The 48,878-nt window shown below is 62.8% G+C and carries 46 protein-coding genes and 1 tRNA gene (1 of these 47 only partly in view); 22 read left to right on the top strand and 25 right to left on the bottom strand.

Annotated elements, in window-relative coordinates; translation table 11 throughout:
* Window positions 1-232, bottom strand: partial view of a Na+/H+ antiporter gene (locus QMX89_RS00780; protein WP_282345882.1) — the start only. It extends 1,415 nt beyond the left edge of the window; 232 of the gene's 1,647 nt are visible here — the first part of the coding sequence; the start codon lies at window positions 230-232; its stop codon lies off the left edge, out of view.
* A 212-nt stretch (window positions 233-444) separates the two neighbouring features.
* On the opposite strand from QMX89_RS00780, the gene QMX89_RS00785 reads away from it, so the two are divergent.
* The 4 genes from QMX89_RS00785 to QMX89_RS00800 are packed head-to-tail and all read left to right on the top strand — an operon-like array spanning window position 445 to window position 3,521.
* On the top strand, window positions 445-792 hold the full coding sequence (locus tag QMX89_RS00785) for an ArsC family reductase (RefSeq protein WP_282345883.1): 348 nt from the start codon (window positions 445-447) through the stop codon (window positions 790-792).
* 35 nt (window positions 793-827) lie between these two features.
* A complete protein-coding gene (gene dapD / locus QMX89_RS00790) occupies window positions 828-1,862 on the top strand; it encodes a 2,3,4,5-tetrahydropyridine-2,6-dicarboxylate N-succinyltransferase (protein WP_282345885.1) in 1,035 nt (344 codons plus the stop codon).
* Between the two features lie 55 nt (window positions 1,863-1,917).
* On the top strand, window positions 1,918-3,123 hold the full coding sequence (locus QMX89_RS00795) for a cysteine desulfurase (RefSeq protein ID WP_282345888.1): 1,206 nt from the start codon (window positions 1,918-1,920) through the stop codon (window positions 3,121-3,123).
* The gene (locus QMX89_RS00800) at window positions 3,120-3,521 is read left to right on the top strand and encodes a SufE family protein (RefSeq protein ID WP_282345889.1); all 402 of its coding nucleotides are present in this window, start codon (window positions 3,120-3,122) and stop codon (window positions 3,519-3,521) included. Before QMX89_RS00795 ends, QMX89_RS00800 begins: the two co-directional genes overlap by 4 nt.
* A 29-nt stretch (window positions 3,522-3,550) precedes the next feature.
* On the opposite strand, the gene tcdA is transcribed toward QMX89_RS00800, so the two are convergent.
* Window positions 3,551-4,363: a tRNA cyclic N6-threonylcarbamoyladenosine(37) synthase TcdA gene (gene tcdA, locus QMX89_RS00805; protein ID WP_134723432.1), complete on the bottom strand. Its 813-nt coding sequence runs from the start codon at window positions 4,361-4,363 to the stop codon at window positions 3,551-3,553.
* A gap of 157 nt (window positions 4,364-4,520) precedes the next feature.
* On the opposite strand from tcdA, the gene QMX89_RS00810 reads away from it, so the two are divergent.
* The 3 genes from QMX89_RS00810 to QMX89_RS00820 all read left to right on the top strand — a co-directional run bounded on the left by QMX89_RS00810 (window position 4,521) and on the right by QMX89_RS00820 (window position 5,796).
* The gene (locus QMX89_RS00810; RefSeq protein WP_043185061.1) at window positions 4,521-4,886 is read left to right on the top strand and encodes a YajD family HNH nuclease; all 366 of its coding nucleotides are present in this window, start codon (window positions 4,521-4,523) and stop codon (window positions 4,884-4,886) included.
* Between the two features lie 8 nt (window positions 4,887-4,894).
* On the top strand, window positions 4,895-5,365 hold the full coding sequence (locus QMX89_RS00815) for an RNA methyltransferase (protein ID WP_049862310.1): 471 nt from the start codon (window positions 4,895-4,897) through the stop codon (window positions 5,363-5,365).
* A gap of 65 nt (window positions 5,366-5,430) precedes the next feature.
* Window positions 5,431-5,796 carry a DUF2892 domain-containing protein gene (locus QMX89_RS00820; RefSeq protein WP_282345905.1) on the top strand — a complete coding sequence of 122 codons (366 nt, stop codon included), beginning with the start codon at window positions 5,431-5,433 and terminating at the stop codon, window positions 5,794-5,796.
* Window positions 5,797-5,884: 88 nt separating this feature from the next.
* Here the strand turns inward: QMX89_RS00820 and QMX89_RS00825 are convergent, their stop codons facing one another.
* On the bottom strand, window positions 5,885-6,334 hold the full coding sequence (locus QMX89_RS00825; protein WP_049862312.1) for a YcgN family cysteine cluster protein: 450 nt from the start codon (window positions 6,332-6,334) through the stop codon (window positions 5,885-5,887).
* A gap of 188 nt (window positions 6,335-6,522) precedes the next feature.
* On the opposite strand from QMX89_RS00825, the gene QMX89_RS00830 reads away from it, so the two are divergent.
* Window positions 6,523-7,116 (top strand): nitroreductase family protein, encoded by a 594-nt coding sequence (locus tag QMX89_RS00830; RefSeq protein WP_043185056.1) that lies wholly within the window; start codon window positions 6,523-6,525, stop codon window positions 7,114-7,116.
* A 56-nt stretch (window positions 7,117-7,172) separates the two neighbouring features.
* Here the strand turns inward: QMX89_RS00830 and QMX89_RS00835 are convergent, their stop codons facing one another.
* The 3 genes from QMX89_RS00835 to rnd all read right to left on the bottom strand — a co-directional run bounded on the left by QMX89_RS00835 (window position 7,173) and on the right by rnd (window position 9,597).
* Window positions 7,173-8,108, bottom strand: a complete 936-nt coding sequence (locus QMX89_RS00835; RefSeq protein ID WP_282345907.1) for a D-2-hydroxyacid dehydrogenase — start codon at window positions 8,106-8,108, stop codon at window positions 7,173-7,175.
* A 65-nt stretch (window positions 8,109-8,173) separates the two neighbouring features.
* Window positions 8,174-8,467, bottom strand: coding sequence for a YcgL domain-containing protein (locus QMX89_RS00840; protein ID WP_049862315.1), 294 nt, complete (start codon window positions 8,465-8,467; stop codon window positions 8,174-8,176).
* Window positions 8,464-9,597, bottom strand: coding sequence for a ribonuclease D (gene rnd, locus QMX89_RS00845; RefSeq protein WP_282345909.1), 1,134 nt, complete (start codon window positions 9,595-9,597; stop codon window positions 8,464-8,466). Before rnd ends, QMX89_RS00840 begins: the two co-directional genes overlap by 4 nt.
* Before the next feature lie 205 nt (window positions 9,598-9,802).
* Here rnd and QMX89_RS00850 point away from each other — a divergent pair, with 205 nt between their 5' ends.
* Window positions 9,803-10,027 carry a DUF465 domain-containing protein gene (locus QMX89_RS00850; RefSeq protein ID WP_049862317.1) on the top strand — a complete coding sequence of 75 codons (225 nt, stop codon included), beginning with the start codon at window positions 9,803-9,805 and terminating at the stop codon, window positions 10,025-10,027.
* 43 nt (window positions 10,028-10,070) lie between these two features.
* Here QMX89_RS00850 and QMX89_RS00855 read toward each other — a convergent pair whose 3' ends face one another.
* From QMX89_RS00855 to QMX89_RS00865, 3 genes are all read right to left on the bottom strand, one after another.
* Window positions 10,071-10,679: a hypothetical protein gene (locus tag QMX89_RS00855; protein WP_282345910.1), complete on the bottom strand. Its 609-nt coding sequence runs from the start codon at window positions 10,677-10,679 to the stop codon at window positions 10,071-10,073.
* Between the two features lie 56 nt (window positions 10,680-10,735).
* Window positions 10,736-11,554 carry a hypothetical protein gene (locus QMX89_RS00860; RefSeq protein WP_282345912.1) on the bottom strand — a complete coding sequence of 273 codons (819 nt, stop codon included), beginning with the start codon at window positions 11,552-11,554 and terminating at the stop codon, window positions 10,736-10,738.
* Between the two features lie 219 nt (window positions 11,555-11,773).
* The gene (locus QMX89_RS00865; protein ID WP_043185044.1) at window positions 11,774-12,172 is read right to left on the bottom strand and encodes a nuclear transport factor 2 family protein; all 399 of its coding nucleotides are present in this window, start codon (window positions 12,170-12,172) and stop codon (window positions 11,774-11,776) included.
* 185 nt (window positions 12,173-12,357) lie between these two features.
* On the opposite strand from QMX89_RS00865, the gene QMX89_RS00870 reads away from it, so the two are divergent.
* From QMX89_RS00870 to QMX89_RS00885, 4 genes are read left to right on the top strand one after another with little or no spacing between them, the layout of a single operon-like run.
* Window positions 12,358-13,551 carry an ABC transporter substrate-binding protein gene (locus tag QMX89_RS00870; RefSeq protein ID WP_049862319.1) on the top strand — a complete coding sequence of 398 codons (1,194 nt, stop codon included), beginning with the start codon at window positions 12,358-12,360 and terminating at the stop codon, window positions 13,549-13,551.
* Window positions 13,552-13,554: 3 nt separating this feature from the next.
* Window positions 13,555-14,424 carry a branched-chain amino acid ABC transporter permease gene (locus tag QMX89_RS00875; RefSeq protein ID WP_122743757.1) on the top strand — a complete coding sequence of 290 codons (870 nt, stop codon included), beginning with the start codon at window positions 13,555-13,557 and terminating at the stop codon, window positions 14,422-14,424.
* Window positions 14,421-16,913, top strand: coding sequence for an ATP-binding cassette domain-containing protein (locus tag QMX89_RS00880; RefSeq protein ID WP_282345917.1), 2,493 nt, complete (start codon window positions 14,421-14,423; stop codon window positions 16,911-16,913). Before QMX89_RS00875 ends, QMX89_RS00880 begins: the two co-directional genes overlap by 4 nt.
* Window positions 16,910-18,133: an amidohydrolase family protein gene (locus QMX89_RS00885; protein WP_282345918.1), complete on the top strand. Its 1,224-nt coding sequence runs from the start codon at window positions 16,910-16,912 to the stop codon at window positions 18,131-18,133. Before QMX89_RS00880 ends, QMX89_RS00885 begins: the two co-directional genes overlap by 4 nt.
* Before the next feature lie 21 nt (window positions 18,134-18,154).
* Here the strand turns inward: QMX89_RS00885 and QMX89_RS00890 are convergent, their stop codons facing one another.
* From QMX89_RS00890 to dapA, 8 genes are all read right to left on the bottom strand, one after another.
* Window positions 18,155-18,847: a GntR family transcriptional regulator gene (locus tag QMX89_RS00890; protein ID WP_134723440.1), complete on the bottom strand. Its 693-nt coding sequence runs from the start codon at window positions 18,845-18,847 to the stop codon at window positions 18,155-18,157.
* 75 nt (window positions 18,848-18,922) lie between these two features.
* A complete protein-coding gene (locus QMX89_RS00895) occupies window positions 18,923-20,494 on the bottom strand; it encodes a gamma-glutamyltransferase (protein WP_282345919.1) in 1,572 nt (523 codons plus the stop codon).
* A gap of 201 nt (window positions 20,495-20,695) precedes the next feature.
* A complete protein-coding gene (locus QMX89_RS00900; RefSeq protein ID WP_282345921.1) occupies window positions 20,696-21,862 on the bottom strand; it encodes an L-dopachrome tautomerase-related protein in 1,167 nt (388 codons plus the stop codon).
* A gap of 366 nt (window positions 21,863-22,228) precedes the next feature.
* Window positions 22,229-22,318 (bottom strand) — tRNA-Ser (locus tag QMX89_RS00905).
* Between the two features lie 93 nt (window positions 22,319-22,411).
* Window positions 22,412-23,125, bottom strand: coding sequence for a phosphoribosylaminoimidazolesuccinocarboxamide synthase (gene purC / locus QMX89_RS00910; RefSeq protein WP_056843894.1), 714 nt, complete (start codon window positions 23,123-23,125; stop codon window positions 22,412-22,414).
* A 48-nt stretch (window positions 23,126-23,173) separates the two neighbouring features.
* A complete protein-coding gene (locus QMX89_RS00915; RefSeq protein WP_049862327.1) occupies window positions 23,174-23,932 on the bottom strand; it encodes an MBL fold metallo-hydrolase in 759 nt (252 codons plus the stop codon).
* Window positions 23,933-23,935: 3 nt separating this feature from the next.
* Entirely contained in the window at window positions 23,936-25,054 is a 1,119-nt protein-coding gene (bamC, locus tag QMX89_RS00920; RefSeq protein WP_282345931.1) for an outer membrane protein assembly factor BamC, read from the bottom strand.
* 17 nt (window positions 25,055-25,071) lie between these two features.
* Entirely contained in the window at window positions 25,072-25,950 is an 879-nt protein-coding gene (gene dapA, locus QMX89_RS00925) for a 4-hydroxy-tetrahydrodipicolinate synthase (RefSeq protein ID WP_282345933.1), read from the bottom strand.
* Window positions 25,951-26,281: 331 nt separating this feature from the next.
* Here dapA and QMX89_RS00930 point away from each other — a divergent pair, with 331 nt between their 5' ends.
* Together QMX89_RS00930 and QMX89_RS00935 are read left to right on the top strand one after the other, a co-directional pair.
* On the top strand, window positions 26,282-26,842 hold the full coding sequence (locus QMX89_RS00930; protein WP_043184988.1) for a glycine cleavage system protein R: 561 nt from the start codon (window positions 26,282-26,284) through the stop codon (window positions 26,840-26,842).
* Window positions 26,843-26,852: 10 nt separating this feature from the next.
* Complete coding sequence (locus tag QMX89_RS00935) at window positions 26,853-27,326, top strand: peroxiredoxin (protein ID WP_043184985.1); 474 nt, start codon at window positions 26,853-26,855, stop codon at window positions 27,324-27,326.
* A 108-nt stretch (window positions 27,327-27,434) separates the two neighbouring features.
* Here the strand turns inward: QMX89_RS00935 and QMX89_RS00940 are convergent, their stop codons facing one another.
* A complete protein-coding gene (locus QMX89_RS00940) occupies window positions 27,435-28,505 on the bottom strand; it encodes an AI-2E family transporter (protein ID WP_090359850.1) in 1,071 nt (356 codons plus the stop codon).
* 39 nt (window positions 28,506-28,544) lie between these two features.
* On the bottom strand, window positions 28,545-28,784 hold the full coding sequence (locus tag QMX89_RS00945) for a sulfurtransferase TusA family protein (RefSeq protein WP_049862331.1): 240 nt from the start codon (window positions 28,782-28,784) through the stop codon (window positions 28,545-28,547).
* Window positions 28,785-28,930: 146 nt separating this feature from the next.
* Between QMX89_RS00945 and QMX89_RS00950 the strand changes: the two genes are divergently transcribed.
* The 3 genes from QMX89_RS00950 (at window position 28,931) to QMX89_RS00960 (ending at window position 34,479) form a co-directional block, all read left to right on the top strand.
* Window positions 28,931-30,364: a M48 family metalloprotease gene (locus QMX89_RS00950; protein ID WP_122743771.1), complete on the top strand. Its 1,434-nt coding sequence runs from the start codon at window positions 28,931-28,933 to the stop codon at window positions 30,362-30,364.
* A gap of 152 nt (window positions 30,365-30,516) precedes the next feature.
* Window positions 30,517-33,615 (top strand): transglycosylase domain-containing protein, encoded by a 3,099-nt coding sequence (locus tag QMX89_RS00955; RefSeq protein WP_282345952.1) that lies wholly within the window; start codon window positions 30,517-30,519, stop codon window positions 33,613-33,615.
* 84 nt (window positions 33,616-33,699) lie between these two features.
* Window positions 33,700-34,479 (top strand): siderophore-interacting protein, encoded by a 780-nt coding sequence (locus tag QMX89_RS00960; protein ID WP_282345954.1) that lies wholly within the window; start codon window positions 33,700-33,702, stop codon window positions 34,477-34,479.
* Between the two features lie 30 nt (window positions 34,480-34,509).
* On the opposite strand, the gene QMX89_RS00965 is transcribed toward QMX89_RS00960, so the two are convergent.
* Window positions 34,510-35,151, bottom strand: coding sequence for a Pr6Pr family membrane protein (locus QMX89_RS00965; RefSeq protein ID WP_282345956.1), 642 nt, complete (start codon window positions 35,149-35,151; stop codon window positions 34,510-34,512).
* Entirely contained in the window at window positions 35,148-35,372 is a 225-nt protein-coding gene (locus QMX89_RS00970; RefSeq protein WP_049862337.1) for a VF530 family protein, read from the bottom strand. The genes QMX89_RS00965 and QMX89_RS00970 overlap by 4 nt, the downstream gene beginning before the upstream one ends.
* Before the next feature lie 173 nt (window positions 35,373-35,545).
* Between QMX89_RS00970 and QMX89_RS00975 the strand changes: the two genes are divergently transcribed.
* The 3 genes from QMX89_RS00975 to QMX89_RS00985 all read left to right on the top strand — a co-directional run bounded on the left by QMX89_RS00975 (window position 35,546) and on the right by QMX89_RS00985 (window position 41,702).
* Window positions 35,546-37,582 (top strand): TonB-dependent receptor, encoded by a 2,037-nt coding sequence (locus QMX89_RS00975; protein ID WP_282345971.1) that lies wholly within the window; start codon window positions 35,546-35,548, stop codon window positions 37,580-37,582.
* A gap of 310 nt (window positions 37,583-37,892) precedes the next feature.
* Window positions 37,893-39,200 carry a carbohydrate porin gene (locus QMX89_RS00980; protein ID WP_282345992.1) on the top strand — a complete coding sequence of 436 codons (1,308 nt, stop codon included), beginning with the start codon at window positions 37,893-37,895 and terminating at the stop codon, window positions 39,198-39,200.
* A gap of 90 nt (window positions 39,201-39,290) precedes the next feature.
* On the top strand, window positions 39,291-41,702 hold the full coding sequence (locus tag QMX89_RS00985) for a glucose/quinate/shikimate family membrane-bound PQQ-dependent dehydrogenase (protein ID WP_282345973.1): 2,412 nt from the start codon (window positions 39,291-39,293) through the stop codon (window positions 41,700-41,702).
* A 67-nt stretch (window positions 41,703-41,769) separates the two neighbouring features.
* On the opposite strand, the gene QMX89_RS00990 is transcribed toward QMX89_RS00985, so the two are convergent.
* Genes QMX89_RS00990 through QMX89_RS01005 form a run of 4 tightly spaced genes read right to left on the bottom strand, consistent with a single transcriptional unit; the run spans window position 41,770 to window position 46,080 of the window.
* Window positions 41,770-42,195, bottom strand: coding sequence for a group 1 truncated hemoglobin (locus QMX89_RS00990; protein ID WP_282345975.1), 426 nt, complete (start codon window positions 42,193-42,195; stop codon window positions 41,770-41,772).
* Window position 42,196: 1 nt separating this feature from the next.
* A complete protein-coding gene (locus QMX89_RS00995; protein WP_282345977.1) occupies window positions 42,197-43,054 on the bottom strand; it encodes a DUF3034 family protein in 858 nt (285 codons plus the stop codon).
* Window positions 43,055-43,061: 7 nt separating this feature from the next.
* Entirely contained in the window at window positions 43,062-45,422 is a 2,361-nt protein-coding gene (locus QMX89_RS01000) for an EAL domain-containing protein (protein WP_282345978.1), read from the bottom strand.
* Window positions 45,406-46,080, bottom strand: coding sequence for a methylamine utilization protein (locus QMX89_RS01005; RefSeq protein ID WP_282345980.1), 675 nt, complete (start codon window positions 46,078-46,080; stop codon window positions 45,406-45,408). Before QMX89_RS01005 ends, QMX89_RS01000 begins: the two co-directional genes overlap by 17 nt.
* 170 nt (window positions 46,081-46,250) lie before the next feature.
* On the opposite strand from QMX89_RS01005, the gene lon reads away from it, so the two are divergent.
* Window positions 46,251-48,671: an endopeptidase La gene (lon, locus tag QMX89_RS01010; protein WP_282345982.1), complete on the top strand. Its 2,421-nt coding sequence runs from the start codon at window positions 46,251-46,253 to the stop codon at window positions 48,669-48,671.
* Window positions 48,672-48,878: the final 207 nt, after the last annotated feature.

Genomic DNA, 48,878 nt, shown 5'->3' on the forward strand with positions numbered 1-48,878 from the left:
GCCAAAGATCGCGCTTGGGAATGCGCCAACCATCGGAAAACAGCAGTGGCGGCAGGAACAGAAACAGGAACAGCTCAGGCTCCAGCGCAACGTGCAGGCCCAGGGTCGGCCAGGCGAGGATGGCCCCGGCGGCGATTTGCAGCAGTGGCAATGGCAAGGGAATGACGCGGGCGAACAACCGCGAAACGCCGACCAGCATCAACAGGATCAGCACGGTATAGGCGGTTTGCATGTGGCAGGATTTCCTTTGAATCGACAGGCAGGGATCATGGTAACGGTTTGCAACAGGTTTGGCCGCGAACGGGATGTCGCAGTTCAGGGATCGCTTCAAAGTCCAGCCGAGCCCAGCCCACGCAAGCATGGCGCTGTCACAGTCGATGCCGCATAATTCCCCGATTCGTTTTCGGGAGGCAGTGGGGCGCATTCGTAGCCCCTCCTAGATCAATGACGCATATTCTCTACGGCATCAAAGCCTGCGACACGATGAAGAAGGCCCGCACCTGGCTCGACGAGCACCAGGTGCAATACGCCTTCCATGACTACAAGACCGCTGGCATCGACCGCGAGCACCTGGCCCGCTGGTGCGACGAGCACGGCTGGCAGGTGGTGCTGAACAAGGCTGGTACCACCTTCCGCAAGCTTGCCGACGAACAGAAGGCCGACATCGACCAGGCCCGGGCCATCGAGCTGATGCTCGCCCAGCCGTCGATGATCAAGCGCCCGGTGTTGCAGCTTGGCGACAAGACCGTGATCGGCTTCAAGCCCGACATCTACGCAGCGGCCTTTGCCTGACACGGGCCCGCACTCATTCTGCACGAGGTAATTCCATGTCCAATTCTCTGTTCAGCCTGGCCTTCGGCGTCGGCACGCAAAACCGTCAAGGCACCTGGCTGGAAGTGTTCTACGCCCAGCCCCTGACCAACCCATCTACCGCGCTGGTCGATGCCATTGCACCCGTGTTGAACTACACCGGCGGCAACCAGGCCATCACCTTCAGCAACACCCAGGCTTCGCAGCTGGCCGAAGCGCTCAAGCACGTCGACCCGGCCCAGGCTGCCCTGCTCACTCGCCTGGCCGAGAGCCACAAGCCACTGGTCGCGACCCTGCTGGCCGAAGACGCCGCGCTGACCTCCACGCCCGAGGCGTACCTGAAGCTGCACCTGCTGTCGCACCGTCTGGCCCAGCCACACGGTCTGAACCTGGCCGGCATCTTCCCGTTGCTGCCCAATGTCGCCTGGACCAGCCAGGGCGCGGTCGATCTGGCCGAACTGGGCGAGCGTCAGCTGGAAGCCCGCCTGAAGGGCGAGTTGCTGGAAGTGTTCTCGGTGGACAAATTCCCGAAGATGACCGACTACGTCGTGCCGGCCGGTGTGCGCATCGCCGACAGCGCTCGTGTCCGCCTGGGCGCCTACATCGGCGAAGGCACCACCGTCATGCACGAGGGCTTCGTCAACTTCAACGCCGGCACCCAGGGCCCGGGCATGATCGAAGGCCGTGTTTCGGCCGGTGTGTTCGTCGGCAAGGGCTCGGACCTGGGCGGCGGCTGCTCGACCATGGGTACCCTGTCCGGTGGCGGCAACATCGTGATCAAGGTCGGTGAAGGCTGCCTGATCGGCGCCAATGCCGGTATCGGCATCCCGTTGGGCGACCGCAACACCGTCGAAGCCGGCCTGTACATCACGGCGGGCACCAAGGTGGCCCTGCTCGACGAGCAGAACCAACTGGTCAAGACCTTGAAGGCACGCGACCTGGCGGGCCAGCCCGACCTGCTGTTCCGTCGCAATTCGGTCACCGGCGCCGTGGAGTGCAAGAGCCACAAGTCGGCCATCGAACTCAACGAAGCGCTGCACGCTCACAACTAAGTGGCGATATCGGGCCCGGCATCTCTGCCGGGCCTCTTGCCCGGGGTCTTCGACCATGTTCCACGCCTCCCCCTGGCGCTCTGACTTCCCAGCCATCGCCGCCTTGCAACACCAGCAGCAGACCTACCTGGACAGTGCTGCCACCACGCAGAAACCACACGCCCTGATCGACGCCATCGGCCAGTACTACGCCCAGGGTGCGGCCAACGTGCATCGCGCGCAGCACCTGCCTGGCTCGTTGGCCACGCGTGCGTTCGAAGCCAGCCGTGAGAAGGTCGCGCAGTGGCTCAATGCAAGCAGTCCGGAGCAGATCGTTTTCACCCACGGCGCAACCAGTGCCCTGAACCTGCTGGCCTATGGCCTGGCCGAGCAGTTTCAGCCGGGCGATGAATTGGTGATCAGCGCCGCCGAGCACCACGCCAACCTGCTGCCCTGGCAGCAACTGGCCAAGCGTCGTGGCCTGTCGTTGCGGGTTCTGCCACTAGAAGCCAGCGGCGTGGTCGATCTGCAAGCGGCCGCACAGATCATCGGCCCACGTACTCGGGTATTGGCAGTGAGTCAGTTGTCCAATGTGTTCGGTGCGTGGCAACCGCTACCGGAGCTGCTGACCCTGGCTCGGGCTCAGGGTGCGATCACGGTGGTGGATGGCGCCCAGGGCGTGGTGCACGGACGCCATGATGTCGAACGCCTGCAGTGCGACTTCTATGTGTTTTCCAGCCACAAACTGTACGGCCCGGACGGCGTCGGCGTGTTGTATGGACGCCGCGAGGCGTTGCAGAAGCTCGCGCACTGGCAGTTCGGCGGCGAGATGGTGCACCAGGCCGACTACCAGAGCGCCAGCTTTCATCCCGCGCCCTTGGGCCATGAGGCAGGCACCCCGCCCATCGCCAGCGTCATCGGCCTGGGCGCGACTCTGGATTACCTGAGCGGCCTGGATGCGCAGGCGGTCGCCGAACACGAGGCAGGTCTGCATGCACAACTGCTGGCAGGGTTGCGCGCGCGCAGTGGCGTTCAACTGCTCGGCGCACCGCAGGTCGCGTTGGCCAGCTTTGTCGTGGAGGGCGTGCACAATGCCGACCTGGCGCACCTGCTGACCGATCAGGGCGTCGCCGTGCGGGCCGGACACCACTGCGCCATGCCGCTGATGAAGCACCTGGGTTTGTCGGGCGCCATTCGTGTGTCCCTTGGCCTGTACAACGACTCAGGGGATTTGCAGCGGTTTTTCGAGGCGCTGGACAAGGCGCTGGAGATACTCGTATGACGATGAGTCCACAGGCACACGAGGCGCTACAGGTGTTCACCCAGGCCGCCGGGTGGGAGCAACGCGCGCGGTTGCTGATGCAGTGGGGCGAACGCCTGGAACCGCTGAGTGACGAGCAGAAAGTAGAGGCCAATCGCGTGCACGGCTGTGAGAGCGTGGTGTGGCTGGTGGCCGAGCGGCAGGGCGAGCACTGGCACTTCAAGGCGGCCAGCGATGCCCGGATGATCCGCGGCTTGCTGGCGCTGCTGCTGGTGCGGGTTCAGGGGCTCGATTCCCAAGCGTTGCGTGAGTTGAATCTTAACGCCTGGTTCGAGCAACTGGGCCTGGGCCGCCAGCTGTCACCTTCGCGCAGCAATGGGCTGAACGCGGTATTGAAGCGGATGAGCGAACTGGCGTGAACCTGTTGGTCGGGTGAGCAGCCCTTCCCTCAGACTCCCGCCTTGACCCGGTCCGCCGGCCGCCGCACTCCGGCGACGATCTTGTCGACCGCCTTGGTCGCCGCCACCATGCCGAAAGTCGCCGTCACCATCATCACTGCGCCAAAGCCCCCCGCGCAGTCCAGTTTCACCCCGTCACCGACGAAACTCTTCTGCAGACAAATGCTGCCATCGGGCTTGGGATAGCGCAGCTGCTCGGTGGAAAACACGCAGGGCACGCTGTAGTGACGGGTGACCGTGCGCGAAAAGCCATAGTCGCGACGCAGAGTCGAGCGCACCTTGGACGCCAGCGGATCGTTGAACGTCCGGTTCAGGTCGCACACTTGAATCAGGGTCGGATCGATCTGCCCGCCGGCGCCGCCCGTGGTGATGATCTGGATCTTGCGCCGCTTGCACCAGGCGATCAGCGCGGCCTTGGCATTCACGCTGTCGATGCAGTCGATCACGCAATCGATGTTCGGCGTGATGTATTCAGCCATGGTGTCGCGGGTGACGAAATCAGCCACCGCGTGCACGGTACAACCGGGGTTGATGCCACGCAGCCGCTCGGCCATCACCTCGACCTTGGGCTTGCCGACGGTGCTGTCGAGCGCATGCAACTGACGGTTGGCGTTGCTGACGCAGACATCGTCCAAATCGAACAGCGAGATTTCGCCCACCCCGGTGCGGGCAATCGCTTCCGCCGCCCAGGAGCCGACGCCGCCCACACCCACGATGGCCACGTGCGCATCACGCAGGCGCTGCATGCCCTCCAGGCCATACAGGCGCGCAATACCGGCGAAACGGGGATCTTCTGTACTCATGGGGCGGCACCTCAAAAAACCGGCGCGCAGTATACATCACAGCCCGATGCAGGAGCGGTCATGGCATGCGCCGCCCTTTTCGCGGTCACGGACCGCTCCTACGGACGAGGGAAACCGTTAATATAGCGCCTGACCGTCATTATCCGAGGTGAACCCCATGAGTTCGTCCACACCCCACACCGCCAAGCTCGATCGCATTCTGGCCGATGCCCAGCGCGAGCGCGAAAGCGGCTACCGCGACAAGGCCCTGCGCATGTACCCCCACGTGTGTGGCCGTTGCGCCCGCGAGTTCGCCGGCAAGCGCCTGAGCGAGCTGACCGTGCACCATCGCGACCACAACCACGACAACAACCCCCAGGACGGCTCCAACTGGGAACTGCTGTGCCTGTACTGCCACGACAACGAGCACTCGCGCTACACCGACCAGCAGTACTATGCCGAAGGCTCGACGAGCAGCCCGACCATCGCCAAGGCGACCCACAACCCCTTCGCGGCCCTGGCCGGATTGATGAAAAAAGACTGAGCGAGCACGTGGCCAACAAACGGTACAGCTGCATCGGGTTGTTCAACCCCAAATCCCCGGAAAACGTCGGCTCGGTGATGCGCGCCGCCGGTTGCTATGGGGTCAATTCGGTGTTCTACACCGGCAAGCGCTACGAGCGTGCGCGGGATTTCGTCACCGACACCAAGCGGGTTCACTACGACATCCCGCTCATCGGCATCGACGACCTGCAGAAGATCATCCCCCTGGGCTGCACGCCCGTGGCCGTGGAACTGGTCGACGGCGCACGCCCGCTGCCCGAGTACACCCACCCGGACCGTGCCATCTACATTTTCGGCCCCGAAGACGGCAGCCTCGACCAAAGCGTGCGCGACTGGTGCGAAGACACCATCTACATCCCCACCACCGGCTGCATGAACCTGGCGGCCACGGTCAACGTCGTGCTCTACGATCGACTGGCCAAGGGCAACAACACGCGGTCCGGGCCCAAATTCAAATAAGCCGATGGAACAGCGTGACGATTTGGCAGTCAGCTTGTTATCACTGCCCTATCAGGAGATTCACCATGAGCGACAGCAAAACCGTGGACGTCATCAAATCCGTTACTCAGCCCGACTACCATAACGTCAAGGGTTGGGAACGTGCCGGCTCGCTGCTGGTAGGCGTCGTCACGATCGGCAAGGGTCTGCGCCGCGGCGGGATCTTCGGCCTGATCCAGGTGGCCATCGGCGGCGCTGCCCTGGCACGCGGTTGGAGCGGTCACTGCGCAGCCAAGTCGCTGGCCGAAAAAGGTCGTAGCGATCTGGAAGAGATCCGCAGCAAGATCGAGCGTGCGGGCGAAGACCTGCTGAATCTGAAGAAGAATGCCGATTCGGCCACCGACACGGCGACCGTGACCGGTGAAGATCCGACTGTGACCCCCAAGGTCTAAGCGTCCGGTATCAGGCGCACCCCTGCACGCTGCGGGGATGCGCTTCACCCGTGTGAATCGACCCTCGCAAAATGAGCCCTGCGCTCGATCAGCCCGCCCGAAAGATCAGATAGTCTTCCCAGTCGTCTTCATCGACATCCTTCTCGCTGACCATCTTTCCAGACTGCGAAATACGCTGTTTGTGCACCTGTTCGCGATCACCGCAGACCAGATGATGCCACAGCGGCAAATCCTGCCCCTGGCTGACCAAGCGGTATCCGCAGGTGGGCGGCAGCCACTTGAACTGGTCGGCCTGGCCGGGCGTCAGCTGGATGCAGTCAGGCACTTCGAGCTTGCGCCTTGGGTAATCGCTGCACTGGCAGGTCTTGAGGTCCAGCATCTTGCACGCCACGCGGGTGTAGTAAACGCTCTCGTCATCCTCGTCCTCGAGCTTCTGCAGACAGCACAGGCCGCACCCGTCGCACAGCGACTCCCACTCGACCGGATCGAGTTGGTCGAGCGTCTTGCGCATCCAGAAGGGTTCGACGATGGCGGCCATGTTACCGAGTGTCCTGTACGAAATTGACGGTTCAGGCATAGGCGGTACCTGAAAGGGCCGCCAGTCTAGTGCGCTGCGGCCCGCGGGCCAAGCCTTGGCGACTGCCGGTCAAGCTTCACTTGTCAGGCGCGATCGATTCGCAGTAGGTTTTGCCCCTGTCATCCATCACTCTCTCATTCAGGAATGCCATGAGCGCCAATCCCCGCATCGCCGACTACGCCATCCACGAGCAATTCATCAATCGCTGGTCGCCCCGTGCGTTCGAGCCGGTCGAGATCGAACAGGACACCCTGCTCAGCTTCTTCGAAGCCGCTCGCTGGGCCGCTTCGGCCTACAACTCGCAACCTTGGCGCTTTCTCTACGCGCGCCGTGGCACGCCGAACTGGGAGCGTTACCTGGGTCTGCTCAATGAATTCAACCGCTCCTGGGCGCAGCACTCGTCGGCGATCGTGATCATCGCCTCGAAGACCACCTTCACCGCACCCGGCGCGACCGAGGAATCGCCTGCGCTGTGGCACACCTTCGACACCGGTTCGGCTTGGGCTCACCTGGCGCTGCAAGCCAGCATCAGCGGCTGGCACACCCACGGCATGGCCGGTTTCGACCAGGACAAGACCCGTGAAGAGCTGAAAGTCCCCGCCGAATACGCGCTGCACGCCGCCGTGGCCATCGGCAAGCTGGGCGACAAGGCCACCCTGGCCGAATACCTGCAAGGCCGCGAGCTGCCGAGCCCGCGTCTGCCTCTGAGCCAACTGGTGGCCGAAGGCGACTTCACGCTGTGATCCGAAGGGTCGGCGCGCCATCCGCCGCCGACCCTGCTTCCCTCCATCCCCGCAACTCAATAGCCGCGAGCGAAATCCACTTCGCCGCGCAGCGGCTTGCCGTCCTGCCACGCCTGCAGGTTCTCGACGAACAACTCAACCATGGCCGACGGCGAGGTCGGTGCTGCGCTGTGGCCGGTGAGCAGCAAGCCCCACGCGGTCCAGAAGGGATGCTTGACCGGCAACGGCTCCTGCCGACAGACGTCGATGACCGCACCGGCCAGGTGCCCTTCCTTGAGCGCTTCCACCAGATCCGCGTCCACCACCGCCACGCCGCGTCCGGCGTTGATGAACAGCGCTTCGGGCTTGAAACGCTTGAACATCGCGGCATCGAACAAATCGTGGGTCTGCGGGGTGTCGGGCAGCAGGTTGATGACATAGTCGGCCTGCGCCACCAGGCGCCCGAGCTCGGCGAGCGGTGCCACTTCGGCGAAAGGCGCCAGCGTTCTTGTACTGCTCGCCACCCCGTTGAGGGTGACACCGAAGGGTTGCAGGAAACTCGCCACCGCCTGGCCTATCTCGCCGACACCGACGATCAGCACGCTGCGCCCGGCCAGGCTCGAGCCGGGGCGCGGATCCCATTTGCGCTCGACCTGGCTGACCAGTCGCGCCAGCACCTCGCGTTCATGGCCGAGCATATACGTCAGCATGTATTCGGCCATCACCTGACCGAAAATACCCACCGCACGGGTCAGGCGATAGCCGCGCGGCAAGCCTTCCTTCAATAGCGGCGTGATGCCCGCCCAGGTCGACTGCGCCCATTGCGGCGTCGCGCCGGTGCGCAACAGGTTGACGAACAGGCCCGGCTGGCCGAGCCACACCGGGCAATCTGCCGCCAACCGCGCCAGTTCGGCCGGATCGCCGCTGGTCTGTACATTCAAATGAGGAGCAGCTGCGCCGAGCAACCTGGCGTAAACGGCGTAATCGTGTTCGGCGATCAGAACGCGGGTCATTGCGAAACCTTGGTCAAGACAGCTGGCCGACCCTGTTTCAGCAGGGCGGCAGCAGATAGGGATGATCAGATGGGGTCGTTGCGGCGCAGCAGCTCTTCGGGAAGATGCTCGATGTACTCGTCTTCGGCGGGCGGCATCTGCAGGTGATAACCTTGGGTGTCCAGGTGTTCCAGCACCAGATTGATGTCTTCACGCGCCAGGGCGCGCTCGGGGCTCAATACCAGGTCGAAGGCGTGCACCGGCTTGCCGAACACCCCCAGCAGGCCTTCGGGCACGCGCTCCAGCGCGTCGCTCTTGAGCACATAGAGGTACATTTCGTTCTTGCGCGGGCTGCGATAGATCGAGCAGATGCGTTTCATGACGGTTCTCCAGCGTTGGCCAGGCTGTCGAGCAGGGCCTGCCCCATGCGCTCGCGTCGCCATCCACGCAGCGAATCGGGCAATTGATAAGGGCCATCGGGGTAGCCGGTCTTGAGCAGGGCCTCGAGGGTTTTCTTGCGCAGCATCAGCTCGGGTGCCATGTTCAGGCGCTCCGCTTCGCGTTGGCCGATGGCGCGCATCTGCTTGAGCACGGCCGAGCTTTCGATGGGCAAAGGCTCGGGCAGCGCCGCCGGCCACTGCTCGGGCGGAACGCTGGCACCGGTCTTGATCAACTCCAGAATCTGCTCGCCATCCTGGCGGACGGTACGCGGATGCATGTCTTCGATCTTGGCCAGGGTCTGCAGGTTGTCCGGTTGCAGCTTGGCCAGCGGCCACAGCGACTGCTCACGCACGATGCGGTTGCGTGGCAGGTTGCGCGCACGGGCCTCCCGCTCGCGCCAGGCGCACAACTCGCGCAGCACTGCCAATTGCGCGCGCGACAGCTTCCACGCCAGCTTGGCGTCACGGTACAACTCGTCGGGGTTCAGTTCGCGGCGCAGTTGGGCAACCAGTTCGGCGCCGTCTTCAAGGACCCAGGCGTACTTGTCCTCGGACAACTGCGGACGCAGCTTCTCGAAAACTTCGGCCAGGTGCACGGCATCTTCGGCGGCATAGCTGACCTGGGTATCGGACAACGGTCGCTGCAGCCAATCCGAACGGGTCTCGCCCTTGGGCAGCTCGATGCCCAGCACTTCCTGCACCAGGCGCGAGTAACCCATGGAGAAACCCAGGTTGAGGTAGGCCGCCGCCAATTGGGTGTCGAACAGCGGCGCCGGTAGGCTGCCGGTCAGGCGCAACAAAACTTCCAGGTCTTCGCTGCAGGCGTGCAGCACCTTGATCACCGCAAGGTTTTCCAGCAGTTGAGTCAGCGGTTGCCATTGCGTGATCGACAAGGGGTCGATCAGAAAAGCGCTGGCGCCGTCGCCGATCTGCAGCAGTCCGGCGATCGGGTAGAAGGTGTCGACCCGCATGAATTCGGTGTCGAGGGCGACGTACGGCAGGCGCTGCCAGTGGGCGCAATGCTCAGCCAGGCTGGCATCGTCGCGAATCCAGTGAATATCGATGGCCACAAGCCTCTCCCACGAATAATGGCGCGCAGTATATATCGGCCCTGCCCCCACGGGGACATCCATCCGTGCCTGCGGTCGCCAATCCTGAGAGCACCCGTTGCGGACACATGCATTGAACGATCTGCCCCCGACTGTGGGTCGAAGCTAGGCATGGGGTCGTTTTCGATGGCCCGCCATTCTGTCCACACTGACCAGAGGTGTCGAGATGCCGGTAAAACACAACCTGTTCGCTGACCTGAAACTGAGCAAGGAAGAGGTCGAAACCCGCGCCAAGAGCGATGATCGCCTCAGCCAGCTACTCACCGAATACCACGTCAGCGACGCCGACGTGGTCAAGGCCGAAGACCGCGCCGCGCCGGACGACGAGGTCAAGAAGCTCAAGGAAAAACGCCTGCTGATCAAGGACAAGATCGTCCAGCAGCTGGGCTAGTGCGAGCATGGGAGGCGGCGCAGGCGCGCCGCTTCCACAGTCCTCACAGCGCCGAGGATTCGCGCTTCAGGTCCGCATGGCGAAACGGCTTGGTCGCCCCTGAAAGCGACGTGGCCACCTGATCAAGCCAGTGCTCTGCGGTGAATTTCGGCGCACTGGCCGCAAGCACGATCAGCATCAACCCGGGCACCAGCGCAGTCGGCCCGAGATGTCGTAGACTCCAGCGCTCCAATACCAGAAGAAACCCCAGCGCAGCGCTCCCGCCGATCACCGCACCCATGATGGCCTCCGCCATCGGGTGGATCACATTGCCCACCAGCGTTGCCGCGAACCAGACCCCAAAGCCAAGACCCGCCAGCGCCGCTGGCCATCGCATCTGTCGGTGGATCTGCCGCGCGAGCACACTCGCCAGCACCGGCATCATCAAACACGCATTCATCGCATGGCCACTGAACACGGCAATGTTCAACGACGGCAGGCCGATGCCCCAGCCCTTGAACAGAATCTTGCTGGCGCCGACCAGGGCGTAGGCGCACAGCACCGTCAGCAACCACACGGCACATGCGGCGCGGGCGCCGCTCAGCCACAACCAACCTGCAATCACCAGCGCAATGGGGAACATCACGGTGATAGCACCGTACTCCAACAACATGCATCACTCCTTCACAATCGAACCAACTGCGCCGGTCGTGTAGATCCGGCGCGACATCAAGGCGTCTTGTTGAGCGTTATACGCGAGATATCATGGACCGCGATGTACTTCTTGGCATTCTTCGACACACGCACGCATCCGAACACCAGCACGTAGGCACCGGCCAGGTCCTCGAGCTCGTGAATGGGAAAGCGCTGGGTGAAATCATCGGCCAGCGAACTGTCGACCACCACGCTCAAGTCCTGCCGCCCGCCGGTGTTGAGCCACAGGCTTGGCGGCTGATCGCCCGACTGCGCCGCATCGGAGATCAAGCCCCAATAACCGCGCATGCGCTCCAGCTCATCAAACTCGGCATGGGCGAACGGCACGAAGAAATCGCGGACCTTGAACAGCCCGCTTTCCACCGAGATCAACTGCTCCGAACGACGAAAATCCTCACTCAGGATCAGGTTCTTCAGCAACGTGCTCAAGCGCCGATGACGGGTCTGGGTTCTTTGTGCGGCATGCCCGCCACTCTGCCGGCCTGCGCCATAGGTGGCCTCTGCGCCCTCCTCCACGGCGTGATGATGCAACGGTGCGCCAAAGGCAAAGTCAACCTCGATGCGCTCGCCCCGGTTGACCACATCGTCCTGCTCCAGCGTGTCACCGCGGTACAACGCACTCTGCGGCCCGCCCATGTCGCAGAACTCGGCATGGGGCCGGGCACCGAAGCAGGAGGCCTGTCCACTGCGCGCCGACTTGCGATAGAACCCTGGCCCCATGCAACGCGGACACAACAGATTGCGCCGCATGACACCAATGCACTTGGGGCTCAGCGCCTCGAATCCGGCGATGTCGTAAACGGTATTGTTGATGGTGCACAAGGCGACGTCCATGCAGCTCTCCGGCTCGGGTCTCAGGTAGGGATGCGGGAGGTTGGCAGTGGACGGGGTGGGATGATAGGCGAAGGGGGGATTTTCAGATTTTTCTTACAGGGTTTCTGCTGCGCAGCTTTTTTGGCGAAAGCACGGGTTAGCGAGCCGGAACGCAACGGCTCACTTTGCACAGAGGTACGGGTGGCTGAAACACGGATCGGAAGTTTGCCGGGTCGTTTTTCAGGCCTTGGCAATCTCTGGCGTCAGCAGCCATTCGGCGCTGTCATTCCAGACGTCCATGCGGACTATCTTGCCATTACGCACCTCGAATCGATCCAGGTAACGGTTGCCCGAGAAACTGCGGCCATCAGCCCATTCGCCATAAAGCGTTCCGTTTGAATACACCACGGTGTGATCACCACGGTCCATCCAGTCGAAATCACCCAGGGCCTTCTTGACCCACGCGTAACGTGAACCGTTGAACGCAGTGATTGCCTGGGGATCAGGCATCACCCGTCCGCCGGTAAAGGTGATCTGCACATCCTCACTCATGAACGTCGCGGCGCGGACCGGATCCGGAGCCATCGAGGCTTCGAGGAAACTGCTAACAATCTGTACGTCTTTGTTCATATCGATCATCGTCATAACTCCTGAATCATGGGAAGTCCGCTGATGGCGGATGCATCCGCTTGGTGCAAAACGCTTTATTTTGGCGCGCAGACTGCGGTATTCACGGACATATCGGCCATTTTTATGGATCCAGCGACTGGCATCCTACTTGCTAGCAATAAATATGCAAATGCTAGCAATCAGGAGAGTAAACCATGGCCACCTGGCTTCCAAACCTGCAACGTCTGCTGTTCCCCGTGGCTGCGGCAGCCACGCTCAACCTGGCGATGATCCATGGCGCGCAAGCGGTCGAACCGCCGATCAAAGTCGGTTTGGTAGCCGCCCTTTCGGGCCAATCGGCCAAGTCCGGGGAAGCCCTGACCCGCGGCCTGACCATGGCCATCAATGAGGTCAATGCCAGCGGCGGCGTGCTTGGCCGTCAGTTGGAGCTGGTGCGTCGAGATGATGAAAGCAACCCGTCCAAGGGGATGCTCGCCGCGCGCGAGCTGGTCCAGCGCGAGAAGGTCACCGTGCTGTTCGGCGGCCTGGACACGCCGGTCTCTCTGGCTATCGTGCCGCTGGCCAATCAGCTGAAAGTACCGTTCATGGGCATCTGGGCCGCGGGTACGAAAATCACCGAAAACGGTGCGGCAGACAACTACGTGTTCCGGGTCTCTGCCGTTGATGAGCTGGTGGACGAAGCCCTGGTGCAATACGGGGTCGACAACGGCATGAAAAAGCCGGGCATGATCCTCATCAATAATCCCTGGGGCGAATCCAACGAGGCAGGTTTCAAACGCGCCCTGGAAAAACGCAGCCTGGCCAATGCCGGTGTCGAGCGCATTCAGGACAGCGACCTGGATGTGGTTCCGCAACTGACTCGCCTGAAAAACGCCGGCGCGGACACTCTGCTGATGGTGGGCAACGTGGGTCCTTCGGCACAGGTGGTCAAATCCCTGGACCGCATGGGCTGGGACGTGCCTGTGGTTTCTCACTGGGGGCCGGCGGGTGGTCGTTTCGGCGAACTGGCGGGGCCGAACGCGTCCAAGGTCCATTTCATTCAGACCTACGTGTTCACGGAACACAACGGTGCCAAGGGCGATGCATTGCTGGCCGCATTGAAGACGGCCTACCCGCAGATCAAGACCGTGGCCGACGTCACCCCGGCAGTCGGCATCGCCAACGCGTACGACGCGCTGCATCTCGCCGCTCAAGCCATCGAAAAGGCCGGCACCACGCAGGGCCCTGCCGTGCGCGACGGTTTCTACGCAGTCACGGACTATGACGGCTTGATCAAGCACTACAAGCAGCCGTTCAGCCCATCCAAGCATGATGCCCTGGGCCCTGACGACTATATCTTCACCCACTTCGTCAACGACCAGATCGTGCCGCTCAAGCCTCAGGAGTAAGCGATGTTCACCGCCGCCGTTATCACCGGGCTCGGCCTGGGCAGCATGTACGCCTTGCTGGCATTGGGTTTTCACCTCACCTACGTCGTATCGCGCACCGTCAACTTTGCCCAGGGCAGCGCCATGATGGTCGGTGCGGTGCTCGGCTACCTGTTTTGCATCAACTGGGGCTGGCCACTGTGGCTGGGCGTGCCACTGACATTGATCCTCTGTGCGGTGTATGGCTTGGTGATCGAGCGCTACCTGGTGCGGCCCTTTCACAGCCGTGGTTCGCAGGCCTGGTTGATGGCAACGGTGGCGGGCGGGATTCTGGTGGACAACTTGGCGCTGTTTACCTTCGGCAAGGAACCTCGGCAGTTCGAGAGCCGCTTGGTGAACCTGAATGTCGAGCTGTTCGGCAGCCACATCAGCGCCCTGCAGTTGCTGATTCCACTGGCAGGCGCGGCCGTCGCCCTGGCGCTGTACCTGGTACGGCGTTACACCCGACTGGGCAAGGTACTGGAAGCCTGCGTGCAGAATCCGCGCGCCGCGATGCTGATGGGCATCAACGTCAATCGTGTGGTCGCCATCGCCTTTGCGCTGTCGACCGTCTTCGCGGCGGTGGCGGGCCTGTTGATTGCGCCACTGTTCAGCGTCAACGCGGAAATGGGCATGTTGTTCGGATTGAAAGCCTTTGCGGTGGCGATTCTCGGTGGCATCGGCAGCGCGGGCGGTGTGTTCGCCGCCGGATTGCTGTTCGGCCTGGCCGAGGCGTTGATCACCCTGTACTTCGGCTCGGCATTCACCCAGATATTCACGTTTGCGCTGGTCATTCTGGCGCTGGCGATTCGGCCTAACGGCCTGTTCGGCAGCCGGGTATTGGTGAAAGTATGAACAACCTCAAAACCCTGGTCGCTCCAGCGTTCATCGCCTTGCTCGCTGTGGTCTGCGGCGTCATGGCGTTCACGCTCGACAGCTACTCGTTACTGGTTTTCACGCTCTGCGCCCTGGCGGCGGTGGTCGGCGTCGGCCTCAATATCCTGATTGGCCTGAGCGGACAGATTTCCTTCGGGCATATCGCGTTCTACGCGATAGGCGCCTATGTATCGGCACTCTTGACCATGGCCGGATGGACGCTGTGGCTGGCCCTGCCAATGGCCGGTGCGGTGGCGGGTCTGATTGGCGCGCTGCTGGCGATCCCCGCGCTTCGGGTCAGCGGCCCTTACCTGGCGATGATCACCATCGCCTTTGCGTTCGTGGTGCATCACGGCTTGATCGAATGGCGGGACGTGACCGGTGGCTCCAACGGCTTGATGGGTATCCCGCTACCGGAGTTCGCCGGCCTGGATCCAGCGATCCTGCTCGCCCTGCTGGCCGCCGCGCTGATGATCGGCGCGCTGCTGTTCTATCGACGCCTGAGCCAGAGTGGCTGGGGCAAGGCCATGCGTGCGGTGAAAACCTCGGAAATCGCGGCACGCTCGCTGGGCTTCAATCCGGTGATCAGCAAGGCCCTAGCGTTCGCATTGTCCGCGGCCCTGACCGGGCTGGCAGGCGGTTTGCTCGCGCCATTGCTGATGTTCATCAACCCGGAATCCTTTCCCTTCTCCCAATCCATCCTGTTCGTTCTGGCCGTGATCGTGGGCGGCAGTGGCATGCTGTTCGGGCCGCTGATCGGCGCAGTGTTGATCGTGCTGGTCCCGGAACTGCTCTCGGATTTTGCCGAATACCGGCTGTTGATCTTCTCCCTGCTCCTGCTCATCGTGTTGTGGATCGCGCCCAACGGACTGCTGGGCGCCCTTGCCCGACGCCTGATCAAACCGGTGCGCTTGCTGCCGCCGACGTCCATCGATCAAGCACGCATGGCCGCGCATCTACGCAGCCGTGGCCCGTCCTCGGGGTTGCGGGTTTCCGATATCGGCATTCGCTTCGGTGGTGTGCAGGCCGCGCAACACGTCAGCCTGCAGGCACCCGCTGGCAGTATCACCAGCATCATCGGCCCCAACGGCGCGGGCAAAACCACCGTTCTGAATATGATCAGTGGATTCTACGCACCGGACAGCGGCCAGATCGAATTGCAGCAACCGCTGGCCGGCCTGCCCGCCTGGAAAACCGCCAGGGCCGGCATCGCCCGTACTTACCAGACCACCTTGCTGTTCGGCGAAATGTCCGTACTCGACAACCTGTTGGTGGCGATGCAGAAGGGACGCCTGGGTCTGCCATTCAGCCGCGCCCTGGACACACAACGCAGCCTGGCGCTGGATCTGCTGGCATTGGTGGGCTACCGCGGCGAGGTGAATATTCCCGCCGAAGATTTGCCTCACGTAGACCGTCGCCTGGTGGAAATAGCCCGGGCGCTTGCGACCGCACCGGCGGTATTGCTGCTGGATGAACCTGCGGCAGGCCTCAGTCGTCGCGACACCGACGATCTGGCGACACTGCTGCGCAAGCTGGCGGACTTCGGCCTCACGGTCATTCTGGTCGAGCACGACATGACGCTGGTCATGTCGGTGTCCGAGCATTTGCTGGTGCTTGACGCTGGCAAGCCGATCGCCTCGGGACCGCCGTCTGAAATCCGCCAGAATCCGCAAGTGATCGCGGCCTATCTGGGCGGCACCGACTATCAGGCCACCGCGCGTGCCCAACCTTGGGCCGGTAGCCGCGACGCACGTCTGTACGTCAAGGATCTAGTCATCGACTACGGCGCGTCCGCCGTGGTCAACAAGGTCAATCTGCTGGTTAATCCTGGCGAGCTGGTGGCCATTCTCGGCGCGAACGGCGCTGGCAAATCGAGCATTCTGCAATGCCTGGCCGGCCTGCATCGCGCCAGCAGCGGCAGCATCCTGCTCGACAACGAAAATATCGAACAGACCAGCGCCAGCCTGATTGCCGCACAGGGCCTGGCACTGGTGCCCGAAGGCCGTCAGGTCTTTCCTTACCTGAGCGTGCGCGACAATTTGCTACTGGGCGGTTACTCACGCCGCGAAGCCTTCGATACCGGCGCTGAAATCGAGGCCATCCTCAAGCGCTTCCCTCGCCTGCGCGATCGCATCGACAACCCGGCCGGCCTGCTGTCCGGTGGTGAACAGCAAATGGTTGCCGTGGGTCGCGGTCTGATGGCGAAGCCGAAAATCCTGTTGCTCGACGAACCCTCCCTGGGCCTGTCGCCCGCCATGATCGGCGAGCTTTACGACGCGCTGGCTGCCCTGCGTGACGAGGGCGTGACCATTCTGCTGGTGGACCAGATGGCCAACCTGGCGCTGCAAGTGGCTGATCGTGCGTATGTGCTGGAAACCGGGACCATCGTGAAAACCGGCAGCGCCGCTCAATTGCGCGAAGACAAAGACTTGGCTGCGGCCTACCTGGGCGAAGGTGTCAGTGCATGAAGGCGATGAAGATCATCAATGTGCGGCTTGGCGCCGATAACCACCTGAGCGAGCTACAGGTGGAGAACGGCTATTTCGTCGAAGCCTTGAGCGCAGACGCAGGCCCGTGGGAAACCCTCGATTTGCGTGGACAGCTCGTCATGCCCGGCCTGATCGAAACCCACATTCACTTGGACAAAGCCTGCATCATGCAGCGATGCCATCTTCAGGAAGGCACGTTGGCGGAAGCGGTGGCCCAAACCCGAGCGGCCAAAGCCGGGTTTACCGAAGACGATGTGTATCGACGCGGTGCGCAGGTGCTGGACAAGGCAATCGTGCAAGGCACCACGCACATGCGCACTCATGTGGAGCTGGATCCACAGATCGGCTTGATCGGTTTCCATGCCATTCGCCGTTTGCAGGCCGACTATGCATGGGCGATCACCCTGGAACTGTGTGTTTTTCCGCAGGAAGGAATGCTCAACAACCCAGGGACCGAGGCACTGTTGTGCCAGGCGCTGGAAAGCGGTGCAACGGTCCTGGGTGGGTGCCCGTATATGGACAGCGACCCGCTGGGGCAGATCCAGCGGCTTTTCGAACTGGCCACACGCTACGACTGCGACCTGGACCTGCATCTGGATTTCGATTTGAACCCCGAAGGCCTGACCGTCATGGAAGTCGCGCGCTGCACTCGGCTGCATGGTTGGGGCGGACGCGTGACCATCGGCCATGTGACCAAGCTGTCCGCCTTGCCCCAGGAATCACTGACGGTGCTCGCACTGGAGCTGGCCGAAGCGGGCGTTCAGGTGACCTGCCTGCCCAGCACCGACCTGTTCCTGATGGGTCGCGACGTGTTCCACAACAAACCTCGGGGGCTGGCACCGCTGGCGCATCTGCACGCCTGCGGCGTGACGTGTTCGGTGTCCACCAACAATGTCGGCAACCCCTTTACGCCCTATGGCGATGCTTCGCTGGTGCGTCAGGCCAACCTCTTCGCCAACGTCAGCCAGATGGGCACAGTGCCGCAGTTGCTGCAGTGCCTGGCCTGGGTATCCAGCGAATCGGCACGCCTGATTAGACTGAAAGATTACGGCCTGCTACCGGGCTGCCGCGCCGACTTCATCGTCTTCGACGCGCCTTCGCCAGCAGCGGTGATCGCCGAGATAAGCGCCCCGGTGATGGGCTTCAAGGGTGGCAGGCAAACATTCAGTCGACCGGTCGGGATGTTGCTGAGGCCATGATTGAACGGGCAAGCCTGCCCGTCAGCCACTCAGCGCCTGCTTGAGGTTGAACTCCTCCAGGGCTCGCTCTTCCAGCGCCAACTGCCCTTCAAGTTCGTCCAGGTGCTCCAGCATGACCCGTACGGCCCCCGCGTTATCGCCCTGTTCCAGCGCGGTGATGATCTGCTGATGTTCGTCCGACGCGCATGACGGCACATCGTTGCGCTGGTACAGCGCCACGATCAATGAGCTGCGCACCATCAGATTTCCAAGGATATCGCTGAGCACGACGTTTCCACTGATTTCGCCGAGCATGAGGTGAAATTCACTCAGCTCGCGAACGATGGCGCGTCGATCGGTATCGCTGGTGGCTTTGCGCTCGTTGTTCATATGGCTGGCAATGCGCTGGCGGTGCTTGCGCATCACGGCCGGGGTAATGGCCTCGACGATCGCCCGTTCGATGGCGCGACGGGCGCTGAAGATATCCCGCGCTTCCTTGGCGGTGGGCTGCGCCACCATGGCGCCCCGATTGGCTTCGATGGTCACTACTTTCTGCATCGCCAACCGCTGCAGGGCGACTTGCACGTGATTGCGGTTGGCCTGCAGGGTTTCGACGATGTGGGCTTCGACCAAGCGAGTGCCGGGCGGCAGGCGATGGTGGGCAATAGCCTTGAACAGCGCATCGACGATACGCTGCACCTCAAGCTGTTTGGCAGTGACGGTACTCAACCCCATCGTTTCCTCTGTTGTCTAGAAAGCCTCATGCCTATACACGAGATGGCTAGTATCCGGCAAATACCCGTTCAACCTTCAGTCTGCCTGACCAAGTGCCGTACCCTCGCCTCGCGGATCATGCATGGCACTGCGCCGCCCCTGGGCATCGATGGCGATGATACCGGCATGGCCCGTCATCGGGCTCTGCGCCGGTATGATTTCCACCCCATGACCCAGCGCCTCCAGGCCTTCGATGCTCGCGGCGCTCATGTCGCCTTCGAGTTTGAGGTTGTCGGTGCTGTCGAAAAAACTGCGGCCCAGCAAAAAGCGCGGGGTGCGCAAGGCCTGATCGATAGGCTGCTGATAGTCGATGAGCTGCGTCGCCAGGACCATCTGCGTCTGCGGTTGACCATCGCCTCCCTGAGTGCCGAAGAACCAGCGGCGACCATCGTCGGCCAGGTAACAGGATGGGTTGAGCGTATGGGCGGGACGCTTGCCGGGGGCCCAGCCGTTGACGTGTTCGGGACTGGCGTTGAAACCCGCAGCACGGTTCTGCCACAGCACTCCGGTGTCGCCCAGAATACAGCCCGAGCCGAAGTCGTGAAACAGGCTCTGGATGAGGCAGGCCGTCCGGCCCTGGGCATCGGTTGCAGCCATCCAGACCGTATCGGCCGGGCGTCCCGGCTCGTTCCACGGCACTGCACGCTGGTCGTCGATGGCATCGGCATACCCCTGAACGTGCCGCTCATCGAGACTGGCGGCGAAATCCCAAGCGGTGCTCAGCGGATCGCACAACTGCGCGTTGCGGCGCAGCAGACCTTGCTTGATGGCTTCGACCAGGTAGTGGTAATAAAGCGCGCTGCCATTGCCGACCTGGGCGAGTGGCTTATGCTGCAGCGCGGCCATGGCTTGCAGGGTGTAAAGACCCTGGCACGGCGGTGCGACGTTGTAGAGTCGGCCCTGGCGGTAAGGTACCGAAACAGGGGCCACCAGCGGTGCACGCGTGGCCGCCAGGTCGGCCTGGGTCAAGCCACAACCGAGCCGATCGAACGCCGACCCGAACGCGTGTGCCAACTCGCCCTGATAGAAGTCCTCGACCCCGTACCTGGCCAGATGCCGCAGGGTGTTGGCGAGCGCCGGCTGACGCAGCGTATCGCCTGCGCGCAACCAGCGCCCATCGGTCTTGCAGACACCGTGCAGGTCCGGCAACTGCTCGATGAGTGGCTGCCGCAGTGTCTGCCAAAACAGCTGGGACTGTGAAACAGGCGTGCCCGCCTCCGCCACGCTAGCGGCGTCCTGCAACAGGTCGGCCCAACCCAAATGGGAGCCCCACTCCTGCCGGCTGATAGTCGCCGCCGTCTGCCAACTCGCCAGCGCACCTGCCGTGGTGGCGACCGAGGATGGACCTCTCAAACCGATGACTCCGCCGTCGGGCAACCGCTGCCCGGCCTGCCCGATCCCCACGATGGTGCGGACCTGGGTGTCGTGGATCATCCAGAGGGCATCCCCACCCAGGCCGGTCATGTGCGGGAAGACCACGGCCAGCATCGCACTGGCTGCCAGCATGGCATCAATGGCCGTGCCACCCGCATCGAGGATCTGCATCCCTGCGGCACTGGCTTGGGCGTGAGGCGTGCAGATCACCGCATGAGAAGAGGTAGCGATCATGATTCGAAGCCCTGACTTTGCTAGCTATTTATGAATTTATTGTTAGCAGAGCAATAAGTGTGCCGCGCTTTTTTCTTGGTGGCTTGTGAGGCTCGGGTTGGGCAAACGGCAGTGGGCTGAATCAATGGCGGCGAAGAGGATCTTCAGGCTTTCAGACAGTGTTTCCTAACAGCGGGGACACGATCTGCGCCCCCACTACGGTCATTGCGCGGCGTCGAACTGCGGGGTGGCCTCGATAGGCGCCTTGACCAACAGATACGGCGGCTGCCGGGTGTCGAACCCCTTGCCCATCCGGCTCCACTGCCCCAACGTCACGTACACCGAATCGGCGGTCACGAATACGCCGTCCGGCCAAACCAGTCGCGGGTCGCGCACGACCACGTCGAGGCGGCCATCCGGCCAGCGACGCAGCACCTGATGATGCTCGGCATCGGTCATGTACAGACGGCCTTGAGCATCCATGTCCATCCCGTCGACCATCACCTTCTCCCCTTCATCCTTGATCTGGGCAGCCAGTTGTCGATCATCGAGGCCGAAGTCGGAAAGTGCTGCGGTTGGCAGACTCCACAGGTGTCGACTGGTGAGCGGTGAATAGAACAGACGCGAACTATCGGGCGTCAGCGCCAGACCATCGACGCCACCGTGAGGGAATGCGGTGTTCTTGCCGTCGTAGCGCATGGGCACACCGTCGAGCTGAGTGACGAAATCCTTCTGCGCCACGATGGAAGGATGACCGGCAAGCACACGACGCTGCTTCCCGGTGGCCAGATCCACCACCACCAAAGCCGGGTCGTCGCCGAAGGATGAGTCGGCGACATAAGCGGTGCCTTGGCTGCCGTGGGTCAGATCGATGCGCAGGTCATTCATGTGGCTGTCCTGACGCAGGGCATCCTTGAGCTCGATGGACGTCACGATGCTGTTGCTGCTCAAGTCGATACCCACCACCTTCGCCGCACCCGCCGGAATGCCCTGCTTGCCGGCGCGCTTGCCATCGTCGATCAACCAGAGGCGCCCACGCTTATCCAGGGTCATGCCATGCAGGGAAACGAGACGCTTGGCGTCGGACAGCCCAGACGGCAGGCTGACATCGGCGGAGGGATAGGGAACCAGCTTACCGTTGACCAACTCGCCCAGCGTCATGCCAGCGTGATCATCGGCATGACGCGGAAAGCCGACAAAGGTGCGCCCTTCCGGAGTAACCACGATGCCCGACGGCCCTGGGCCGCGGAACGCCGCCACCTCCTGGATCGAACCAATGGGAACCAGGCTGCGATCGATGGTCTCGGCCTGGGCTGCATTCGCTGTCAAAGCCAACGTCGCGGCCGCCAGGGCGGTGATCGAGGCTCGCTTCAATGGGTTTTTGGTCATCCTTTCCGGGCTCCTGCGGGATGAGATGGACTGGTCTGCACTAAGTTCTGAAACCGGTTTCAGAGGCGTGCGAAAAAAAACCTGTACGGGTGTCGAAGGGAACACACGGCGCTACAGGTTCATGGGTATTGAAAGGGGTTGGGGTGGTGAAGTTCCACTGGATGAAGGGTGACGTGTGGCTGGGAATGGACTGAACGATGGTTGACGGCCGGTGCGTCACGATCGAAGTCGGGGAGTCAGAGACGATCAAATCGACGCAACCGCCGAACCGAGGCTTGATTCTTAATTCCGCCGATTGAAATAGCTTCCCAAACAAAAAGCCCCCGAGAACGTTAACGTTTCCGGGGGCTTCGCGTGTAGCAATAATGGCGGAGAGATAGGGATTCGAACCCTAGGTACCGGTGAAGGTACAACGGATTTCGAATCCGTCCCATTCGGCCACTCTGGCATCTCTCCAACGGCGCGAATCATACCAGCGTCTGCGCCAAACGCGAAGCCCCTGACGCAAAATAATTTGCGAATTCAGGCGCTTGCGCGTCTACAGCGGTGTTACAGCGGCACGCCCAGGCGGTTGGCCACTTCTTCGTAGGCTTCGATGACGTCGCCCAGACCCTGGCGGAAGCGGTCCTTGTCCATTTTCTTGCGGGTGTCCTTGTCCCACAGGCGGCAGCCGTCGGGGCTGAATTCGTCGCCCAGGACGATGGAACCGTCGCTGAACACGCCGAATTCGAGCTTGAAGTCGACCAGCAGCAGGCCGGCGTCGTCGAAGAGCTTGGTCAGCACGTCGTTGACCTTGAGCGACAGCTCTTTCATCTTCGCCAGTTGCTCGGCGGTGCCCCAGCCGAAGGCCACGACGTGGGATTCGTTGATGAACGGGTCACCCTTGGCGTCGTCCTTGAGGAACAGCTCGAAGGTATACGGGTTCAGCTTCATGCCCTCTTCGACGCCCAGGCGCTTGACCAGGCTGCCGGCGGCGTAGTTGCGCACCACGCATTCGACCGGAATCATGTCGAGCTTCTTGACCAGCACTTCGTTGTCGGCCAGCAGCTTGTCGAATTGGGTCGGGATGCCCGCCGCTTCCAGCTTCTGCATGATGAAGGCGTTGAACTTGTTGTTCACCATGCCCTTGCGGTCGAGCTGTTCGATGCGCTTGCCGTCGAACGCCGAGGTGTCGTTGCGAAACAGCAGGATCAAGCGGTCGGCGTCGTCGGTCTTGTACACCGACTTGGCTTTGCCGCGGTAGAGTTCTTCACGTTTTTCCATGATGGGCTCCGCTTGCTAAAAGTATGGGCTAGGCGCCCCTTTGGGACGCTAGGCGATGTGGCGCCAGTCGAGCCCTGAATCTTGATCGGCCACTTGCAGCCAGTCCGCGTCGCACCCCAGGGTGTCGACGAAGCACTGCCGAGCCAGCTGCGGCAGGTTGTTCTTGCTGCTCAGGTGGGCCAGCACCAGGTGTTGCAGGTTCTTCCAGCCCAACTGCTCCACCAAGCCGGCAGCCTGGTGATTGTTCAGATGGCCCCAGTCACCGCCGACGCGCTGCTTGAGGAAATAAGGGTAGTGCCCACGGGCGAGCATGTCGCGGCAATGGTTGCTTTCGATCATCAAGGCATCCAGGCCCTGATAGTGGTCGCGAACCCTTGCGCAATGGGAGCCCAGGTCGGTCAGCAGACCGAAGCGGCGCTTGCCGTCGGTGAATACGTACTGGGTAGGCTCCAGAGCGTCGTGGGCCACGGAGACCACTTCGATGCGCAACGCCCCGACGTCCAGCACGTCGCCACAGCGCACATGGCTGCGCACCGGCACCGGCTTGCGCAGACCGCGCTCGGTGCCCTGGCTCATGTAGACGGGCACGCCATGACGCCGCGCCAGCAGCTCCACGCCATGCACGTGGTCGGCATGTTCGTGGGTCACCAGCACGGCGCTCAATTGCGCGGCGCTCAGGCCCAGACGGGCCAGCCGACGTTCAGTTTCCCGCAGGGAGAAACCGCAGTCGACCAGCACGTGCGTGTCTTCGCTGCTGACCAGTGTGCCATTCCCTTGGCTACCGCTTCCGAGAACGGCAAAACGCATCGTTTAACCCAGGCTGTCTTGAATCACACCCAACACGCGGCGGGCAACGTCTGCCGGGGCCACGGTGTTGATGTTCTTCTCGACAGTGACCTGAACGGTGTCGCCCACCTTGCTCAGGCGCACCTGGTAACGCTCGGCGCGGGCTTCGATTTCTTCCTTGCTCGGCGCATTGCCGAACACGCGGCTGAAGAAGCCTGGCTTGTCGTCGGCGCGCTGGGCGGACTCGGCGAGGTTGATGTAGTACAGGCCCAGGCTGCGGTTGATGTCTTCGATGCGCCACTGACCCTGCTCAAGAGCACGGCCCACGCTGGACCAGGCACGGTCCAGGTCGGCGCCGACGTTGAGCACCGGGTTGCCGCTGCCGTCTTCGCTCATGGCTACACGGCTGGGCGCGTCGAAATCACGCGCGGCAACCAGAGACACCGAGCCGCCGCGTTCCGAGTCGCGGGTCATGCTGGCGAGCATCTGGTCGACCAGAATCGAATCCAGGCCAGTGTTCACCGAACGTGCGGGGAAATCGGGCTCGCTGGTGCTGCCACCCGGACGCTCGACGCTGACCACGTAGATTTCGCTGCTGTTGCGTTGCACGCCTGGCTCGATGCGCACGCGCACGCGGGTTTCGCTTTCACCGGAGGTGGTCGCGCCGCTCAGGCGCTGCGCCATGGAGGCGGAGAGCTCGTCGAAGCGCTGCCAGGTGGTGGTGAATTCACCGGTCTGCGGGCGATCTTCGGCGATGCGGAAACCGTTGTCCTCGAAGAACTGGTGCGCGATCGGCCAGACTTCGGCAGGCGCGCGCTGGGCCAGGATCCAGCGGTTGTCACCGCTGCGCTGCAGCGAGAAGTCGCTGGCCTGGGCCGCCACCTGCAAGGGCAGTGGACGCGGCACTTCGAATTCGGATGCCTTGGCGTTGTCGTCGGCGACGTTGCGCGGGATCGGCAGCAGCGGATCCAGACGCTTGTCGGTTTGCACGCCGGGCGGCAGTTGCATCGGGGCGGCTTGGGTCGCCTCGAGGTAATCATTGCCACGATCGCGGAAATAACCGTTTTCGCCCCAGAGCCACCCGCAACCGCTGGTGCTCGAAATGACCAAGGCAAGGGCAGAAAGGCCAGCCAATCGCTTCATGCGTCTTACTTCCTCAATTAAACCAGGACGCCGGACTGGCGCAGGGCCTGCCGCAGCGGTTCATGACAGGTGGCGCTCAACCAGGTGAGCGGCAGGCGAATGCCTTCGGGCATCAAGCCCATTTCGTGCAACGCCCATTTGACCGGAATCGGGTTGGCTTCCAGGAACAGGTTCTTGTGCAGCGGCATCAGCTTGTCGTTGATGGCGCGGGCCAGTTCCGCCTCGCCGTTCAACGCCGCGTTGCACAGGTCGGCCATGGCGCGCGGGGCGACGTTGGCAGTGACCGAAATATTGCCCTTGCCGCCCATCAAGATCAGCTCGACGGCCGTGGGATCGTCACCGGACAGCACGAGGAAATCGCTGTCGACACGGCTGATGATGTCCTTGGCGCGCTCGAGGTTGCCGGTGGCTTCCTTGATGCCGATGATGTTCGGCACCTTGGACAGCCGCACGACGGTGTCGGCCAGCATGTCGCAGGCGGTGCGGCCGGGAACGTTGTAGAGGATCTGCGGGATGTCGACGGTTTCGGCGACGTGCTTGAAGTGCTGGTACAAGCCTTCCTGGGTCGGCTTGTTGTAGTACGGGGTCACCAGCAGGCAGGCGTCGGCGCCGGCGCGCTTGGCATTGCGGGTCAGCTCGACGGCCTCGCGGGTGGAATTGGCACCGGTGCCGGCGATGACCGGGATACGCCCGTTCACCTGCTTGACCACGTGCTCGATGACCTTGATGTGCTCTTCGTAATCAAGGGTCGCCGACTCGCCGGTGGTGCCGACGGCGACGATGGCATGGGTGCCCTCCTGCAGATGGAAGTCCACCAGCTTGCTCAGGCTGTCCCAGTCCAGACGCCCTTGGGCGTCCATGGGTGTGACCAGTGCCACCATACTGCCCGCAATCATGCAACCGCTCCTGCCGGAAAAAGAGAGCGGTAATGGTACTGGCGCCAACCACCTTGCACAAGCGAAGTACCACGCCACGAGCATTCCCCTTCGCGCCGCTTTTCTATACCCTTTCAGACTTTGATCGGCAGGGGTTGCCTTTCTTGCCTGGTCATCGCCTGCCGTAACGGCGCTTCGAACCCCGTCCCTGAGCCTTGTCACCTGGTGTCACCCCGTATCTGCGGGCGTTGCCGGGCAGTCAGCGCAGGTTCGCACGAGGTACGGCGCAGGCCTTGAACCAGTCATCCGGCCCCTTGAAGCTGCCGACCGCTCATCGCTTTAGGAATGCTGCATGTCCACCCCCACAGTTCGCGAACAATTCCTCGTCATCAGCGCCCTGGGCCGCAACCCCATGGAACTGACCAATGTACTGTGCCGCGCGGCCCACGACGCCCGCTGCTCGGTGTCCACCTCGCGCCTGACCCGCCATGGCGAATACAGCGCCCTGGTTCTGCAGGTATCAGGCAACTGGGACGCCCTGGCGCGCCTGGAAACTGGCCTGAGCTCGCTGGCCAAGAAGCACGACTTCACCGTCAGCCTGGTGCGCAGCGCCACCTTGGACAGCCGTCCGCAGGCGCTGCCTTACGTGGCCTATGTCAGTTCGGCGTATCGTTCCGACATCATCAACGAGCTGTGCCAGTTCTTCATCGACCACAACGTCGAGCTCGAGAACCTGACCTGCGACACCTACCAGGCGCCGCAGACCGGTGGCACCATGCTCAATGCCACGTTCACCGTGACGCTGCCTGCCGGTGTGCAGATCAGCTGGTTGCGCGACCAGTTCCTGGACTTCGCCGATGCCCTGAACCTGGATGCGCTGATCGAACCCTGGCGTCCACAGAACCCCATGTAAGGATTGACCGATGGCTGTCGCTCTCAATGAACCTGTTGCCGATTTCCAAGCCCAGGCCACCGGCGGTCAGACCGTCAGCCTGAGCGAGCTCAAGGGCCGCCAGGTGGTGGTCTATTTCTACCCCAAGGACAGCACGCCGGGCTGCACCACCCAGGGCCAGGACTTCCGCGACCTGCTCGAGCAGTTCAAGGCCGCCGACACCGAGGTGTTCGGTGTGTCGCGCGACGGGCTCAAGTCCCACGAGAACTTCAAGGCCAAGCAGGGCTTCACCTTCGAGCTGATCAGCGACAAGGACGAGGCGCTGTGCCAGCTGTTCGATGTGATCAAGCTGAAGAAGCTGTATGGCAAGGAGTACCTGGGCGTGGACCGCAGCACCTTCCTGATCGATCGGGACGGCGTATTGCGCCAGGAATGGCGTGGGGTGAAGGTGCCGGGGCATGTGCAGAGTGTGCTGGAAGCGGCCCAGGCGTTGAGCAAGGGTTGATATCGGCGGTGGCCCCTTCGCGGCCGCTGACCGCTCCTACAGACAGGATCACCTGTGGGAGCGGGGCGGGCGGCCGAGCCCTCTGCCCGCGAAGCCCGCACCGCGGTCTCAGAGCATCGGCGCGACGGTAGGCTCCTGCCTTGGCCAGGCATCCAGCACGGCCTTGAACAGGGTCGCCAGGGGAATGGCGAAGAAGATGCCCCAGAACCCCCACAACCCGCCGAACAACAGCACCGCACAGATGATCGCCACTGGGTGCAGGTTCACCGCCTCGGAGAACAGCAACGGCACCAGCACGTTGCCATCCAGGGTCTGGATGATGCCGTACACCACCATCAGGTAGATGAACTGGTCACCCCAGCCCCACTGGAACAGCGCGATCAGCGTGACCGGGACCGTCACCACCACCGCCCCCACGTAGGGCACCACCACCGACAACCCCACCAGCAGTGCCAGCAGAGCGGCGTAGTTCAGCCCCAGTGCGACGAAGGCGATGTAGGTCACCACGCCGCAGATGAAGATCTCGATGACCTTGCCGCGGATGTAGTTGGCGATCTGCCGGTTCATTTCCTGCGCCACCCGAGTCAGCAGCGTACGCTCGCGCGGCAGGTAACCGCTGACCCAGCGGCCGATCATGACCCGGTCCTTGAGGAAGAAGAACACCAGGATAGGCACCAGTACGAAATAGATCATGACGTTGACCAGCAGAGGCAGGCTGGACAGAGAAAAGGTCAGTGCCCACTGGCCGAATTTGCCGATCTCGCCGCGGGCCGCTTCGATGGCCTGCAATACCTGCTCGTCGCTGACCAGGTGCGGATAGCGCTCGGGCAGCAGCAACAGCAGCGACTGCCATTTGCCGAGCATGCCGGGCAGCTCGTTGAACAGGGTGATCACCTGGTGCCAGAGCAGCGGCACGAGCACCAGCATGAACAGCGCCAGCGCGCCCATGAACAACGCGAACACCGCTCCGACGGCCACGCCGGAAGGCACCCGCAGGCGCTCCAGAATGTTGACCAGGCCTTGCATGAGGAACGCCAGCACCATCCCCGCCAGCACGGGTGCCAGCATCCCGCCCAAGGTCAGAACGGCGGTGAACGCCAGCACCAGCAGCACCGCCAGAATGACGGCCTCCTCATCGGAAAAGTAACGCTGGATCCAGTCGCGTAGCACTTTGAACATTGAAATTCCCTTGAATGACCCAGCTACCAGGGTGGTGGCTCAGGCCTTGCGCAACCAATACGAGTAGACCCCGTCCAGCGCCTTTTCGTGTAACAGCGCATGACCTGCCAAGGTGGCAAACGAACGGAAGTCGCGCTGCGAGCCGGCGTCGGTGGCGATCACCTTCAGTACCGTACCACTGGCCATGCGGTTGAGTTCCAGCTTGGCCTTGAGCAATGGCAACGGGCAATTAAGACCGCTGGTGTCCAGCTCGACGTCACATTCGGGCACATCGTTCATCGATATCTTCTCCAGCCAAAGGGTGCCGTGGCGCTGCGGTGAATCCCGGCAGACTGCGGCGCGACAGAATAACCCAAGGTTGCCACCTCTGGTGGTCGCCGAATGGGGCGGCTACAGTAGGGCCTTTCATCTGCCGAGCTCAGTGCATGCCCTTTCTGCGCCCTACCCTGCTGACCCTCGCCTGCCTGCTGGCGCTACCCGGCCACGCCAGCGACCTGCCCTCGCTTGGCGACGCCAGCTCGGCGATCGTCTCGCCCCAGCAGGAGCATCAATTGGGTCGTGCCTGGCTGAGCCTGTTGCGCGGCCAGGTCAAACAGCTCAATGACCCGTTGCTCAAGGACTTCGTCGAGACCAGCGTGTATCGCCTCTCCGAAACCAGCCAACTGAACGATCGGCGCCTGGAATTCATTCTGATCGACAGCAAGGAGCTCAACGCCTTTGCAGCGCCGGGGGGCATCGTCGGGGTCAACGGCGGGCTGTTCTTCAATGCCGAAACCGAGGGCGAGTACATCGGCGTGCTGGCCCACGAACTGGCGCATCTGTCGCAACGTCACTTCGCCCGCGGCGTCGAGGCTCAACAACGCATGCAATTGCCGATGATGGCAGCGTTGCTGGCCGGTATCGTGATTGCCGCCTCGGGTGCCGGGGATGCTGGCATCGCGGCGATCGCCGGCAGCCAGGCGGCGGCGATTCAGGAGCAGCGGCGCTTCTCTCGGCAGAACGAGCAGGAGGCCGACCGCATCGGCATCATCAACATGGAAAAGGCCGGGTACGACCCGCGCAATATGCCGACCATGTTCGAACGGCTGATGCGCCAGTACCGTTTCGATGCCCGGCCGCCGGAATTTCTCCTGACCCACCCGGTCAGCGAATCGCGTATCGCCGACACCCGCAACCGCGCCGAGCAGGCCGCCCCAGGGGGCAAGGAAGACAGCCTGTGGTACCAGCTGATGCGCGCCCGAGTGCAGCTGTACTACGAGGAAACGCCGGGGCTGGCAGCCAAGCGTTTTCGCGCGCAACTGGATGACAACCCCAACGCGCTGCCTGCGCGCTACGGTCTGGCATTGGCCCAGATCAAGGCCGGGCAACTGAACGAGGCGCGTGAAAATCTCAAGCTGCTGTTGGCCAAGCAGCCGGACGACATCACCGTCAACCTGGCGCAGGTCGACCTGGACATTACCAACAACCGCATTCCCGACGCCCAACAGCGCATCGACCGGCTGCTGACGCAGTACCCGGGCAACTACCCGATCAACCAGAAGCGGGTCGATGTGCTGCTCAAGCAGAATCGCATGGCCGATGCAGAGAAAGCGCTGGAAAACCTGCTCAAGACCCGTTCGGACGACCCGGACGTGTGGTACCTGGTGGCTGAAACCCGCGGGCAGAATGGCAATATCATCGGCCTGCATCAGGCGCGCGCCGAGTTTTTCGCACTGGTCGGCGAGTTCGACCAGGCCATCCAGCAACTGGACCTGGCCAAGCGCCGAGCTGCGGACAACTTCCAGCTCGCGTCGCGCATCGACGCTCGGCAGCGGGAGCTGATGGAGCAGGACCGGCTGGTCAAGGACATGCTGCGCTGAATACCCCTGCGGGCCCGCCCGGGCCCGCTTGTTGACGCAAAAGCTTTCCGCACGATTCGATACATTGGTTTTCACATTTTTTTCACGCGACCGCTCTAGCGTCTAGACTTGCTCCAGGTGCGATGAATTTTCCGTGACCGGTGTGAATATCTATGGGCGTCCTGTGGCAAACCGAACCTGACAAGACTGCAGCCAACGCTACGAGTCCTGATCCGTCGCCATTGCCAGATAGCCCACGTCAACGTCACCTGTGGCGGCGTCTGTTCTGGCTGTTGGTAGTGATCACGATTGCCGCGCTGGCGTACGCGATGTATGCCGAGATGCGCACCTCGCGGCTGCAGGCGCGCGAGTTCAGTCGCTGGGCGAACTCGCTGACCTATGAGGTGCAGCCGGGACCGAGCCAGGCCATCGTCTACCCGGGTGCCGGCCCGTTCGACAAGCGCCTGGGCTACAGCGCGCTGGGCGACTTCCTGCCGCGCCTGCTCAAACGCAACTACGTGATCGAACAGCAGACCCAGTTCTCGCCAGCTTTGATGAGCTATGCAGGGCATGACCTGTTCGTGCCCTACCAGGAAAAATCCCAGGCCGGGCTGGTGATCACCGATTGCCGGGGCGATCCGTTGTACCTGTATCGCTACCCGCAGCAGCTCTACACCGAATTCGCCCAGATACCAACGGTGATGGTCGACAGCCTGCTGTTCGTCGAAAACCGCGGCCTGCTCGACAGCCCCGAACCGCTGCTCAACCCGGCGGTGGATTGGCCGCGCTTCGCCAAGGCGGCCTGGTCGCAGGTGGCGCGGATGTTCGCGCTGCCTGGGCAGTCGGCCGGTGGCAGTACCCTGGCTACGCAATTGGAAAAGTACCGCCATTCGCCCGACGGCCTGACCGGCTCGGGGCCGGAGAAGATCCGCCAGATGATTTCGGCCAGTGTGCGGGCCTATCAAGGCGGTCCGCAGACGCTGGAAGCGCGTCAGCGCATCGTGCGCGACTACCTCAACAGCGTGCCGCTGTCGGCGGTGCCCGGCCACGGCGAAGTACACGGCATGGCCGAAGGCCTGCGCGTCTGGTACGGCGCCGATTTCGAGCAGGTCAACCGCGCGCTTGCCAGCACCACCACCGACCCAGCCAGCGAAGCCGCGCGCGGCCTGGCCCTGCGTCAGGTGCTATCGCTGATGATCGCCCAGCGTCGGCCGTCGTACTTTCTCAACAAGGGCCATGACGACCTCGCCGAGCTGACCGACAGTCACATTCGCCTGCTCGCCGCCAATGGCATCGTCGATCCGACCCTGGCAGCCGCCGCGCTGGCCAGTCAGGTCATCTACCGCGATTGGGTGCAGGAGCCGACCTGGCAACCCAACGAGTCGAACAAGGGCATCAGCGTGGTGCGCAATCGCCTGTCGTCCATGCTCGACCGGCCGCTGTACGACCTCGACCGTCTGGATCTTTCAGCCACCACGACCCTCAATGCCGACCTGCAGAAACAGGCCAGCGACTACCTGCGCCAACTCGCCGACCCGGCCTTCGCCCAGCAGATCGGCCTGATCGGCGAGCGCCTGCTGACCCCGGCGAGCACCCGTGAAGTGAGCTACAGCTTCACCCTCTTCGAGCGCACGGCTGACGGCTCGCGGGTGCGGGTGCAGACCGACAACACCGACCAGCCATTCGACATCAACGAAGGCAGCAAGCTGGAGCTGGGCTCGACCGCCAAAATGCGTGTGCTGACCACCTACCTGGAAATCATCCACGAACTGCATGAGCGCTATGCCGGGCAGACGCCCGCGCAACTGCGCCAGGTGAAGATCGAGGACGCCGATCGGCTGTCGCGCTGGGTGCTCGATACCCTAATCCAGAACCCGGGCATGGACGCACGGACGCTGCTCGCCGCAGCCCTGGAGCGCAAGTATTCGGCAAGCCCCGCCGAAAGTTTCTTCACCGGCGGCGGGATTCATACCTTCGGCAACTTTCGCCGCGAGGACAACGGCCGCATTCCCACGCTCAAGGAAGCGCTGCAGGAGTCCATCAACCTGCCCTTCATTCGCCTGATGCGCGACCTGGTGCGCTACAGCACCTATTCGGCGCCGGGCAATAGCGGCCAGTTGCTCAAGGACGATGACGATCCGCGTCGGCAGGAATACCTGGCACGCTTCGCCGACCGCGAAGGCACCGAATTCCTCAAGCGGTTCTGGAAGAAGTACCAGCGCAAGACCACCGAGCAACGCCTGGAGACCTTTCTCGACGGCATGCGCCCGACCCCGCAGCGCCTGGCCGCCGTGCACCGCTACCTCTACCCCAACGCGACGCAGGCACCCTTTGATCGCTTCGTGCGCGAGCACAGCAAGAGCGACAGCGTCACCGATAAGCGCCTGAACGAGATGTACGTCAGTTATGGCCCTGGCCGCTACAACCTGCCGGACCAAGGCTATATCGCCAAAGTCCATCCATTGGACCTGTGGCTGTTGGGCTACCTGCTCAATCACCCGGAGGCGACTTTCGGCGAAGCGAGTGCGGCCAGCCGCTTCGAGCGTCAGGAAGTCTACGGCTGGCTGTTCAACAGCCGCCACAAGCGCGCCCGCGACAACCGTATCCGCACCATGCTGGAGATCGAAGCCTTTACCGATATTCACCAGCGCTGGCAGCGCGTGGGCTATCCGTTCGATCATCTGGTGCCCTCCCTGGCAACCGCCATCGGCAGTTCGGGTGACCGTCCCGCAGCGTTGGCCGAGCTGATCGGCATCATTCAGAACGACGGCATCAAGTTGCCCACCGTGCGCATTGACACCCTGCATTTCGCCGCCGACACCCCCTATGACACACGGGTGATCAGTGACCCGGACCGGGGCAAGCGGGTCCTGCCTGCCGAGGTCGCGGCAGCCATGCGCGAAGCCTTGTCGCAGGTGGTGGACGCCGGCACTGCGCGGCGCGTATCCGGCAGTTTCAAGACCGATGACGGCACTGCGCTGGTGATGGGTGGCAAGACCGGCACCGGTGACAACCGCATCTCAAGCTTCGGCGCCGGAGGCCGGGTGATCAGCTCCAAGGCGATCAACCGTACCGCGACCTTCGTATTCTTCATCGGCGAAAACCATTTTGGCACCCTGACCGCCTTCGTACCGGGCAAGGCCGCCGAGGGCTTTCGCTTCACCTCGGCGCTGCCGGTGCAGGTGCTCAAGGGCATGGCGCCGATCCTGACGCCCTACCTGCAGCCGGGGGCTCATACACAGTGCCATGCGCCCTTGCAGGCGGCGCGTTGAACGGGGCTGCGAATTCATCGACTCTCGTGTGGCCGCGTAATAAGCTATATCGATAGCCCCCTATCGGCCCAGGAGCCCCTCGCAATGAAGGCAGAAAATCCGTTCGGTATTCAGCGCGTCATGCACGAGATCAAACGTCGCCGCCTGCAGGTGCTGCGCGTGGCGCAACTGACCCCGCGCATGCGGCGCATCACCCTCGGCGGTCCGGAGCTGGCCGGTTTCGTCAGCGAAGGCTGCGATGACCACATCAAGCTGATGTTCGCCACCACCCCGGAGCAGCAGGCGGCGCTCGACACCATGGTGCTCGGTGCGCCCACGCCCGAAGGCGCCAAGCCCGAGATGCGCGACTACACGCCGCGGCGCATCGACCTTGCGGCTGGCGAGCTGGACATCGACTTCGTCCTGCATGGCGACGGTCCCGCGGCCACCTGGGCGGCCCAGGCCGAGCCAGGGCAATTCCTGCACATCGGCGGCCCCCGCAGTTCGATGCACGTACCGGATGTGTTCGATGCCTACCTGTTGATCGGCGACGAAACCGCCATCCCGGCCATGGCCCGACGCCTGGAAGAGCTGCCGGGCAACCGTCGCGCGCTCTTGGTCATCGAAGTGGAGAACCCTCAGGAACAGCAGTCGTTCGATAGTGCGGCGGCCTTCGAGGTGATCTGGGTCGACCGGCACCAGGGCGACCTGCTGCAGACCGTCAAGGACCTGCGCCTGCCCGACGGCGTGGTCTATGGCTGGATCGCGACCGAGGCCGGGCTGTCACGCAAGTTGCGGCGCGTGCTGCTGGACGATCACAAGTTGAGCGAGGAGCAGATCAAGGCCGCCGGCTATTGGCGTCATGAGGGCGACGACAGCGAGTGAGGTTGTCGCCAGGGGTACTTGCGCGGGCGCCTAGCGCGCGCCTGCGCGTCCCCAGCAGCGGTCTATCACCAGCACCAGCGCGGAGCAGCCAATGAAGGCCAGCAGCACTCCCAGTGCGTTCAGCCATACCTGGCCCATGCCCAATTTCGAGACGTCCAGAAACGGATAGGGATACACGCCGATGCTGTGCCCACGCAGCAACAGGTAGGCGAAGTAGACCACAGGGTAGATCGCCCAGGCCGCCACGTGCCGCAGGCGCAGCGTGCCTTTCGGCACACAGCACGCCCAATACACCACGAACGCCACAGGCAGCACATCGTGTAGCAACTCGTTGGCCAGCCATTGCCAGCCCTCGGGCTGCCACAGGTTGCGCAGCAACAGGCTATAGGCGACACCCACCACCACGATGCTGACCAGTACCCCGCTGCTCACCGCTGGTCGCAAACAGATCCGACGCCACAGCGAGTCGCCCCTCGACACGTGGGCAGTCAACACGCCGGCCACTGCGGTATTGGTGAGGATGGTGAAGAAGCTGAAGAAATGCACCAGCCCCCCGAGCAGACTCGCTTCGATCTGCCAGCGCGACCACAGCACCAGGTACAACTGCAACGCCAGGGCGAACCAGGTCGCGGCCGCCGCGAGCGCGACCAGAGGGCGTTCGGCGCGGATCAACGCTTGCCGCGCTGCAATTGCACGTACAGCCGCTCGACCTTTTCCCGCGCCCAAGGCGTCTTGCGCAGGAAGGTCAGGCTCGACTTGATGCTCGGATCGCTCTTGAAGCAGCGGATGTCGACACGCTGCGCCAACCCTTCCCATTGGTAATGCGCCACCAGCGCATTGAGGATCTGCTCCAGCGTCACGCCGTGCAGGGGGTTGTGTGTGGGTTCATGCATGCCAGGCTCCAGGAACGGCGGGGCAGAAGGTGCGCACCTTAACCAACGGGCAAGATGTCGGGAAGCGTTAATTGCAGGGGCGCCCCGCCCCTTTGCTGGAAAAAGGCTGGCGGATGCAATTATTAATGTTATGTTATAACGCTAACATTTTGTAACACCTCAAGGACTCGAAGATGTTTGCCGTCACCACCCGCCCCTCTTTCAAAGGGCTGACGCCCCTGGCCGCCGCATTGCTCATCGCCTCACCGGCCTATGCCCTGGATCTGCAACCCCAAGTCATCACCGCCAATCCGTTGGGCAACGCGCAATTGGCTTCGCCCACCACCGTGCTGGAAGGCGATCGCCTGACGCTGGCACAGAAAGGCAGCCTGGGCGAAACACTGAACAACCAGCCAGGCGTGTCGTCTTCCTACTTCAGCCCCGGTGCGAGCCGTCCAATCATTCGCGGGCTGGATGGCGACCGCATTCGCATTCTGCGCAACGGGGTCGGCGCGCTCGATGCCTCGTCGCTGTCGTATGACCATGCGGTCCCCCTGGACCCCGTCAATACCGACCGCATCGAGATCGTTCGTGGCCCGGCCGCTCTGCTGTATGGCGGCAATGCCATTGGCGGAGTCGTCAACAGCTTCGATAACCGCATTCCAACCGAGGCGATCGAAGGCATCCAAGGTGCCGGTGAACTGCGCTACGGCGGAGCCGACATAACCCGTAGCAGCGCTGGCAAGCTGGAGGCCGGCAACGGTACCTTCGCTCTGCATCTGGACGCCAGCGCACGTGAATTCAACGACCTGCGCATTCCTGGCTACGCCCATAGCAGCCGTCAACGCGCCAGCGAAGACACCGACGAGAACGGTGGCAAGCACCGGCTCGACAACAGTGATGGACGTCAGGACGGCGGAGCAGTGGGCGGTTCCTACACCTGGGACCACGGTTATGCCGGGCTTTCCTACAGCAATTACGACTCCAATTACGGCTCGCCGGCGGAAGACGACGTGCGCATCCGCATGCAGCAGGATCACTATGCATTCGCTTCTGAAATCCGCGACCTGGAAGGACCGATCAGCTCGGTGAAACTGAATGCCGGCTATACCGACTACGAACACCGCGAGATCGAAGGCGGTGAAGTCGGTACCACGTTCAAGAACGAGGGTTACGAAGCCAGGATCGAAGCCCGCCACCGGCCAATCGGTCCACTGGAAGGGGTGATCGGCGCTCAGGTCAACCGCAGCCAGTTCCAGGCGCTGGGCGAAGAAGCGTTCGTGCCCAAGACCGACACTGACGCCCTGGCGCTGTTCGTGCTGGAAGACTGGCAGGCCACCGAGCGTTTGAAACTGAGCCTGGGCGGTCGTCTGGAGCATACCCGGGTCGACCCGGACGCTGCCGGGAACGAGCGCTTCCTGACAGCGGACAATGCCAGCAGCTTCACTGCCGGGAGCCTTTCGACAGGCGCGGTGTACACCTTGACGCCCGTCTGGTCGCTGGCCGCGACCTTGGGCTACACCGAACGGGCTCCGACCTTCTATGAGCTGTATGCCAACGGCGCGCATGTGGCCACTGGCACCTACGAGGTAGGTGATGCTGGGCTGAGCAAGGAGAAGGCAGTGTCGAGCGATCTGGCGCTGCGTTTCGACAACGGTACCCACAAAGGCAGCGTGGGCGTGTTTTATAGCCATTTCTCCAACTACATCGGACTGCTGGGCACCGGCCGCACGCTTGACGATGAAGGTGAAGAAGACGTCGACGGCATCCCCGAGTACACCTATTCCGGCGTGCGTGCACGTTTCAGCGGCATCGAGGCACAGGATCGCTGGACCTTGGCACAAAATGCCTACGGCAACTGGGCGTTGGACCTGTCGGGCGATTACACCCGTGCGAAGAACCTGGACACCGGCGAAGACTTGCCACGTATCGCCCCGCTTCGCTTGAACAGCGGGCTGCTATGGGAAAAGGATCGCTGGCAGGCGCGGCTGGACGTCGAACACGCCAGCGCGCAGCACAAGGTGCCGGATAACGAAAGTACCACACGCGGATACACCACCTTGGGTGCCAGCGCTGGTTATCGCTTCGACATCGGGGGCAGCCAGTGGCTGGCGTTCGTCAAGGGCGAGAATCTCACTGACCAGACCGTGCGCTACGCCAGTTCGATCCTGCGCGATATCGCGCCGGCCCAGGGCCGCAGTGTGCAAGTGGGACTGCGTACAACCTTTTGACCGCTTTACACGCCGCTGCCGTCGGGCCCATTTCCGGCCGACTGCAGCGGATCGATTCCAACGCCGCCTGGCCCAGGCCCTGCGGCAGAGCGTCGCACTGTTGCAGTTTCGGCAACTAACCCTCTTCCAAACCCGGCTTTAAAATCGCGTGCTCGATCTATATCCTCCCGCCGCAACAAACTGAAACGTTTAACTTTCGAAAAATAACGAAGCGCTTCTCGAACAGCTTCGGACTTACCAGAAGAACTCTTTTCCAATGCCTTCAACTGCCCTTTCACGCCCTCGGGCGTTTTTGCCGTTCACCGCTTTAATGGCCATGAGTACCCTGAGCGCCGCCCCGGACGCCTTGGCCACGCCCGCGTTCGATGCCCAGTCACCCTTCATGTTCGGCGATTGGAACGGCACCCGCGGCGACCTGTCCGCCAAAGGTTACGACTTCAAGCTCGACTACACCGGCGAAGTCGGCAGCAACCTGCACGGCGGCTATGACCATGATCACGCCACACGCTACAGCGACCAGTTCGCGCTGGGCGTGCACATGGACCTGGCGAAGATCCTCGGCTGGCACGACGCCGAGTTTCAGCTCACCTTGACCGACCGCAACGGCGACAACATCAGCAATGACCGGATCAACGATCCGCGTGTCGGCGGTTTCACTTCGGCTCAGGAAGTCTGGGGGCGTGGCAACATCACGCGCATTACCCAACTGTGGTACCAGCAGAAGTTCTTCGACCAGCGCCTGGACATCAAGGCCGGTCGCTTCGGTGAAGGCGAAGAGTTCAACAGCTTCCCGTGCGACTTCCAGAACCTGGCGTTCTGTGGCTCGCAAGTGGGTAACTGGGTGGGCAGTGTCTGGTACAACTGGCCGGTGAGCCAGTGGGCGTTGCGCGTCAAATACAACATCACGCCCGAGCTGTACGCCCAGGTCGGCATCTTCGAGCAAAACCCTTCGAACCTGGAAAACGACAACGGCTTCAAACTCAGCGGCAGCGGTACCGAAGGCGCCATGCTGCCGGTCGAGCTGATCTGGAAGCCGACCCTCGCCGGGCTGCCGGGCGAGTACCGCGCTGGCTACTACTACAGCACGGCGGACGCGGACGACGTCTACAAGGACCGCAGCGGTCAGCCTGCCGCGATCACCGGCCAGGACTACCGCAGCGCATCCAGCCGCCACGGTTTCTGGCTGGGCGCCCAGCAGCAGTTGACCAGCGTCGCCAGCGACAACTCGCGCGGCCTGAGCGTGTTCGCCAATGCCACCCTGCACGACAAGAAAACCAACGCCATCGACAACTACGTGCAAGGCGGCATCGTCTACAAAGGCCTGTTCGATGCGCGCGCTCGCGATGACATCGGTTTTGCCGTGGCCCGCGTTCATGTCAATCCGGCCTATCGCAAGAACGCCGAGTGGCATAACCGTACCCTTGCAGTCAGCGACTACAACAATGCCGCCTACCTGCCGATCCAAGACACCGAGTACAGCGCCGAGCTCTATTACGGGGTTCACATGACCAACTGGCTGGTACTGCGACCGAACCTGCAATACATCCGTCATCCGGGCGGTGTCAGTCACATCGACGATGCACTGATCGGCGGACTGAAGATTCAAGCGTCATTCTGAAACTAAACGTGACTCGCAATATCTGTAAACAATCAAAACTTGACATTTGAATATTAAAAAACCACACGAACACAATGGAGATTCTTCACTATGAGCACTGACGGTGCACCGCGTCGGTCGCGTCTACTGCCCAATATCTTGGGTATCGTAATGCTGCTGATGGGCCTGGCCTTGCTGGCCGGCGGTATCAAACTCGCCACTCTGGGTGGCTCGCTGTACTACCTGATCGCCGGTATCGGCGTGGGCTTCACCGGCGTGTTGCTGCTTCAGGGCCGTCGCTCGGCGATCGGTCTGTATGCAGCGGTACTGTTCGCCAGCACTATCTGGTCGCTGTATGAAGTGGGTCTGGACTGGTGGCAACTGGTGCCACGCCTGGCCTTGTGGTTTGCCTTGGGCGTGGTCCTGCTGCTGCCCTGGTTCCGCAAGCCACTGCTGCGCCAGCCTGCACCCAAGGCTACGGCTGCGTTGAGCATCGCCGTGGTCCTGGCCGGTCTCTGCGCACTGGCCAGCCAGTTCACCAACCCTGGTGAAATCAAGGGCGAGCTGGACCGTGAAACCGCCAACATGCCGAACACCGCGCCGGCCATGCCGGACGGCGACTGGAACTCCTATGGCCGCAGTGCCCACGGTGACCGTTACTCGCCCCTGGCACAGATCACCCCGGACAACGTCAGCAAGCTGACCCCGGCCTGGACCTACCGCACCGGCGACATCCCCGGCCCGAACGATCCGGGCGAGACCACTGCGGAAAACACTCCGCTCAAGGTCAACGGCATGCTGTACGTGTGCACGCCGCACAGCCAGGTCATCGCACTGGACCCAGACACCGGCAAGGAAATCTGGCGTTTCGACCCGAAGATCAGCACGCAGAACGCGCCGAACTTCAAGGGCTGGGCGCACATGACCTGCCGTGGCGTGTCGTATCACGATGACGCAGCCTACGCTGCCGCCAGCCCGGTCACCGACGCCAGCGCACCTGCCGTTGCGCCGACTGCCTGCCCGAAACGCATTTTCGTACCGACCGCCGACACCCGTCTGATCGCCCTGAACGCCGACACCGGCAAGATGTGCGAAGACTTCGGTGACAAAGGCCAGGTCGATCTGCGCGCCAACATCGGCGAGTTCGCCGCTGGCGGTTACTACTCCACTTCGCCACCGGCCGTGACCAAGAACCTGGTCGTGATCGGCGGTCACGTGACCGACAACGTGTCGGTGGACGAGCCTTCGGGCGTTATCCGCGCCTACGACGTGCACGACGGTCACCTGGTATGGAACTGGGACAGCGGCAACCCCGACGACACCACGCCGATTGCCCCTGGCCAGACCTACACCCGCAACTCGCCGAACATGTGGTCCATGTTCAGCGTCGACGAAAAGAACGGCATGCTGTACCTGCCCATGGGCAACCAGATGCCTGACCAGTGGGGCGGCAACCGTACCCCCGAGTCGGAAAAATACAGCGCCGGCCTGACCGCACTGGACATCGACACCGGCCACGTGAAGTGGACCTACCAGTTCACCCACCACGACCTGTGGGACATGGACGTCGGCGGCCAGCCGACCCTGATGGACCTCAAGACCGCCGATGGCGTGAAGCCTGCCGTGCTGGCCTCGACCAAGCAGGGCAGCATCTACGTGCTGAACCGCCTGACCGGCGAGCCGATCGTGCCGATCCACGAAGTACCGGTGCCACAGGGCGCGGTGGAAGGCGACCGCACCTCGCCGACCCAACCCAAGTCCGACCTCAACTTCATGCCGCCAGTGATGCAAGAGCGCGACATGTGGGGCGTGACGCCGTTCGACCAAATGCTGTGCCGGATTGACTTCAAGTCGCTGCGCTATGAAGGTCCGTTCACGCCGCCTTCGTTGCAGGGCACTCTGGTTTACCCCGGCAACTTCGGTGTGTTCGACTGGGGTGGCCTGTCGGTCGACCCGGTACGCCAGGTAGCCTTCGTCAACCCAAGCTACATGGCTTTCCGCTCCAAGCTGGTGCCTGCAGCAGAAGTGGCCGGCGGCCCGGGTCGCAAGAGCGAAACCGAAGGCGTGCAGCCGAACAAGGGCGCACCTTATGGCGTGATCCTGGAAGCGCTGCTGTCGCCGATGGGCCTGCCTTGCCAGGCTCCGGCCTGGGGCTACGTCGCTGCGGTCGATCTGACCACGCACCAGACCATCTGGAAACACAAGAACGGTACCGTGCGCGACAGCTCGCCTGTGCCGATCCCGTTGACCATGGGTGTGCCAAGCCTGGGTGGTACGTTCACCACCGCCAGCGGCCTGTCGTTCCTGAGCGGTACGCTTGACCAGTACCTGCGTGCCTACGACATCCGTAACGGCAAGCAATTGTGGGAAGGCCGCCTGCCAGCGGGCGCGCAGACCACCCCGATGACCTACACCGGCAAGGACGGTCGTCAGTATGTGGTGGTGGTTGCCGGCGGGCATGGCTCGCTGGGCACCAAGCAGGGTGACTACGTGATGGCGTTTGCATTGCCTGAAAGCAAGTGATGCTGATGTGACGAAAAACGGCTCCTTCGGGAGCCGTTTTTTTTGGGTGGAGTGTCAGTGAAGCCCCTTACTTCTCAATCACCTCCCCCCGCTGCGCCGCCAGCCTGGCCAGCAGCCGATTCTGCGCCGGCACCGGAACTCCCTGCGCTTCCATGGCCTTGATCAGATCCTCCACCAGCGCATTGAACTCACTGCGGCTGATGTTCTGCCCCTTGTGCGCCTCGGCCATGTCATCGCCGGTGTAGGTGCACGGCCCACCCGCCTCGACGCAGAACCTGTCAATCAATTGCCGACGCAACAACTCGATGTTCACGTTGCGAAAGTGCGCGACGATCCGCTCGTCCCGGGCCACGTTCAGCAACATTCCCTCCACGATCCGGCTGATCCCCGGCTTGCCGCCGAGTGCCTGGTACAGGCTGTCGTCACGCGCTGGCTGCTGTTGGCCCGCGCAGGCACCCAGCAACAGGGCCATGCCCAGCACATAAAGGCGCATCTCAGAAACTCCCCTGCACGGACAGGTAGGTACCGTTCTGGTTATCCAGCGTGGCGATTTCACCCAGCCGCGCATAGGCCAGCACGATCGCCAGATGCTTGTTGGGGAAATACCCGAGGAACACATCCGCCCAATCGCTTTCGCCAGCGAACGACAGGTTGTCCGGCTTCTCCCGGTACTCCACACCCAGCGCCCAGCGCGGGTTGAACAGCACGGCCACCGACCCTTCTTTCAACAAGCTGCGGCTGTCACGCCGGTCGCCACCAAAACCCAGCAGGCCCAGTTCATTAGCGCGGCTGTAGCGCACCCCGCCGTTGATCAGCAGGTTGTAGCCGAACACCGCGCCCATGAACAGGCGACTGGCCGTCAGGTAGCCCTCGACATCTTCGTCACGCTGCGCGCCGACCAGACTGGGGATGAGAAAATCCTTCTGCCGCTTATACGCCAGACCCAGCGCCACTTGCGGCAGCTGGTCGTAGATCAGATCGCCGAACAAGCGCACCTTCACGCCAAACACATCCTGACTGAGGCTGTCTTCGGGCAGCCCCAGCTTGTGCACCAGCGAGCCCAGGTCGAAGCGTTGCCTGGCGTAGGAAAATTCGATGCGATTCCCATAGCTGGCGGCCATGCCGGCTACGTCCAGCCGGTAGTCAGGCAGGTCCACGCGCGTGGCGAACGCCGTTGCGCCCCACTCGCCTTCTTCGCCGTAACCGGACAGCACCGCCCAAGGCGTGATGCCGCCGCCCGCAGCCCCGTCGATACTGCTGGCACCGCCGGTCGCCAGCAGGCGGCCTTCACTGGCATGAAGAGAAGGCTGCCAACACAGGGCTAGCGAGCACAACAACAGAGCTTTTCGCATCATGACCTCAGTGAACAACGGCAGTCGAGGTGGGCAAAGGAGGCTGCATCCAGGCTTCGAAGGCAGCCGCAGTCAAAGGTCGGCTGATCAGATAGCCTTGGGCGGTATCGCAATTCCAGCGCTCCAGCAGACGCAGGCTGTGTTCGTATTCCACGCCCTCGGCCACGACTTTGAGGCCCAGGTTGTGGCTCATCTCGATGGTGGAACGCACGATCACCGCATCCTCGCTGGTCTCATCCAGGTTACGCACGAACGACTGGTCGATCTTCAGCTCCTGCACCGGCAAACGCTTGAGGTGGGCCAATGACGAATAGCCGGTGCCGAAGTCGTCGACCGACAGGCTGATACCGCTGTCGCGCAGGCTGTTGAGCACCTTCAAGGCTTTTTCCGGCTCACGCATGATTGCGCTTTCAGTGATCTCGAAGATCAACTGCTCGGCTGATATGCCGTACAGATCGAGTAGGCGCAGGACACGCTCGTGCAGATCGGCTCCGAGCAGATCGTCCGCGGAAATGTTCAGCGACAGCTGCACGACCAGGCCGCGGGCGTTCCACTCGCTCAACTGCCGAATGCCTTCCTCGATGACCCAACGGGTCAGGGTCTGGATACTGCCGGTGCGCTCGGCCAGTTCGATGAACTCACCGGGCGAGACGTTGCCCAGTTGCGGATGTTGCCAGCGCAGCAAGGCTTCGGCCTGACGGACCTGCTTGTCGCGCAGGTCCAGCTTGGGCTGGTAGTGCAGGGACAACTCGTTGTTCGCCGCCGCGCGGCGCAGGTCGCGGATCAGGCGCACCTGACGCTGGTGCGCCAGGTCCCGGCCGTGCTGATACACCTGCAGGCGCCCCGGCATGTCGGCGGCGTCGCGCATGGCAATGGCCGAGCGCGCGAGCAATTCTTCGGCACTCAAGCCGTCGGCGGGAAAGGCGGCGATGCCGATGCGGCAGTCGATCGCCACGTCGTGCCCCCCGAAACGGTGGGGCTGCAGCAACACCTGTTGCAGTTTGTCGGCCACCGCCACGGCGCTGTCGCTGTCGACGTTTTCCAGCAGCAGGAGAAATTCGTCGGTGATCAGGTGTGCCACCGTGTCGCCGGGCCGTACCAGTTCCAGCAGGGTCTGCGCGACTTGCTGGAGCAGCTTGTCGACAAAGGTCGGGCCGCCGCTTTCGCTAAGTTCACGCAAGTTATCGATACCGACGGACAGCAGCGCGATCGGGCGGTCGGCGGCAATCGCGCTGCCGAGCCGTTCCATGGCCAATGCGCGATTGGGCAGTCCGGTCAGAGCGTCGTGCAGGGCGTTGTGCGCCAGTCGCTGCTCGCGCTCGGCAATCCCGGCCTGCATACGGCCGATGGCCTGGGCCAGCACGCCCAGCTCGTCGGTACGGTCCAGCGGCACGTCGGTCTGGTAGTCACCATGGCCGATGCGCCCCGCCGCCCGAGCCAGGCTTTGCAGCGGCAGCGAGACACTGCGTGCCAGCAGCAGCGCGCCCACCAGCGAGGCCAGCAGTGCCGCCAGGGCAATGCCGAAAATATTGCGGTCGAGCGCCATGAACGGGCGCATGGCTTCGTCCAGCGGACTCTGCAGCAGCGCCATCACCCGCCCACCCTCGGCACCGCCGCTGCTGGCCAGCAGCAACGGCTGGCTCAGGTAGGTACGTTCCTCGTGTTCGGACAAGGAAATGCGTTGCGCCGCCGATTCATTGATCTGCATCCACTGGGCGATGCTGGCGGCCAGCTCTGCCGGCTGGGTGCTGACCAGCTCGCCGGCTCTGCCCGCCTCGCTGCTGAGAAAAGACACCTGCAGGTTGGTCAGGGAATTCAGCTCCCGGGCAAGGGCCACGTCCATGCTGAAGCCCATCACCACGCGTGCGATCGGCAACGGCGCCAGCACCGGCGCCTCGACCAGCAGGTGCGGCAACCCCTGCAACGGCACGAACAGTACCGATTGATTGCTGCGGCGCAGTTCGCGCAGCGCCGTGTCGTAGCGAAACACGCTGCCGGTGGGGACCTGATCGACCGTACTGGCCAGGACCCGGCCGTCCATGTCCAGCACGAACATGTCGGTGGCACCGATACGTGCACCCTGGTTCTGCAGGGCCGAACGGATGGTGGCCGAATCGCCGCTGGACACCGCATCGCGGAAACCGAAGTCCGCCGCCAGTAACTGTACGCCGTCGCGCAAACGACGCCCGCGCATGTCCAGCAACCGCTCGAACACCCGCGTGCCCACCTGCAGCTGATCGCGGGCCTGGGCACGCACGGCGTCATTGGTGGCCACTTTGACGGCCACGGTCAACGCCCCGACCACTACCAACAGCAGCAGGATCAGGACGCAGGCGATGCGCGCCTGGAAACTAGTGCGCAGCTTCACCGGCAGCCTTTTTGAATGCCTCACTGAATGGGCTGGTCGCCGGTTCCTGCACCGCGTCGTCCGCTGTCGCTTCGACCGTCAGGGTGTAGCGCTGCGTCATGTCCGTCGTCGTCATGTCCAGTTTTCCTGTCTGCTGCACGTGTGCATCTGCACTGCGCGGATGCCACAGACTCACTTGGTAGTGGCCCGCAGGCAATTGATCGAAACGCACGCGCCCTTGTTCATCACTGACGGCGAACCAGGGATCATCGGTCACGTAGACATAGCCCAGCATCCAGTCGTGAATGTTGCAGCCCAGCACCACGACGCCCGGCTTGTCGAACAACTCCGGCTGGGTCGGCGTGCCTTCGTACAGACGCAATTCGAAGCGCTTGGCCGGTGAAAAGGAATACACCTGATGGCGGATGTTGTCGTTGTTGGGGAACGACACCGACGTGCCCGTGGCGACCGCCAACACGTGCGGCAGATACTTCTGCGCACGCTGGTCCATGATCGCCGTGGCCTTTCTGGAGCCCACAACAGCCGGGCCGCCGGAGAGGCTGAGCACCGCGTCGGCCAGGGGTGCGCCATCGGCCTGAACGATCCGTGCCTCGAACGAGGCAGCGCCGACCCAGGTACTGAAGACCAAACCGCTGAGCAAGGCGCCTAACCTGAGCATGAAATCTACCTGACGAATGGAAATGTTGCCTGCCGTCGCGTTCGGCCTGCGCCGGTTACAAGCCCGGTTACAACCCTTATCGGCCGCCCGCCGCAAAGCTTCAGTGCCGCCATTGAAACCAGTCGTGCCCTGCCCCATCTAAGCAGCATAGTCATTGACGCAGGTGCCCCATGAGCGACCAGCAGGAATCCAACGAGAATCCGTCCGAACATCTGGACAACGAGCACGTCGAGCACTCGACCCACTCCAGCACCGAACTGGCCCTGCCTGGGCAGAACCTGCCGGACAAGGTCTACGTCATCCCGATCCACAACCGTCCGTTCTTCCCCGCGCAGGTGCTGCCGGTCATCGTCAACGAAGAGCCGTGGGCGGAAACCCTCGACCTGGTCGCCAACACCGAACACCACTCGCTGGCGCTGTTCTTCATGGACACCCCGCCCGACGACCACCGTCATTTCGATACCTCCAGCCTGCCGCTGTACGGCACCCTGGTGAAGATCCACCACGCCAGCCGCGAAAACGGCAAGCTGCAGTTCGTCGCGCAAGGTCTGTCGCGCGTGCGCATCCGCACCTGGCTCAAGCATCACCGCCCGCCCTATCTGGTGGAAGTCGAATACCCGCAGCAGCCCATCGAGCCCACCGACGAGGTCAAGGCCTACGGCATGGCGCTGATCAACGCCATCAAGGAGCTGCTGCCGCTCAACCCGCTGTACAGCGAAGAGCTGAAGAACTACCTCAACCGCTTCAGCCCCAACGATCCCTCGCCGCTGACCGACTTCGCCGCCGCGCTCACCTCGGCCACGGGCAACGAGCTGCAAGGCGTGCTCGACTGCGTGCCGATGCTGCGACGCATGGAAAAAGTCCTGCCGATGCTGCGCAAGGAAGTCGAAGTCGCGCGGCTGCAGAAAGAAATCTCCGCCGAGGTGAACAAGAAGATCGGCGAGCACCAGCGCGAGTTCTTCCTCAAGGAACAGCTCAAGGTCATCCAGCAGGAGCTGGGCCTGACCAAGGACGATCGCAGTGCCGACGTCGAGCAGTTCCAGCAGCGCCTGCAGGACAAGACCCTGCCGCCCGCGGCGCAGAAGCGCATCGACGAGGAAATGCAGAAACTGTCGATTCTGGAAACCGGTTCGCCCGAGTACGCTGTCACACGCAACTATCTGGACTGGGCCACAGCCCTGCCATGGGGTGTCTACGGCAAGGACAAGCTGGATCTCAAGCATGCACGCAAGGTGCTCGACCAGCACCACGCCGGTCTGGATGACATCAAGACGCGCATCATCGAATTCCTCGCCGTGGGCGCCTACAAAGGTGAAATCAGCGGTTCCATCGTGCTGCTGGTCGGTCCGCCGGGCGTGGGCAAGACCAGCGTCGGCAAGTCCATCGCCGAGTCCCTGGGCCGACCGTTCTATCGCTTCAGCGTGGGCGGCATGCGCGACGAGGCCGAAATCAAGGGCCACCGCCGCACCTACATCGGTGCCCAGCCGGGCAAGCTGGTGCAGGCGCTCAAGGACGTCGAGGTAATGAACCCGGTGATCATGCTCGACGAAATCGACAAGATGGGCCAGAGCTTCCAGGGCGACCCGGCGTCGGCACTGCTGGAAACCCTGGACCCGGAACAGAACGTCGACTTCCTCGACCACTACCTGGATCTGCGCCTGGACTTGTCCAAGGTGCTCTTCGTGTGCACCGCCAACACCCTGGATTCCATCCCCGGCCCGCTGCTCGACCGCATGGAAGTGATCCGCCTGTCCGGCTACATCACCGAAGAGAAAATGGCGATCGCCAAGCGTCACCTGTGGCCCAAGCAGCTGGCCAAGGCAGGTGTCGACAAAAATCGCCTGACCATCAGCGACAGCGCCCTACGCACCGTCATCGAGGGCTATGCCCGCGAGGCCGGCGTGCGCCAGTTGGAGAAACAGCTGGGCAAACTGGTGCGCAAGGCAGTCGTGCAGTTGATCGACAAACCCGATGTGCCGATCAAACTGGTGCCCAAGGACCTTGAAGCTTCTCTGGGGATGCCGGTATTCCGCAGCGAGCAGGTGCTGTCGGGCAAAGGCGTGATTACCGGGTTGGCCTGGACCAGCATGGGTGGCGCGACCTTGCCGATCGAGGCGACGCGCATCCATACCCTGAACCGCGGTTTCAAGCTCACCGGGCAACTGGGCGAGGTGATGAAGGAGTCGGCGGAAATCGCCTACAGCTACATCAGCTCCAACCTTGCGCAGTTCGGCGCCGATTCCAAGTTCTTCGACGAAGCCTTCGTGCATCTGCACGTGCCTGAGGGCGCCACGCCCAAGGACGGTCCGAGTGCGGGGGTGACCATGGCCAGCGCCCTGCTGTCCCTGGCCCGCGATCAGGCGCCGAAGAAAGGCGTGGCCATGACGGGCGAACTGACCTTGACTGGGCACGTCCTGCCGATCGGCGGCGTGCGCGAAAAAGTCATTGCTGCACGGCGCCAGAAGATCATGGAATTGATTCTGCCAGAGCCCAACCGAGGCAACTTCGAAGAGCTGCCGGATTACCTAAAGCAGGGCATCACCGTGCACTTCGCCAAACGTTTTGCCGACGTCGCCAAGATTCTCTTCTAACCCATCCACCCCCTGTAGCAGCGGCGCAAGCCGCGTCAGGGGGCATCGCGTCCCTTCAAACCTACTTTATCTACCGCCGACGCGGCTCGCGCCGCTGCTACAACGGCCTCATCCGCCACACCCCTCGCGTCCTGACGCGGCGCGCGCGGTGGCTACGCCTCCAAACACCACAATCCCCTGTAGCAGCGGCGCAAGCCGCGTCAGGGG

This window comes from Pseudomonas sp. PS01301, assembly GCF_029960215.1.
Taxonomy (GTDB): Bacteria; Pseudomonadota; Gammaproteobacteria; order Pseudomonadales; family Pseudomonadaceae; genus Aquipseudomonas; species Aquipseudomonas coleopterorum.

Coding starts and splice junctions, on each gene's coding strand:
- QMX89_RS00785 (WP_282345883.1), top strand. CDS start 445: ATGACGCATATTCTCTACGGCATCAAAGCCTGCGACACGATGAAGAAG.
- dapD (WP_282345885.1), top strand. CDS start 828: ATGTCCAATTCTCTGTTCAGCCTGGCCTTCGGCGTCGGCACGCAAAAC.
- QMX89_RS00795 (WP_282345888.1), top strand. CDS start 1,918: ATGTTCCACGCCTCCCCCTGGCGCTCTGACTTCCCAGCCATCGCCGCC.
- QMX89_RS00800 (WP_282345889.1), top strand. CDS start 3,120: ATGACGATGAGTCCACAGGCACACGAGGCGCTACAGGTGTTCACCCAG.
- tcdA (WP_134723432.1), bottom strand. CDS start 4,363: ATGAGTACAGAAGATCCCCGTTTCGCCGGTATTGCGCGCCTGTATGGC.
- QMX89_RS00810 (WP_043185061.1), top strand. CDS start 4,521: ATGAGTTCGTCCACACCCCACACCGCCAAGCTCGATCGCATTCTGGCC.
- QMX89_RS00820 (WP_282345905.1), top strand. CDS start 5,431: ATGAGCGACAGCAAAACCGTGGACGTCATCAAATCCGTTACTCAGCCC.
- QMX89_RS00825 (WP_049862312.1), bottom strand. CDS start 6,334: ATGGCCGCCATCGTCGAACCCTTCTGGATGCGCAAGACGCTCGACCAA.
- QMX89_RS00830 (WP_043185056.1), top strand. CDS start 6,523: ATGAGCGCCAATCCCCGCATCGCCGACTACGCCATCCACGAGCAATTC.
- QMX89_RS00835 (WP_282345907.1), bottom strand. CDS start 8,108: ATGACCCGCGTTCTGATCGCCGAACACGATTACGCCGTTTACGCCAGG.
- QMX89_RS00840 (WP_049862315.1), bottom strand. CDS start 8,467: ATGAAACGCATCTGCTCGATCTATCGCAGCCCGCGCAAGAACGAAATG.
- QMX89_RS00850 (WP_049862317.1), top strand. CDS start 9,803: ATGCCGGTAAAACACAACCTGTTCGCTGACCTGAAACTGAGCAAGGAA.
- QMX89_RS00855 (WP_282345910.1), bottom strand. CDS start 10,679: ATGTTGTTGGAGTACGGTGCTATCACCGTGATGTTCCCCATTGCGCTG.
- QMX89_RS00860 (WP_282345912.1), bottom strand. CDS start 11,554: ATGGACGTCGCCTTGTGCACCATCAACAATACCGTTTACGACATCGCC.
- QMX89_RS00865 (WP_043185044.1), bottom strand. CDS start 12,172: ATGATCGATATGAACAAAGACGTACAGATTGTTAGCAGTTTCCTCGAA.
- QMX89_RS00870 (WP_049862319.1), top strand. CDS start 12,358: ATGGCCACCTGGCTTCCAAACCTGCAACGTCTGCTGTTCCCCGTGGCT.
- QMX89_RS00875 (WP_122743757.1), top strand. CDS start 13,555: ATGTTCACCGCCGCCGTTATCACCGGGCTCGGCCTGGGCAGCATGTAC.
- QMX89_RS00880 (WP_282345917.1), top strand. CDS start 14,421: ATGAACAACCTCAAAACCCTGGTCGCTCCAGCGTTCATCGCCTTGCTC.
- QMX89_RS00885 (WP_282345918.1), top strand. CDS start 16,910: ATGAAGGCGATGAAGATCATCAATGTGCGGCTTGGCGCCGATAACCAC.
- QMX89_RS00890 (WP_134723440.1), bottom strand. CDS start 18,847: ATGGGGTTGAGTACCGTCACTGCCAAACAGCTTGAGGTGCAGCGTATC.
- QMX89_RS00895 (WP_282345919.1), bottom strand. CDS start 20,494: ATGATCGCTACCTCTTCTCATGCGGTGATCTGCACGCCTCACGCCCAA.
- QMX89_RS00900 (WP_282345921.1), bottom strand. CDS start 21,862: ATGACCAAAAACCCATTGAAGCGAGCCTCGATCACCGCCCTGGCGGCC.
- purC (WP_056843894.1), bottom strand. CDS start 23,125: ATGGAAAAACGTGAAGAACTCTACCGCGGCAAAGCCAAGTCGGTGTAC.
- QMX89_RS00915 (WP_049862327.1), bottom strand. CDS start 23,932: ATGCGTTTTGCCGTTCTCGGAAGCGGTAGCCAAGGGAATGGCACACTG.
- bamC (WP_282345931.1), bottom strand. CDS start 25,054: ATGAAGCGATTGGCTGGCCTTTCTGCCCTTGCCTTGGTCATTTCGAGC.
- dapA (WP_282345933.1), bottom strand. CDS start 25,950: ATGATTGCGGGCAGTATGGTGGCACTGGTCACACCCATGGACGCCCAA.
- QMX89_RS00930 (WP_043184988.1), top strand. CDS start 26,282: ATGTCCACCCCCACAGTTCGCGAACAATTCCTCGTCATCAGCGCCCTG.
- QMX89_RS00935 (WP_043184985.1), top strand. CDS start 26,853: ATGGCTGTCGCTCTCAATGAACCTGTTGCCGATTTCCAAGCCCAGGCC.
- QMX89_RS00940 (WP_090359850.1), bottom strand. CDS start 28,505: ATGTTCAAAGTGCTACGCGACTGGATCCAGCGTTACTTTTCCGATGAG.
- QMX89_RS00945 (WP_049862331.1), bottom strand. CDS start 28,784: ATGAACGATGTGCCCGAATGTGACGTCGAGCTGGACACCAGCGGTCTT.
- QMX89_RS00950 (WP_122743771.1), top strand. CDS start 28,931: ATGCCCTTTCTGCGCCCTACCCTGCTGACCCTCGCCTGCCTGCTGGCG.
- QMX89_RS00955 (WP_282345952.1), top strand. CDS start 30,517: ATGGGCGTCCTGTGGCAAACCGAACCTGACAAGACTGCAGCCAACGCT.
- QMX89_RS00960 (WP_282345954.1), top strand. CDS start 33,700: ATGAAGGCAGAAAATCCGTTCGGTATTCAGCGCGTCATGCACGAGATC.
- QMX89_RS00970 (WP_049862337.1), bottom strand. CDS start 35,372: ATGCATGAACCCACACACAACCCCCTGCACGGCGTGACGCTGGAGCAG.
- QMX89_RS00975 (WP_282345971.1), top strand. CDS start 35,546: ATGTTTGCCGTCACCACCCGCCCCTCTTTCAAAGGGCTGACGCCCCTG.
- QMX89_RS00980 (WP_282345992.1), top strand. CDS start 37,893: ATGGCCATGAGTACCCTGAGCGCCGCCCCGGACGCCTTGGCCACGCCC.
- QMX89_RS00985 (WP_282345973.1), top strand. CDS start 39,291: ATGAGCACTGACGGTGCACCGCGTCGGTCGCGTCTACTGCCCAATATC.
- QMX89_RS00990 (WP_282345975.1), bottom strand. CDS start 42,195: ATGCGCCTTTATGTGCTGGGCATGGCCCTGTTGCTGGGTGCCTGCGCG.
- QMX89_RS00995 (WP_282345977.1), bottom strand. CDS start 43,054: ATGCGAAAAGCTCTGTTGTTGTGCTCGCTAGCCCTGTGTTGGCAGCCT.
- QMX89_RS01005 (WP_282345980.1), bottom strand. CDS start 46,080: ATGCTCAGGTTAGGCGCCTTGCTCAGCGGTTTGGTCTTCAGTACCTGG.
- lon (WP_282345982.1), top strand. CDS start 46,251: ATGAGCGACCAGCAGGAATCCAACGAGAATCCGTCCGAACATCTGGAC.